Here is a 49,521-nt window from a genome sequence, read left to right as displayed (position 1 = left end):
GCAAGAGATGCGATGGATGTCTGATTATTTGTAGTCATAAATTTAAGTCCCCACTTGTTTCTAAGTGGGGACTAAATTAAGGCTTATAGGATGAATTCAGAAGGTGTGTTCAGCGGACGCTTACCTTAGACCAAGCTATTTTTGGCGAGTTTTTTGCCCAAGCCCCAAAGCGTCGTACTGTGGTCGGTTCTTCAATTGGCAGTTGGCGCTTTGCCAGTATTTTGGCGTGGGGCGCAAAACAAGGCACTGAGCGTCTGTCCGATTTATATACCAACTTGTATTTTCATAAAAAAATGTCGCGCCAAGAAGTCGCCGAGATTTGTCAAAACATGCTGTTTGAACTGATTCAGGGACAGCAACAACAACTGATTCAGCACACTGACTATCACCTCACGGTTATTTCAGTCAAAGCGCAGCATATTTTCCAAAGTGACCAAGCCTTGCCTTTGCTAGCATCTGTGGCTGGAATTATTGGTAGCAATGCCATTGCGCGCAAACATAACCGCTTATTTATGCAACGCGTCATCAGCCAACCTGCGCAAGGTCAGCAGTTTATGGTAGAGGATGATTTTGTCACCCATTACCAAGCCCTGAATGAGCAGAATGTCGCACCGTGGCTGCTCGCCTCAGCGTCTATTCCCGGGGTGATGTCTGCTATTCGTGACATTCCTGATGCGCCCGTGGGCAGTTATCGGGATGGTGGCTTAATTGACTACCATCTAGATTTACCTTACCAAAGTCAGGGCATTGTGCTGTACCCACACTTTACCGACAGCATTACCCCTGGCTGGTTTGATAAAATGTTGAAGCATCGTAAAGCCAATCCTGAAAATCAGGCCCGGACACTCTTGCTATCACCTTCGGCAGAATATTTAAGCAGCTTGCCTTTAGGCCGTTTGCCCGATCGTAAAGACTTCACCTTAAAAGGTTTAGATCAAGCACAGCGCATTCGCTTATGGAAACAATCGGTGGCAGAAAGTCAGCGTTTGGGCGATGAATTTCTGGAAATGGTGGAAAAACAAAACTTCCCTCAATTTATGCAAACGCTTTGACAGTACAAATCTGGCAAGATAATTTAGGTAAATTGTCTTGAATCACGTACACTATAGGGACGATGCAAAATCGTGCGCTCAGAAAATAGCGTCCATACAATTTAAATTAATTTTGGTGAACAACTCATGAATAACTTGCAATGGCTCGATGAAGTAAAATTTAACGAACAAGGATTAGTGCCTGCCATTGCACAGCATCATCAAACAGGACGTGTGTTGATGGTGGCGTGGATGAACCGTGAAGCCTTGGCACTGACTGCCGAAAAAAATCAGGCGGTGTATTTTTCACGTTCACGCAATAAATTGTGGCACAAGGGTGAAGAATCTGGACACTTTCAAACTGTGCACGAGATTCGTCTGGACTGCGATGCCGATGTGATTATCCTGCAAATTGAACAACATGGTGGAATTGCTTGCCACACAGGGCGTGAATCTTGTTTCTATCGCAAACTCACCGCCAATGGTTGGGAAATTGTAGATGCACAGCTGAAAGACCCGAATCAAATTTATGGTGAACAAGCCGCCAATGCTCACACCTTAGCCATGAGCCAATCAAAGGCACAAGCTGAACAGGTTGAAGTTTTGGCTTATTTAGGGCAAATGATGAGCGAGCGCAAAACCGCTAATCCTGACTCATCTTATGTAGCCAAGCTATACCATAAAGGCTTGAATAAAATTTTGGAAAAAGTCGGTGAAGAAACCGTGGAAGCAATTATTGCCGCCAAAGATTTCAACACCGAAGCCAATGCCAACAACAAAAATGACCTGATTTATGAAGTGGCCGATTTATGGTTCCACAGCATTGTCATGTTGGGTTATTTCGATATTGAACCGCAAGTGGTACTGAATGAATTGGCTCGTCGTCAAGGTTTATCAGGCTTGGTTGAAAAAGCCAACCGTAGCCATTAACGCGAAAAGCCAACCCTGATCTGTGTCTGTAATCACCAAGCCTCGCCCGACCTATGAGCAAGCCACTGCTATAGATAATGCACGTCTGGGCAAATCTTTTAAAGTGATTGCCTATGCAGGTACAGGTAAAACCACGACCTTACAAATGATCAGTGATGCCATGCCAGAACGGCGTGGCATGTACTTGGCATTTAACAAAGCCATTGCCGCAGAAGCACAAAGTAAATTTCATCGTCAGGTCGATTGTCGTACATTTCACTCGCTTGCATATCGCAGCGTTCCACGTGGAGTCACCGACAAATTACGCCTACCCCGTTTAAGTCCAAGTTTTATTGCCAAAGAGTATCGTTTAGAACCGATTACCCTTAGACGTATGATGGGCGGACGCTATGAAAAATATGTGTTGATGCCAAGTCGTTTAGCCAGTTTGGTGGCCAATGCCGTGAGTCATTTCTGCTCGACCAGTTCGCAATACCCTGCCCCACGACATTTACAAGCACCCAGTTGGTTGCATCCAGATGACATCGACACCTTACAAAAGCATCTTTATCCTGCGGTAGAACGACGCTGGTTGGAGTCAATTGACCCGAATCATCAGGCAGGCATTGGACACGATATTTATCTGAAACTTTGGGCCTTGTCTGAACCCAACATTCCTGCCGATTATGTGCTGTTTGACGAAGCTCAAGATGCCGACCCGCTCATGCTGGGCATTTTACTCAAGCAACGTAATACTCAAGTGATTTATGTGGGCGATGCGCATCAGCAAATCTATGCTTGGCGTGGTGCAATCAATGCCATGCAGCAATTACCTTTGCCTGAATCACGACTGACCACATCGTTCCGTTTTGGTGAAGAAATTGCCCTGACCGCCAATGCCATTTTAGGTGGGCTGAATGAAACCGTGCCACTCTTGGGCAATCCAGAATTACATTCCAAAGTGGTCAACAAACCGCATACCAAAATGCGTGATGCGATTTTATGCCGTACCAACGCCCGTGCCATGGAACTGCTACTGGCAGGTTTAGTGCATGGCGATAAAGTCAGTCTGCAAGCCGACCATGTGCGCTTAAACCGTTTTGTGGATGCTGCCGCGATGCTCAAACAAGGCAAACGTGTGACCGACGTTCCGGAACTGGCATGGTTTAACTCTTGGCATGATGTACATGAATATTGTGAAACCAACGATGGCAGCGACATTAAACCTTTGGTCAAACTGGTGGATGATCATGGTACTAATCCACTCAAACGGGCGTTGGCAAAAATCACCCCAATTGATCAAGCCGACTATATTATTTCGACAGCGCATAAAGCCAAAGGTTTAGAATGGAATCGGGTACATATTGAAGACGACTACCAATTTAAACTGAACGACAAAGAGCATAAAATTAGCGATGAAGAATTAAGATTACTGTACGTGGCATGCACACGTGCTAAAGTCAGTTTAAATATTCATCATATTTACGATTTGGTACAACAACTGAAAATAAAAATGCCGACATCGTTACGCAAAGCGGTGGGGTAATTGCAGCAGGTGCGCTATGAAAATTACATCGGTTCATTTCAGACACATCACCCATTTTGCAGACCTAAAACTCGAACTCAATTATCACGACCTGCCCATTACGCTTATTTTGGCAGACCAAAGCGCGGGTAAAACCTCGCTGTTACGATTTAGTTATCAAGCACTGACTTGGTTTGCCGCTCGCTATAAAGACTTACGCACTGCGGGTTTGGTGATGCAAGATCAAGATATTTTGTTCAACCGCTTGCAAGCTAAAATTGATGTTTGTGTGGAAATTCCAGCAGAAATAGGCAGTTTGGCAGAATCAAGCAACACGCAAATTGAAAGCACCCAACATTGTGACTGGCAATTATATAAAACCCTGAATAGTAGCGGCGTAGGAGTAAGCAAAGCAGAAACCGCCAAGCTTGAAAAAATGGTGCAGCTCTATCAACACGCCATTAAACATGACCCGATGCAAGGTCTACCGCTGATTGCCTACTACCCTGCAGAACGCTTCGTGAATGAAGTTAATTTACTCAATAAAAATAATCCGCTGATTTTACAACCTGGACATGCCTACGAAATTGCTGCGATTCCATTCACGACATTTACTCGTTTTTTTGAATGGTTGCGGGAAATTTCCGATATTGAAAATGCCCAAAGTGCGCAGCTTTTACACAAGCTATATCAGCAACAACAAAGCGAACTCGCACAAACCCTGAATCAGTCCTTATTGCATGCCTATACCCAAATGCATGCACCGAGTTTACAAGCACTGAAAGATGCCTTACAAATCGTGCTGCCTGAAATTGAAGACCTATATCTACAACATCTGCCTAAATTACAACTCATGGTGCGCTGTCAGGGCAAAGATATGCTGTATCAGCAATTGTCGAACAGTCAGCGCAACTGGATTGCTCTGGTAGGCGATATTGTACGTCGCCTCTGTTTGCTAAACCCAAACAGTTTGTATCCGTGTCGCGAGGGAGATGGTATTTTGTTGATTGACCAGATTGATCATCAGCTCGATCAACAACAGGCCGCACAAATACTGACCCGTTTACATCAAGCTTTTCCGCGCTTACAAATTATTGCCACAGGCAACCGCAGCGAACTTTTGGAACAAGCGGAACGCTTTCAATGTTTAAAACTGGAACATCAACAGCTGCATCCCATCGCATGGCAAAGTTTACAACCGCAGTTTGCAGAAATTTATGCTGATGTGCTAGAAACCACTCACACGACAGAAGACGTCAGCCTACAAGAACAAAACCCAACACAATTAGGCACGGCTGAAATTTTGCAGCAGATTCAAAACCATTTAACTGCCGAACAAAAACAGGAATTGCTGCAACGCTTACAGCAATTGGATAGTGAGCCAACACCCGATCAATTGCCTGAATCTTAATTGCCGAAGTCTTTCAACGCATACTTGGGCAAAAAGCAAGGAAATACTTTATCCCGCATATAACAGACGGTATATAATGACTTTGCTGTATGCAAAATAAATTGATGTTGTTTTATTCATGTAATAAAATCAGATTAATTTTGAACTTTTATAGTAAAATCCGATTTTGCTGTAGTTTTTAAAGTTGCGCAATACAACTTTTTTTATACCTTGAATAGTGTCTATTGACCTTTCAAACACGGTGAATGCTGTAAAAATGCAGCAGATGCAGATCAACTTCATCCATAGTTCAACTAGGTTGTAGATTGACGCATCTAAATATTTTTAACACAGCTTTAACCAAACCAAGCACAACCTTATTCGCTGCATCGTCAGCGAAAGATCAGCATATTTTTTGCTGCTTGAGCCGCCTAGCCATGTAAAATTATTTTTGCATGATCTTGTTTTGAGTTTAAGTTGCGACAATACGCTCATCAAAACAATAGACTACGTGTTTACTGACACGACTGATTGGCTTTCAAGATTGAATCTTTTGGATGGTGTGTTGCTGTCCTGTAATCCTTGGAAGATAAGATTCATCCTTTAGGTTTTCAACCTATTCACGACAATGGATATGAGTGTGCTACCGATTATTATATTGTTACCGTTAGTACTGGGCACAACCCTTGTCTCGTGGCTGAAACAATTTTCACGCGGGGTAACGGCTTTAGCGGCGATTGGCGTCAGTCTGAGCAGTCTTATTCTGCTCCTGACTCAAGCAAAAGCAGTCTTTAATGGCGAAACGATCATTCAAACATGGTCTTGGCTGCCACAGTTGGGGATTGATTTAAGCTTTCGTCTAGATGCGCTTGGTTTATTATTCTCCTTGCTGATCACGGGGATCGGCACACTCATTTTTATTTATGCCTATTATTATTTAAGTCCACAAAACTCGCTCAGTAAACTCTATGTTCTCCTCATGCTGTTTATGGCTGCCATGTTGGGAATTTCGCTCTCCAATAACCTGATTTTGTTGCTGACTTTTTGGGAACTGACCAGTATTTCCTCTTTCTTATTGGTGGGTTATTGGAGCAATTACGAGGCAGCACAACGCGGCTCACGTATGGCACTGACCATTACAGGCATGGGCGGACTCGCCATGCTCGGTGGTTTTGTGTTATTGGCGCAAATCACAGGCACCTATCAAATTGACCAAATCTTAATGATGACTGAACAAATTCAAAGTCATCATTTATTTGTACCAACTTTATTGCTGATTTTATTGGGTGCATTTACCAAAAGTGCGCAATTTCCGTTTCACTTCTGGCTACCCAATGCCATGGCTGCACCCACGCCTGTTTCTGCCTATCTACATTCGGCAACGATGGTCAAAGCAGGGATTTTCTTGCTGGCGCGCTTATTGCCAATTTTTGCAGGCGCAGCGTTATATCACAACCTAGTCACCTTTATTGGTCTATTTACCCTGTGTATGGCAGCATTCTTTGCCATTTTCAAAGAAGATTTAAAAGGCTTATTGGCGTATTCCACCATCAGTCATTTAGGTCTGATCATGTGCTTACTCGGCATTGGTTCACCGTTAGCAGTAGCTGCTGCAATTTTCCACATCATCAACCACGCCACCTTTAAAGCGGCCCTGTTTATGATTGCAGGAATTATCGACCACGAATCAGGCACACGTGATTTACGCAAACTTAGTGGCTTATGGCAACTATTACCCTTTACCGCCACCCTCACTATGATTACCGCGGCCTCTATGGCTGGCGTACCGTTGACCAACGGCTTTTTGTCCAAAGAAATGTTCTTCACTGAACTGGTAGCAAACTTATCTGGCCCTGTACTGTTGGTTTCTGCAATTGTTGCGACACTGGCGGGTATTTTTGCAGTGGCCTATTCAATACGTTTGGTACACGGCGTTTTCTTTGATGGTCCAATTGGTAAAGATGTCCCAAACAAAGATGCTCACGAACCTCCGTTTGGCATGCGTGCACCCGCAACTTTATTGGCTGTTTTATGTATTTTAGTCGGCTTGATGCCTGCCTTATTGGTCGAGCATATTGTCAATAGCACGACTCGTGCCAGTACCCAACTGTCGCAGTTTGAAGGCACACATCTGGCAATTTGGCATGGCTTTAATCTTCCCCTGCTGATGAGTGTTATTGCACTGCTTGGCGGGATCATTTTCTATTTCTCGCTCGCCAAAGGTGGAAAAATCCGTGAAATTGACCTCGACCCACATTTAGGTCAATTCCAAGGCAAACTGCTGTTTGAATTATTCTTAAAACATTTGCTACAAGTTTCACGCAAAATCAAACGTAAAACCGAAAATGGTTCACTGCAAAGCTATTTGGTGTGGATCATTGCTTTTACGGTATTCATGGTCGCGCTACCATTATTCAATCAGGGATTAACAACTGGCACACGTGAACTCACACATGCGCCTATGATTGCCATTGTTTTATGGTTATTGCTGTTCTCTGCCTGTTGGATGATGCTGTGGTTCCACCATGAGCGCATCAAAGCTGTCTTAATCAGCGGTGCAGTTGGCTTGGTCGTCACCATGATGTTTGTCGGACTGTCTGCTCCCGACTTGGCACAAACTCAAATCACGGTTGATGTCGTCACCACTGTTTTATTGCTGATGAGTCTATCGCTGCTCCCACAATTGACCCCGTATGAATCTAGCCGTTCACGTCGTTGGCGAGATGCCTTCATTGCGATTGGTGGCGGCATTGGTATCGGCTGGATTGCGTGGCTGGTTATGACTCGCGACCACAATTCAATTTCATGGTTCTTTAATCAGCAATCCATTCCACTCGGTGGCGGAACCAACGTGGTCAACGTCATTTTGGTGGACTTCCGTGGTTTCGATACCTTTGGTGAAATTACCGTCTTGGGCATTGCTGCGATTGGTACGCTGTGTTTAATGGATGGTATGCGTGCGCACGGCACTATCATGACCCAAGGTTTAACCTATCGCTTTAATCCTTCACCGTTGATGCTGCGGATTACCGCCTCATGGATTTTACCTATCGCCCTTGTGGTCAGCCTGTATATTTTCTTGCGCGGTCATAACTTACCAGGCGGTGGCTTTATTGCGGGCTTAATTACCGCAATGGCGTTGATCATCCAATACATTGCGCTTGGTCAAGACCACACCGAACAAATGCTCAAAGCTAAATCTGGACGTTTATACGAAATCTGGATTGGCGTGGGTTTAAGTATTGCAGGTCTGACAGGACTTGCCGCATGGTTCTGGGGACGTCCATTCCTCACCAGCGCACATATTTATGTCAATCCTCCGATTATTGGTGAAATGCACCTCGCTTCGGCTGCCTTATTTGATGTAGGCGTGTATGTCACGGTGGTTGGTGCGGTAATGTTGATGATTTCTGTCTTGGGCGACTCACGTCACTCAGGCATGTCTGGCCCACTTCCAAAGGAGTAATGCAATGATTAGTATTGAGTTTTTAATTGCGTCTGCCATTGGAATGTTAGTCGCGACAGGAATCTATTTAATTTTACGTGCCCGTACCTTTCCTGTGGTTTTGGGCTTGGCGATGATTGGTTATGCCGTCAATATTTTCTTATTCAGCATGGGGCGTATTCAGCTCAATGCACCTGCAATTTTGACTGAAGCTTCAAAAGTCACCGACCCATTACCACAAGCCTTGGTATTAACCGCAATTGTGATTGGTTTTGCCACCACCGCATTTATTGTGCAATTGGCGCTGCGTAGCCGTTATGAAACAGGGACAGACCACGTCGATGCCAAAGAAGAACATCCACTGCTTGACCCACGTGAGGATGAGCCATAATGACTGATTTCCTCCAATTTTGGCTACAGCATTCACCTATTTTTAGCATCCTGATTCCAACCTTTACCGCATTTATTTTAGTGCTATTAGGCAATCCGGGCTTTGGTTCACTCTCACATGACTGGCGTCAGCCATGGCGTCGTGGCATTAGCTATCTTTCTGCCACACTCGGTTTAGTCACTGCAATTAGCTATTTAATTCAAGTCAGCAGTGGGCAAATTATTATTTATAATTTGAGCGAATGGGCCGCCCCGTTTGGCATTATTTTAGTGCTAGATCAACTGTCTGCCCTCATGTTGGTACTGACTTATTCACTTGCCTTGCCATTACTGTGGTTTTCCAGCAAAAAATGGGATGAACGTGGTCGCTATTTTCATACCATGGTGCATTTCCTACTCATGGGACTTTGCGGTGCATTCCTCACAGGCGACTTATTTAACCTGTTCGTATTCTTTGAAATCTTGTTGCTGGCCTCGTATGTGTTGTTATTGCACGGTCAGGGCAAAGCACGTTTTCAACTCGGGATTCATTACGTCACCATCAACCTGTTAGCCTCTGCCCTGTTCCTAATTGGTTTAGGGATGATTTACGGCAGTGTCGGCAGTTTAAATATGACCGATGTGGCGCGTCTGATTCCGCTACTCGATGCTGATGCACATAAAATTGCGGTGGCAGGTGGCTTACTGTTATTTGTGGTGTTTGGTATTAAAGCCGCCATGCTTCCTGTCGGTTTCTGGCTACCTAAAACCTATGCCGTGGCGACAACCCCTGTGGCAGCCTTATTCACTATCATGACCAAAGTCGGTGTGTATGCCATTTTGCGGGTCAATGGAACCGTATTTGATGATGCGCTGAGCCATAAAATCCTACAAGACTGGTTACTGCCGATTGGTCTAATTACCTCACTGTATGGGGTCATAGGCGCAATTGGTGCAGAGCGCTTACGTCGTTTTGTCGGTTTTATGGTGCTGTCTTCAATTGGTACGATCCTGATTGCCATTTCGATGATGAACACACAGGCATGGTCAGCTGCACTGTATTACTTGGTACACAGTACCTTAATTGCAGCGGCTTTCTATTTGCTGTGTGGCTGGATTACCTCACAACGTGGCGCATTTAAAGATCACTTCAATATTGCCCCGCAAATGAAGCAACACAAAGTACTGGCAATCACATACTTCATGATTGCCTTAATGATGGCAGGTTTGCCACCGTTTAGTGGCTTTTTGGGCAAGGTCTTTATTTTGCAAGCCACCGCCAATATGGCACATCAAGGCTGGATTATTGGCATTATTCTCTTGGTCAGCTTGCTGAGTATTATTGCATTCACCCGTGTCGGCTTTATTTTATTTTGGCGCGCGACCAAACCTGAAGATGATGCGCAAACTGAAGCCTATTATGAATATCAGGCACTACCTGCGATTGCACCGCCCCGTAATGACCGTGTCATTTATTTTCTCCTAACGGGTTTAGTGCTGTACGTGGTATTTGCCAATCCAATTCAACAATATATGCTGAAGACTGCACAGCAGATTCAACATAATGCGGCCTATGAAGCACTGATTCTGAAAAAAGACCGTGCTGCAAATGTGATTAGCGTACAACCTTATGATCCATTGTACTTACCTGAAACCAAGTACGGTGGCGAAGCAATTGACACCAATGCACATTTAATTCCCTATGTGATTGATCCAAACACCTTGGAAGGCGAGCATATTTCTGACTATAAACAACGTCAGATTCAACAGCAAAATCGTGAGGAAGCACAGCAACCTAGCGATACTCAACTCAAACCTGCGGAGCCCTAAACATGCAAAAAACGAGACCAAAAACTTCGTTTTGGGATAACCTGCTGCCACACCCGTTTGTATCTGTCTTGGTGGCACTGAGTTGGCTGATGTTGGCGCATAGTGTTTCTGCAGGGAATCTGTTGATGGCACTGGTCTTGGCGCTCTTGATTCCCAAACTGATCCAGCCCTTTATTGCGCGTACACCAGACATCAACTGGACTGCAGCCATTCGCTTATTCTTCGTGGTGGTCTGGGATATTATGATTTGTAATATTCGTGTCGCAAAACTGGTACTTGGCCCAACAGACCGTATGCAGCCAAAATGGTTCCGTGTCCCTCTCGAAACACAACACGAACAGGTCAACAGTATTTTGGCGATGATCATTACCACCACACCAGGCACGGTTACAGCAGGTATTGACCAAGACCGTGGCGATATTTTGGTGCATGCCTTAAACACTGCAGATGAAAGTGTAGATATTCAAGACATCAAAAATCGTTATGAAAAACCGCTGATTGAAATTTTTGGTGCACAGTCAGGAGAAAAGCAATGATGATTCTGCCTTATGCACTTGGAATCTGCATGGTTGCGATTACGCTGTCCATGTTTATGTGCCTATATCGCCTGATTATTGGCCCTTCAATTGTAGACCGCCTGTTGGCCTTGGATACCTTGTTTTTAAATGCGACCTGCTTGGTGGTGGTTCTGGGTATCTATTGGACCAGTACCTCATTATTTGAAGGTGCGTTATTGGTGGCGATGCTAGGCTTTGTGTCTACTGCAGCACTGGCGCGTTACTTCACCAGTGGTCATGTGATTGATTAAGGAGAATGAACATGCAATTACTCATGGAAATTTTAGTGTCATTCTTTTTAATTATTGGCGCATTTTTTATGCTAGTCGGCGGCATTGGCATGGTTCGCCTACCCGACTTATTTATGCGACTGCATGCCCCTACAAAATCCAGCACTTTAGGACTAGGCAGTTTCTTAATTGCAGCCATTATTTATGCGGCATTTGAAGGACGATTTGGCTTTGCAGAAGTATTAATCACCCTATTTGCGTTTATTACCGCGCCTGTTTCTGCCAATTTAATGGCACAGGCAGCACTGCATTTACGTTTACGTTCGATGAGTGGCAATGTGCCTGAAACCTTAGAGCGTCCGTTGCCATGGCAACGCCAACGGCGCCGTACCTTTTATGAAAAGAAAGTAAATCATAAAAATGATCATTTAAAATGAATGATCATTTTATATAAACTTATTATGATCATAGACTTGCAATGAATTACACATTCGATTTAGCATTCATATACATTTAATGAGTAGCTTAAAAATATTTAAAATATGACTGAAAATTTTACGTTAGAACAAATTCGTACTGAAATTATTAGATTTAAAAATGATCCAAGCTCTCAAAAGTTAGAAAATTTTTATTATTCAAAATCTTTTTCGGAAATTCTTGGCGTAAGCCGTAGAGAAATAAGTCATAGTAATTTTTTTGCGTGGCTATTTAATCCTAATGAAAGTCATGGACTAAATGAATTTTCAATAAAAAAGCTTTTAGATATTCTACTAATTTTCAGCAATGATAAATTAAAAAAGACATACAACCACTTATACAATGCCTTCGCAACTGATGATTATATAATTCAAAAAGTATCCATTCACTCCGAATTTCACATTGAGAATATTGGCAGATTAGATTTATATATTGAATTAACCCTTATTGTTTCAGATACGCCTTATATCGTAAAACTTATCATTGAAAACAAAGTAGAAAGCAAAGAAAATAATGATCAAACTACAAAATATTTTGATTATTTTGACTCGATACAAAAACAACCTGAAACTACTTTTTATATTTACTTAACCCCAATATCAACATTGGAACTCATAGAATTAAATGAACCTGAGTGTAACTGTAAAGAGTTTATTCAAATTAATTATCAATCCATTGTTGATTATGTAATTGAACCAGCTCTACAACAAAACATTTCTGAGCAGACAAAGAATATTCTTATTGAGTATTTAAAATCTCTCAGTCAGCCAGCAATCGAAATACAAACTGATTCACATAAAGAGGAACTGATTATGGCTTTAGGCTCTGAAGAACGAAAACTTCTCACAAGTTTCTGGAATAAAAATCAAAAATTAATTTTAGCATCATTATATGCTATTAGTTCCGACCCCGAACAGGAAAAAGATACTCGCGATAGTATTCGTACTGCACTAGATAACCTTTCTTCCGACAGAGATCGCAGTACTTTTAATATTATTTATCAAGGAAAAGTTTTCTGTGAAAATTTCAAAAAGTCTGATATTGGTCTTCAAACCGTTTTACTACTTCAAGCCAACAATCTTATTGATGATGAAATTATAGAATATTTGAAAGAAGATAAGAGTTGTAGTTTCTTTTTATTGAAACAGAAAGATGACTTCACTGAAAATGAAATCAAATACAGAAAATATAAAGCGAATGGCACCCCTGAATTAATCTATAAAAATGCTGAATATTATGTAGCTCGAAATTGGGGTATTGGTAATACTGATAAGTTGATAAATAAATTTTCTCAAAAATTTCCTGGTCTTGTATATAAGAAAAACTAAAAAAATTAAATAAAAATGCCACCCTGAGGTGGCATTTTTTTTAGAATTTCTCGATCTGATTATTCATCATCTTGCTTAGGTTCTACAGGTGGCAAATCTTTGACTGCTTCTGCAATCAAACCAAACATATAGTTACCATAGGCATTGGTTTTATCGTAGTGAAAACGCAAACGCGGGGTAATACGTGTCTTAATACGACGGCTTAACTCATGGCGCAAGAAGCCTGATGCTTTATTCAACACATCCAAGGTTTCTTTATTTGCCGTTTCGCTTTGCTCATCGCCTAATTCACGTCCCATGACGGTCACGTACACTTCCGCATATCCTAAGTCTGGGCTCACCTTCACTGCAGAGATGGTCACAAGACCACCTAAGCGTGGATCTTTCAGCTCTTGGCGAATCAGTTCTGACAGCTCACGCTGTACTGTATCCGCCATACGCTTCAGACGTTGACTACCCGCCATTAAAGACTCCGTTTAATCAATTGAACATCGTACACTTCAATCTTATCAAGTGGTTTGATGTCTTTATAGCCTTTTACTGCAAGACCACATTCCATACCTGCGCGAACTTCTTCCACCACGTCTTTATAACGACGAAGTGACTCAAGCTCACCTTGGAATACCACCACGTCATCACGTAATACGCGAATTGGTTTGTTACGGTGAAGTACGCCTTCAAGTACCATACAACCTGCAGCTGCACCAAACTTACTTGAGTGGAACACTTCACGCACTTCTGCAACACCCAAAATAGTTTCACGGTGTTCAGGTGCAAGCTTACCGCTCATCGCATCTTTCACATCATCAATTAATTGATAGATGATGCTGTAGTAACGAATGTCAATACCATCGGCATCGGCTTTTTGACGCGCAGTATTGTCAGCACGTACGTTAAAGCCCAGTAATACAGCTTCTGAAGATTCTGCAAGCGTAACGTCAGACTCGGTGATCGCACCTACGCCTGAACCAATCACACGTACACGTACTTCATCGGTAGACAACTCGCCCAATGCAACAATCAAGGCTTCCAAAGTACCTCGTACATCGGTCTTCAATACCACATTGACAAATGGAACGTCTTTTTTGCCCATTGATGCCATGATGTTTTCAAGACGCATTGCGCTTTGACGCTCAAGACGTTTTTGACGCTCACGATCCATACGCGCATCGGCAACTTCACGTGCTTTCTTCTCGTCATTTACAACAAGAACTTCGTCACCCGCCATTGGCGCTTCAGGTAAACCTAAAATTTCAACTGGAATTGAAGGACCTGCAGATTTAATACGCTTACCGTTTTCATCAGTCATGGCACGTACGCGACCATAAGATGAACCTGCAAGTACCAAGTCACCTACATTCAAAGTACCGTTTTGTACCAGAATTGACGTCACTGCACCGCGACCTTTATCTACACGCGCTTCAATCACCACACCTTGCGCTGCACCTTCTTCAGATGCTTTCAATTCCATCATTTCTGCTTGAATTGAAATTAAGTCAAGAAGTTCATCAATACCTTGACCTGAATGCGCCGAAACCATTGCAACAGGTACGTCACCGCCCCATTGTTCAGGTACGATTTCTTTGGTGGTCAATTCATTCAATACGCGGTCTGGATCAGCCGATTCTTTGTCCATTTTGTTAATGGCAACAATAATTGGTGTACCCGCTGCACGCGCATGGTCAATGGCTTCTGCAGTTTGTGGCATCACACCATCATCTGCCGCAACGACCAATACCACGATATCTGTCGCTTTCGCACCACGTGAACGCATTGCAGTAAACGCTGCGTGTCCCGGTGTATCTAAGAAGGTGATAATGCCTTTATCGGTTTGTACGTGGTATGCACCAATGTGCTGGGTAATACCACCCGCTTCGCCTGCAGCCACTTTGGCACGACGAATACGGTCAAGTAATGATGTCTTACCATGGTCAACGTGACCCATGATGGTCACCACTGGTGGACGTGTCGTTTGAACACCACGTGCCTCTTCAGCCGCTTCGAGTAAGTTATCTTCAGCTTGCGTATCAGATACTAGAACTGGGTTGTGGCCCATTTCCTCAACTACAAGTGCTGCAACTTCTTGCTCAATCGCTTGGTTTTGCGTAACTAACTCACCCATTTTCATGAGTGATTTAATAACTTCGCGTACTTTAACTGCCATTTTTGCAGCCAAGTCCGCAACCACAATCGTTGCACCAATTTCTACATCATAAACTTGTTTTTTAACTGGTTTTTCAAAGCCGTGCTTGTTGGCTTGGCTCGTTTTCAAACCGCGTTTATGTGAGTTTTGGCTGAAAGACTGTTCTTCCTGACCGCGACGACCACCTTTTTTCGGTGAACGTGTATTGGTGGTGCTGGTACCACGCTTGATTTCACGGTCTTCTTTGGCAAATGAATCTTCATAAGCCTGACCCACAAGACCAGCCGCCAATGGAGAATCATCTACCACACGAATGGTAGCGGTTGCATCTTCATTTGAGTATTTAGATGCCATCTGACGCATTTGCTCAAGCGTACGTTGCTGCGCTTCTTCAGCAGCTTTACGACGTGCTGCTTCTTCAGTCGCTTTCAACTGAGCTGCTTGCGCTTCACGCGCTTTCTTTTGCTCAGGTGTTTCAGTGACTTTCACTGCTTGCTTCACAATTGGCTTGTTGGTTGACTTACGTTTCACCACAACCGCAGCTTTTGCAACTTCTTGCTTGGCTGTTTCTTGCTTGGCTGCTGCACGCATTGCATCTAAAGCTTGTTTCGCTTTTGCGGCACCTGCTTGAGGCGCGTCTGCTTTCGCTTTGCTCTTTTCTGCCACGTCACGTGCTTGCTGTTCTGCTTGCGCTTTTTCAGCTGCTTCCGCCTGTGCTTTTGCCAGTGCTTCCGCTTTAATCTGTTCAGGATCTGGCTTTACAAATGTATGCTTCTTGCGAACTTCTACATTAATCGTTTTCGCTTTGCCCGAAGTACTTGCCACTTTAGCGGTACTGGTGGTTTTACGTTTCAACGTGATTTGTCCTGCTTTACCCTCTTGACCGTGAACCTTTTTTAAATGGTTCACTAGGGTACTTTGTTGTTCCGTGGAAATAATATCGTCAGCGTTACGCTGTGGTAAACCTGCGTCACGAACCTGTTCCAGGAGTTTCTCAACTGGACGACCTACACTGAGCGCTAACTCTTTAATCGACTTGTCCGTCATATATTACCTCCTAGTTAAACCATGATTCGCGCGCTTTCATAATCAATTGACCCGCTTTTTCTGTACCTAAACCTTCTATATCTTCGATATCGTCAGTCGCTTGGTCAGCTAAATCATCAACTGTAATGACACCACGAGCGGCAAGCGCATAAGCGATCTCTTGTGTCATGCCTTCCATTGCTAGAAGTTCTTCACTCGGATCTTGGATATTTTCTTGCTGTTGCAATGCTTCTGCCAAAGCCACTTCTTTGGCACGGCCTTGTAACATTTCAACAAGTTCTTCATCTAAATCAATTTCGTCAAATGTTTCCGCAGGAACATACGCAATTTCTTCTAATGAAGTGAAGCCCATTTCTACCAATGCCATCGCCAAATCTTCAGCAATGTCTAGACGTGAAACAAACAAGTCTAAGTATTGTTGCGCTTCATTTTGCTGACGTGCGTGATACTCTTCTTCAAGCATCATGTTCAGCTTATAACCTGTGAGTTCAGAGGCTAAACGTACGTTTTGACCTTGTGAACCAATGGCACGTGCCAACTGATCGCTGGTTGCGAAAATAATGTCGGCAGTACGTTCTTCTTCATCAATCACAATACCCGATACATCGGCTGGCTCTAAAGCACTGGCGATATATTGTGCTGGATCATCAGACCACACCACAACATCAATACGCTCACCATTTAACTCTTGCTGTACCGCTTGGATACGTGTACCACGCATACCAATACATGCACCTACAGGGTCAATACGATGGTCGTTGGTTTTTACTGCAATTTTTGCACGTACACCCGGCTGACGCGCTGCTGCTTTAATTTCGATGATTTCTTCAGAAATTTCTGGAATTTCTTTTTTCATCAATGCAATCAGCATTTCAGGCTTGGCACGTGACAACAACAATTGTGCACCACGACCTTCACGGTTCACGCTGTACAAAATTGCATTCACACGCTGCTTAGGACGCAAAATTTCTTTGGCGATCATTTCTTCACGCGCCAAATATGCTTCTGCATTGTCGCCCAAATCAATAATAAAGCCATCTTTGGTTTGCTTTTTTACTTCACCGTAAATCAGCTCGCCTACTTTGGCTTCATAAGCATCTGCAACCAATGCGCGTTCTGCTTCACGAATTTTTTGCACAATCACTTGCTTGGCAATTTGCGCAGCAATACGACCGAAGTCAATTGACTCAACTTCAAGTTCGCGAATATCGCCAATTGACCACTTTGCAGGGTCTACATCAGAAATTGCATCTTGGCATGCAGGCATTTCATGATCTTCATCTGCCACCACTTCCCACTGACGGAAAGTGCTGTAGTCACCTGTTTTACGATCAATTTCCACACGTAAACGTGCTTCTTCTGAGTTTGTGCCTTCGTAGAATTTCTTTTTCGTCGCAGCAACAAGAGCCTGTTCAAGCGCCTCAAAAATTGCCTCACGACTTACACCTTTTTCGTTACTAACCGTTTCAACGACGGTAAGAATTTCACGTGCCATAAGTCACCTATTCGTTCAGATTCTTATTAATTTGATTAATCTTGGTAAATCAGGTTTGCTTTATCAATATTGTGACTGTCAATCTCCAATACCTGCTGTTTTTCCACCTCGACCTGAATGGTTTCATTTTCCAGATCTACAGCAACCAATTTCGCTTGAAATTTACGACGGTTTTCTACAGCACTGATTAAACGTAACGCAATGGTTTGCCCAATATACGCAGGCAATTGCTCTAATTGGAAAAATGGACGATCCCAACCCGGTGATGACACTTCAAGCGCATATTCACCTGAAATTGGATCATGCACATCAAGCATTGCACCAACTTGCTGGGTTACACGTACACAATCTTGTACACCAATACCGCGACCTTGCTCTAATTCGCCATCTTCATTTAAGACAGGTTCTGCATTTTCATCGACAGCTTTGTCGATATAAATACGTAACAAAGAACGCTTACCTTGTGGAATAAACTCGATTCCCCAAAGATCCACATCACATGCTTGCACTGCTGGCGCAATTAAGTCCTGAAGTGCTTGAGTTTTATTTGATAGCTTCATTTACTCTCGTCATTCTGCTGCGGTTCAATGGTCTTATTTGACCACTACACATTCATACAAACTATAGTAGTAGTGAAACATGACACTTTGACTTTAGGCCGCGCACGGCTTGTATCGACACTACACGATAGCCAATAAAAAAGGGCGTAATCGCCCCTATTCTTGCACAGTAAGACCAATATCCACTGTGCAAAAAGGCCCACCTAGTTGTGAGCCTCTTTAGAAACTTGGTTGCGGGGATCAGACTAAATCTAACCGTCTTTGCTAGTTTATTGTGCTGAGTTAAATCAACTAAAACTAACGTACCACACCATTAGAAACTTGGTAGCGGGAGCTGGATTTGAACCAACGACCTTCGGGTTATGAGCCCGACGAGCTACCAGACTGCTCCATCCCGCATCAACGTGCAAATATTATATACAAAAATGAATAAGTTTTCAATCAAACTTAGCATGTTTGCCTGACTTAAGTTGCACCTTAGTCAGATTTTGGTAGCGGAAGCTGAATTGAGCCAACCACCTTCGCCAAGTTATCAAGAGCTGAGCCAGACGGACAATCAACTAATCAAAACAGGCATTACCAAACCATTAAAAAATGGTAGCGGGAGCTGGATTTGAACCAACGACCTTCGGGTTATGAGCCCGACGAGCTACCAGACTGCTCCATCCCGCAACAACATGTAAATACTTATCTCAACCTAAAATAATTTAAGTTGCCTACGCTTAATTCACGATAAGCTTAGGATTGATTGGTAGCGGGAGCTGGATTTGAACCAACGACCTTCGGGTTATGAGCCCGACGAGCTACCAGACTGCTCCATCCCGCATCAACAGATTTGCTGCTTAACACCAACTTATGTTTTCTGGATTATAAGTTGGTGCGGAAGGGGGGACTTGAACCCCCACGCCCGAAAGCACTACCACCTCAAGGTAGCGTGTCTACCAATTCCACCACCACCGCAGCTGTGACGCATTCTAGTCGCATCATGCGAAAAAAGAAAGTGCTAAATAAAATTATTCAGCGCTTTTAGGCGCAGTTGGTGAAGTTTCAGGCGATACAGGCTGTGCAGGTGCAGTCGTTTGTACAGTCTGCAAACTATATGCGCCTGTGGTTTGTTTCTTGGCAAACACCGCTAAAGTTAAACTGGTTGCAAAAAACAAGGCTGTTAAAATTGCCGTTAAACGGGTTAAAAAGTTGCCTGAACCTGACGCACCAAATACGGTTGCCGCACCACCGCCACCAAAAGAAGCACCTGCATCTGCACCTTTACCATGCTGAACCAAAATTAGTCCAATCATTAAAATGGCTAAGATAATATGTACTACCAGCACAAATGTTTGCATGCTGAACTCCTCATTATTGTGTATTTGCAAAGGCTTGCGCAATTTGATGGAACGATGCCGCATTTAAAGATGCACCACCGACCAAAGCACCATTAATGTCTGGGCAGGCTGCTAACTCTACGGCATTTTCTGGTTTTACACTACCACCATATAAAATCGGTAGAGTCACAGCATAAGCGGTGATTTGGCTTAAACCTTCACGGATTTTTGCATGCATGCTTTGCGCATCTTCAGGTGATGCGGTCTTGCCTGTGCCAATTGCCCAAATAGGTTCATAGGCAATCACAATCTGTTGCCATTGCTCAGCCTCAACCACGGCAGCAATATCACAAATTTGTTGCAAAACAACTTGCTCTGCCTGACCACTTTCACGTTGTTGCAGACTTTCACCCACACAATAAATAACTGTCAAACCTGCCTGCAAGGCATTTTTAACTTTTTCTTTCAAAATGCTTGGTGTGTCTGCAAAAAGTTCACGACGTTCTGAATGCCCAACCAATACATAATCAATTTGACTGTCTTTCAGCAATTCTGCACTGACTTCGCCCGTATAGGCACCCATACCCGCAATACGGGAAAGGTCTTGTGCAACGGTATAGACAGGACGTACTGCTTCGCTCAATGCAGCTTGAATTTGTGTCAAAGCCAAAGTGACAGGTGCAATCCCCAAATGACACTTTTCAGCCTCTACAGGGCTGTCTTGTAATAATGTTTTAAATTCAGAAATAAGTTGCTGAGCATCGGCATGCATCGGATTCATCTTCCAATTGCCAACCACCCAAGGCTTAATCGTCGTAGCCGACATAGAATAACCTGCAAAAACAATTCATTTAATCGCGCACATTCTACACGCAAATCACATTTCTGCTGAGTTTTTTGTACAAGCTTTGCATCAAACTGCTGCATGAAGTATCTTTTCATGGCAGGACTTACAATTTTTTTAGCAGATTAATGTAACTGGTTCATGCTTTTAGGCGATACTTAGGTGGTGACAGCACTTTCAGATATGGTATTTTTGTGCAACAAAAGTATAATTTTAAGATACCAATTATAAACAATCTTGATTTTGAGGACGTTGGGGAATGTCAGTACAACAAGCTACACCTAGATTTACAGGTTTTATTCGACGTTTGGTCGAAGATGGGCTCGTTTCTGCTGAAAATATGCAAACTGCCATTAAAGCCGCACAAAAAGATAATGTTGATATTGTTCCCCATCTCATTCAAAACCTAAATATCGCGCCTTTAATCATTGCTGAAAAAATTTCTAATGAGTTTGGCGAACCTATTTTTGATTTAAGCGTGTATGACTCTGCGCTCATCGTGCGTGAAGGCATTGATGAAAAGCTTTTCAGCAAATATAACCTTTTACCTATTTTTAAGCGCAATCACCTGCTTTACGTTGCGACCAGTAACCCGACCAATATCGAAGCAATGGATGCTATTCGTTTCAACAGTAAAATGAATATTGAAGCCATTGTGGTCGAACACGATAAATTGGTAAAACTGATTGAACAAAACTTTGCGAGTGAGTCTGCTTTTGAATTTGAAGATGATGACTTCGATCTCAACTTTGAAGATGGTAACAGCGAACCAGAACAAGCTGCAGAAGATGAACCGCAGGGTGATGAATCCCCAATTGTTAAATACATCAACAAATTACTGATTGATGCAATTCGCATGGGTGCTTCGGACTTACACTTTGAACCGTATGAAAAAACCTATCGAGTGCGTTACCGTGTCGATGGTGTATTACGTCAAATTGCCACCCCACCCTTACAGTTAGCTAACCGCTTGGCATCACGTTTAAAAGTGATGTCCCAAATGGACATTTCTGAAAAGCGTGTCCCGCAAGATGGTCGTATTAAATTAAAACTATCTAAAAACAAGTCCATCGACTTCCGTGTGAACTCGTTGCCAACCTTGTTCGGTGAAAAAATTGTACTGCGTATTCTTGACCCATCTAGCGCGATGCTAGGAATTGACGCTTTGGGCTATGAACCAGAACAAAAAGAATTGTTCATGGAAGCCTTAGAAAAACCGCAAGGCATGTTACTGATTACAGGTCCAACGGGTTCGGGTAAAACGGTATCGCTATATACAGGCTTAAATATCTTAAACAGAGAAGATACCAACATTTCCACCGCCGAAGACCCTGTGGAAATTAACTTAGAAGGCATCAATCAGGTTAACGTCAACAATAAAGTAGGCTTAACCTTCGCTGCCGCCCTGAAATCTTTCTTACGTCAAGACCCTGATATTGTCATGGTGGGTGAGATTCGTGATCTTGAAACTGCAGAAATTGCAATTAAAGCTGCCCAAACAGGTCACATGGTTTTATCTACCCTACACACCAACAGTGCGCCAGAAACTTTAACGCGTTTACGCAACATGGGCGTTCCTTCCTTTAACATCGCAACTTCGGTAAACCTCGTCATTGCACAGCGTTTGGCACGACGCCTATGCCCGCATTGCAAAGCTCCTTCCGATATTCCAAAACAAAGCTTATTGGAAATGGGCTTTACTGAAGCCGATTTGAGCAATCCAGAATTTCAGGTCTATCAACCTGTAGGCTGTTCTGAATGCCGTGAAGGTTATAAAGGACGTGTTGGTGTTTATGAAGTGATGAAAGTCACACCAGAAATTTCTAGAATTATTATGGAGGATGGTAATGCCATCCAAATTGCTGATGCGTCAGCAAAATCGGGGTTTAACAATCTGCGTCGTTCGGGGTTACTTAAGGTCATGCAGGGGGTGACTTCATTGCAAGAAGTCAATCGTGTGACCAGTGAATAGTTGTAAAATTTAAAATAAGGATAAATACGCATGGCTGTCAAAAAAGCACAGATGATGCCCACCTTCGTTTATGAAGGGATTGACCGCAAAGGGGCTAAGTTAAAAGGGGAAATTCCAGCGCGTAATATGGCCTTGGCAAAGGTTACATTGCGTAAACAAGGGATTACCATCAAGACGATTCGCCAAAAGAAAAAGAATATTCTTGAAGGCTTAATGAAAAAACGGGTGTCGACCTTAGACATCACTATTTTCACGCGTCAGCTTGCCACTATGATGAAAGCAGGTGTGCCTTTGGTACAAAGCTTTGAGATTGTTGCCGAAGGTCTTGAAAACCCCGCCATGCGTGAAGTGGTTTTAGGCATTAAAGGTGAAGTGGAAGGCGGGAATACCTTTGCTGGCGCATTGCGTAAATATCCTCAATATTTTGACAACCTATTTTGTTCTTTGGTCGAATCTGGTGAACAATCGGGTGCCCTAGAAACCATGCTAGATCGTGTCGCGATCTATAAAGAAAAGAGTGAGTTACTCAAACAAAAAATTAAAAAAGCCATGAAATACCCTGCAACGGTCATTGTGGTGGCCGTGATTGTGACCATTATTTTGATGGTGAAAGTCGTACCTGTGTTTGAAGAGTTGTTTAGCTCTTTTGGTGCGGACTTGCCTGCCTTCACTAAAATGGTGGTGAACATGTCACAATGGATGCAGAAATACTGGTTTATTCTGATTATTGTGATTGGGGTCATCATTGCAGGTTTCTTGGAAACTAAAAAACGCAGTAAAAAATTCCGTGACTTCTTAGACAAAGCGGCACTGAAAGCGCCTATTTTTGGTGACTTGGTCTATAAAGCGATTATTGCACGTTATAGCCGTACTTTAGCCACTACTTTTGCTGCTGGTGTACCCTTAATTGATGCCTTGGAATCTACCGCTGGGGCAACCAATAATGTGGTCTATGAAGAAGCCGTGATGAAAATTCGTGATGATGTCGCGACAGGACAGCAGCTACAATTCGCCATGCGTGTCACCAATAAATTCCCTTCTATGGCGGTGCAAATGGTCGCCATTGGTGAAGAATCAGGTGCGCTAGATGCCATGCTGGATAAAGTCGCAACCCACTATGAAAACGAAGTCGACAACGCAGTAGATGGCTTAACCTCAATGATGGAGCCGTTGATTATGTCAATCTTAGGGGTTTTAGTTGGCGGTTTAGTTATTGCTATGTACCTACCTATTTTCCAAATGGGTTCAGTTGTTGGCTAATTATATTTTAAAGGCTGAGTAAATTGCTTACAGAATTAATCGCGTACTTGATCCAAAATCCAACTGCGCTCTATATCGCAGTTGGACTTTTTAGTTTATGTATTGGCAGTTTTTTGAATGTGGTGATTTATCGCACCCCAAAAATGATGGAACAGGAGTGGCGTAACGACTGCCAAATGTTGTTACATCCTGAACAAGCCATTATTGATGAAAGTAAAATCACCCTCAGCAAACCTGCATCGACCTGTCCCAAATGTCACAACCCAATTCGTTGGTATCAAAATATTCCTGTGCTGAGTTGGTTGGTATTACGCGGTAAATGTGGCAACTGCCAAAACCCGATCAGTATACGTTATCCACTGATTGAGGTATTAACTGCTATTTGCGCTCTGATTGTGCTTGCGGTATTTGGCCCAACTGTACAAATGCTGTTTGGTTTGCTGCTCACTTATACCTTGATTGCACTCACCTTCATTGATTTTGATACACAACTCTTGCCAGACCGTTACACCCTGCCTTTGGCTGCACTGGGTTTGGCAGTCAACAGCTATGCCATCTATACCTCACCGACATCGGCAATTTGGGGTTATGTAATTGGCTTCCTATGTCTATGGGTGGTGTATTACCTGTTTAAAATCGTCACAGGCAAAGAAGGCATGGGCTATGGTGACTTCAAGCTCCTTGCCGCTTTAGGTGCATGGATGGGGCCGATGATGTTACCCCTGATTGTGCTGCTATCGTCCTTAGTTGGGGCTATTATTGGCATTATTCTGTTAAAAGTGCGTAAAGAAAACCAACCCTTTGCATTTGGTCCGTATATCGCCATTGCGGGCTGGATTGCCTTTTTATGGGGCGAGCAAATCATGAAAGTATATTTGGGACAATAAGGACAGCACATGCGTTTTGTTTTGGGTCTAACAGGAGGAATTGGCAGTGGCAAGTCTGCAGCCAGTGCGTGGTTCGAGACCCAAGGCATTGTTGTGGTCGATGCGGATGTTGTTGCACGTGAAGTGGTTGAAAAAGGACAGCCTACCTTAAAGCAAATTCAACAACACTTTGGCGATTGGGTTTTACTTGAAAATGGCGAACTAGATCGTCGCGCATTACGTGAACACATTTTCAAAGAACCAAGTGCACGACAAGCACTTGAAAAAATCACCCACCCTGCAATTCGTGAATCGATTATTCAACAATTAAATGCTGCCAATAGCCCCTACGTGGTTTTGGTTTCACCACTCTTGTTTGAAACCAATCAACATCAATTGACCCAACATACATTATTGATTGATGCTACTGAAGCCCTACAAATTCACCGTGCTTCACAACGTGATGGTCAAACGGTTGAGCAAATTCATAAAATTATTCAAGCACAAATGCCACGTGCTGAAAAACAACGCCTAGCCGATGACATTGTGCTAAATGATGGGCATTTAGATCATTTGTATAGCAAACTTGAAGTATTGCATCAGCAGTATTTAAAGCGAGCGATGCAGTAAGCAAATTAATCTGACTGTTGTTTTTGCTGTTCAAGTTGAGCTTTTAAGCTGTCAGGTCGGGCCCACCAACGCCAAGGTTGCAAAGCACCAATCCCCATACCCACCAAGCCACATAAAATTGCTAAACTCAAAGGTTCACCCAATAAAGGGACAGCAAGAATCGCAGCGATAAACGGCGCCAAGGTCACAATACTGCCAGTTTTGAATGCTCCCAAACGCTTAATTGCCTCGACATAGCTAAGTGTTGCGATGATCACCACAAACACTCCATGAAAAATAGTTTGCAGCAATAAATGAATCGGTTCAGGTGTGCTGAGTTGTTTCGGGAAAAACAGTACGTAAATCGGGACATAGACGATTGCCGACCAAATTGCGACACCCGCCATAGCATGCCAAGCGGAAAGCTTCCATTGTCTTAATAAAACCGTAAACACACCCCACCAAATAGCGCTGATAAAAAATAGTCCATCCCCAAGTCCAAAGGCAACACCTGTTTCTTGATACATCAGCGCACTCATACCCGCAATGGCGGTCAGCATAATTACAATACTGATCCATGTATGGCGGTCAAAAGGCACTCGAAATAACATCCAAGCAGCAATGGCGGTACAAACAGGAATACAGCCATTCAAAAAAATGGCAGCATGCGCAGCAGGTACATAATGAAAAGCACTATACGCAGTCAGGCAATAGCCCACTCCACCAATCATTGCCAAAATAAAAGGCTCTTTTTTCCATAAAAATGCCGTATCTTTTTTCCAGATAAGAATCGGCATTAAAATACAAAAAGCCAAAGCAAAGCGTAAGGCGGTAATATCCCAAGCACTGATCTGCCATTGTGCATTCAGCCGAGCAGTTAGGGTAAAACCACCCCAAATGCACATGGTAACAAGCACCAAAGCATAACCTTGCTTTTGGGGAGATAGACGAATCACGGTGTTGAAAGCATCAATAAAATAGCAAATACAAAATCAGCAATTAAGCCTGACGCTGACGACAAGCTTCATACAAGGCCATACCTGTTGCAACACTGACATTCAGACTTTGCAGATTTCCTGCCATTGGAATAAATACGGTTTGATCACATTGTGACTGGGTAATTGGGCGTAAACCTATATCTTCTGCGCCCATCACCACGCATACTGCTGTGCCTGTAAAGTCAAATTGCTGAATTGGCAAAGCTTTTTCATCCAGCATCGTACCCACCACGCGCACATTAAACTCTTGTTTCAAATGCGCCAAAGTACGTGCCAAATTGGTCACTTGGATAAATTTGACTTTTTCTGCACCACCTGCAGCTACTTTGCGTGCAGTTGGGGTCAAACTTGCTGAACGATCACGCGGCACAATCACGGCAGTAACCCCCATCGCAGCGGCAGTACGGATACACGCACCCAAGTTATGCGGGTCGGTGACTTGGTCGAGCGCCAAAAGTAAAGGCTTGCTATCAGCCTGCAACAAGGCATCCAAGTCTTTTTCATTCAGAGTTGGATGTGGGCGTACTGCAGCCACCACTCCTTGGTGAAAAGGCAAACCTGCCAGTTTTTCCAAGCTGTCACGGCTGGCTTTTTGCACACTAATGCCAAATGGTTCGGCAAGTTCTAAAATCTTTTGTAAACGCTGATCATCACGCCCTTTTAAGGTAAAAAGAGTTAAGACGCGCTCTGGCTCAAGCTCCAATAATGACTCCACCGAGTGAACGCCATAATAATATTCAGGTTTTGCCATGAACGACCTCTAATTAATGCACCAATAAACCAGCGAAAACGAAAAATCCTGCAAAGCTGACTTTACAGGATTTCAATAAGATCTAGTTTAACCGATTCGGGTGAAAATTTCTTGATTCAATTCCGCTTGATTGGGTGCTCAAGCAGGAGAAAAATGAAATCTTAATTCAATACCCTATTATCGGCTGATTAGCCTTCTAAGTGGCACACGTAATCGAGCACTTCATCGGTTTCGATGCTGAAACGGCTATTGCCAGGCACATAGAACGATTGACCCGCGCGGAATAATTCACTTTCTTCGCTATCGGCAATTTTGACACGACATTCACCTGAAATAATTTCCATACGTTCAGGTACATGCGTTTCGAAAGTCAAGGCTTGTTCAGTCGGTAAAATTACCCCTAAGGTTTTTTTGGTACCGTCTTCAAATTGCACCGTGTGACTGATGCATTGCCCACCAAAATAGACATTCGACTTTTTCACAACTGATACATGATCAAACTGAGCTGACATGCGTATTCTCCAGGTAACGCGTTTTTATATTTTTGACTGATGTAGTTTAATTCTGTCCTCAGAACTAATCAATCTGTGTTTACAGTGGGCTTTGCGTAAATTGAACAATGTTTCAATACGCAGCATGCAACACGCTGACAGCACAGTCTAAGCCAATGCCAGAGGCATGCAAAGTACTCTGCTCTAGATTCTTCCCCACTAAAGTGCTAAATCTGAATGTGAAACAGATCACAAATAGTATGTGTATCATTTAAGTTTCACCCGATCAGGCAGCACCTAAAAACTTCCTAAGCGAATATACTGCAATTTGATGACTATCAAATGAAATGGTCAACGAGTCTTGCGTTTTATATAGGATGCTTATCGGGTACATTTTTTGTTGTTTGTGCTGCAATTTAAGCTAGAATTAAACAGACGAAAATAACAGCCTTGTTATGGCATTTCCAAAACTTAACTCTCTTTCACTGACACTTTTCGCAGCTTGGATGCGTTTATGCTGACTCATTTAACACTGATTAACTTTGCCCTTGCCGACCACTTAGCACTGGATATTGAAACAGGTTTTAACGTTCTGACAGGGGAAACAGGTGCAGGTAAATCCTTACTTTTAGATGCGCTCTCTGCCTGTTTAGGTGAACGTACCGATACCAATTATGTACGTTTTGGCTCAGATAAAGCCGATGTGACCGCGAGTTTCAGTTATCAGGACAATAGCCCTGAAGCACAATGGCTAAAAGAACATGAATTAGATGATGAGTCTGGTGAAATCCATTTACGTCGGGTAATTTTTGCCACAGGCCGCAGCAAAGCATGGATTAATGGTCGTCCAAGCAGTTTGGCAGAGCTGAAAGAAATTGGACGCTTACTGGTACAGTTATACAGTCAGCACAGTCAGCAACAATTGCTCGAACCGCCTTATCCAAAACACTGGCTTGATCGTTATTATAATTTTTATGCCCCTGCCCAAGCAGTACGTGATGCTTATAGTACCTGGCAAAAAAATATCCGACAGCATCAGGCAGCGCTGGATGCACAGGCAACCCGCAAGCAACGCATCGAAACCCTGAACTTACAGCTCGAAGAACTCGAAGAACTGGTACAAATCGATTATAAGGAGATTGAACAAGAGTTTGATCGCCTAAGCCATCATGAACATATCATGCAGGACTGCAGTTATAGCTTAAATGCCTTAGACGAAGCCGAGCAAAACATCACTCAGGAAATTGCTTCGATTATTCGCCGCTTGGAATCGCATGCGGGACGAAGTGAACAATTATCAGAAATTTATAACTCATTGTTAAATGCGCAAAGTGAATTAGATGATGCGACAGCCAATTTACGTCAGTTTATTGATCGTCAAAGCTTTGACCCTGAACGCATGGAAGAACTGAATCAAAAATTAGAAGTCTTTCATCGTTTAGCGCGTAAATACCGCACACAACCTGAATTATTAAAACAAGAATTTGATACTTGGCAAACTGAGCTCACTGCTTTACATGAACTTGAAGACCCTGAAACTTTGGCAGAACAAGTCGAAGTGGCACATCAGGACTTTTTAGCCAAAGCACAACATTTAGATGACATCCGTCGTGAAGCAGCCGCACCACTTGCCAAACAACTGACCGAGCAAGTCAAACAGTTGGCACTGCCTGAGGCACATTTTGAATTTAAGTTTGAACCTTTAGAGCAGGTTTCTGCGGAGGGGTTAAGTTTTATTCAACTACTGTTTACTGCCAACAAAGGTATTCCTGCTCAGCCATTAGCACGTGTGGCTTCTGGTGGCGAATTATCGCGGATTGCCTTGGTCATGCAAGTCATGAATGCCGAAAAAACCGAAGCTGAAGTTTTGGTTTTTGATGAAATTGATGTCGGGATTAGTGGTGGTACTGCTGAAATTGTGGGGCGTTTGCTCGCAGGTTTGGCGCAACACGTTCAAATTTTATGTATTACCCACCAAGCACAAGTAGCTGCACAGTCTGATCAGCACCTTTTGGTGAAAAAGCGTCAGACCGATCCTGCCAGCAGTACCATTGTTGAATTAGAAGAAGATGCGCGTATTTTAGAATTGGCACGCATGACAGGCGGTGTTGAAATTAATGACACTACCTTGCAACACGCCAAACAATTACGCCAATTGAAGTTTCAACAGGCTTAAAAAATAAATCCCCTGATTTTCAGGGTGATTTATTTAGGTCTAAAACAAGCTTAATCATTATTTACCATTTCACAGGTTGGTCACTTGAACCAGGTGTCATTTCATAACCTGGAGAGGTATCATAAAATTGACTGCTAGAAGATTGCACAGGTTGTAGTTTAAGACCCTGTAAAATTTCAGGATTTAAACTTTGGGCAATCTTATCTGCAGTACTATCATTTAAACTATTATTTAAAAGATTCTGTGTCATCAAGTTCGATAAGGTACGATTAAAAGTCCCTGCCGCAACTACCTTACTGGTATTCGCTTCAATCACTCGCCACGTTAAACGCACCTGCTCTGCACCAGCATTTAACCCATACATTTGTTGACCGCTAGCAACTGACAAATCGTTAATACGCCCCACGAGTAAATAATCAGCACCTACTTTTTGACCAATACGCGCTAACTCATGCGGTGCACCATCCCAATACAGGAAGTCATTTTCAAATTGCATTTCATCTATGTAATGACGATCAACAACACTTAACTGCCCTGACTGTGCCAAATAAGTACCTAAAGTATCTGATAATTCTTGACTAAACTCAGAAGCAGAAGCACCGCTGGCTAAGCGGTTATTTTTTTCTGCCATTTGAAATGGCAAGACTGCAATACGGCGCATGTGTTGATCTTGTACAGTAGATTCAAACTTCACCACATGTGCGCGAACTTTAGCGCGATAATTATTTTTAGCACCAGAAACACTCAAGACCTGAAACTTGGTGACAGAACCCGAACCTTGATTGGCTACACTAAATACAGGTGAAACTTTACCCGTATATGTCCAGCCCTGATTATTTACAGATAAAGAAACTGTTTCTTCATAATTCATTTGTGACGATACCGAAGCACCATTCACCGATTGAACTGCAATCAATAATGCTTCAGAAATAGCTTGGTGTTGTGTTGGACCACTACCCGTTGCCTCTTTAATCACTTCTTTAATCGCAGCAAAAGCAGGACTGCACAGTAATCCAGATAATAAGCCTGCAAATAATATTTTTTTCATGTTCTATTCTTCAACAGCAACTGCGCTTATCACAGCGCAGTTGCTTTCAGATTAAATTAAAGACCAAAAGTTGAGCGCTTTGCTGCCTTACGGATTTCTTTTTCGCCTGTCCACTCTACAATGCCAGTTTGTAAGTTCTGCAATTTAAATGTGAACTTGTAATACACATCGCTCTTACCACCTGCATTTTTTACAATACTAGATAGATTGCCATTGAGCATATATTCAGCACCGATATGTCCACCAGTACGCACTGCAGTCGCTTGATTGACCATGCCGCTTTGCTTTTGATAGGCAAGTTGCTGCGCCATCGCATTGACAGATTTCATATCTACAAAACGAAACTTCCCTGAATTAATTAATTTGTTCTGAATCGTATCTGTAATAGATTCTGTATCGATATGTTCTTGTGTCTTGTTATGAATACGATCAAGCACAATGACTGGACGACGAGTTTGCGTCATTTGCACCACAGGTGGGAAGGTCAGCATATCATCCACCATCTTTGCAGCAATCATTTGTAGATCTGTCGATCCAAAATCTTTCGTTAAAGTTTCTACAGCTTGAGCATCACCATAACTCACTGCACTACCCGTTGTTGCACAACCTGTTGCCAAAACAGAAGTTGCTACCACAGCCATGATTAACTTTGCATTCATTGCTCTATCTCGCTTATTTCTTTAAATACACAACAACATCTACAGCCGATGGATTTGGTGCTAAAGATTGCACGCCCTTCACCTCTCGACCCGTTAACTGAATTGGTTTCCAAATCGCACCTTCAGGGTTCACTTCTGCTCCATGTGCATCGACCCATACGATTTTGTAGCTAAAATCTTTGTTATTGAAACGGCGGTTTTTAATGGCAATTGATGCCTTTTTTAAGTCGCCTGCCATAGACATTCCCACACGCTCAACAAATACCTCAGTGGTTAAGACTGGGTTATTGGTAATGGTGCGAATACTTACTTCGTTATTCGCATCTGTCTGTGTAGACAAAGCATTAGGGGCTGTACATCCAACCATCGCCGCAGCACTAAGACCGAGTAATGCGAGTTTTAACTGATTTTTCATAAAGTTCTCTTCAAAATTATTGGCGTGGAATACTACTTACACTTGCTGTAATTTTGTCATTTACATGATGTGCATAAACAAATACTGTCTCATTGGCTTTTACATCTAACTTCACAGAGGAGCTTGACAAATTACCTGACGATAACTGTAAGTTGTGTATCCCTGGCGTTAAGTTCAGACGTGCAATTTGCGTATTACTTGGCAAAGTTGTCCAAGCTCGTAAATCTGCTCGCTCGGTTGCCATATTGAGCACGTTACCTGCCAATTGCCCTAAAACACCAAATTGGTTACCAAGCTCTTTTTGAGCAGCATATTTGGCTGTGGCACGAATCACTTGGGTTGTTAAAGTTCCAACGACTTTTTCTTTTAAGTCTTTAACAGCCAATGCACCAATATCACTAATCACATAACTGTCTTGCAAAACTCGGTTATTCAGCTTCACTTTCAGGCTTTTGGGTGCAACATAAGTGCTAGGTTCATAAGTCGCAAAAGCAATGTTGATAATGCCGCCTGGAGTCGGAATATCTAACTTATTTTCAATTTTCTGTGGAACGATACCTTGTTCAATAAATACAATAACAGGCACACTACTATTACTTTGTTTTGCAACCAATTGATCTAAACGCTTTACATCTTTAGCAATCTGCTCATCAGGCTGTAACTCATAAGCTTTTTTGTAATCCACCAAAGCATCGTTATATTCGCCTAAGGTTTCCCACAAGTTAGCTGCCATATAAAAAGCATAGGCATTTTGATAAGTATTCTTAATCTTGCCCGCAATTGGATCTAAGCCAACAAATGCCTCATCTAAAACATGCAATGCGGCATTTGAAGATGTATTTGCTTTTGTATTTTTCTCTTTTTTCTTTTCAAACTCAGCCTGATGTGCCAGTTCAATTTCACGCTGAATACCCTGTGCAACACGCATTTCTACTGCAGCAGCCTCAAGATTTTTTAGAAAAATATAATTTTTGGCTTGAGAAATATGTGCCAATACCTGTTCATGAGGTGGTACCAAATAAGGCACCACCGAATCATTACTCACCATAGAAAGTGCTTTAAATCCGACCCGACTCAGACTAATTTTTGCACGACTTTTTTGTTTATCTAGCAATTCAAAAGCCTGCTTATAATGATTCAAACTTTCTTCATACTGATGATTGACTTGTAATAGACGTGCCTGCTCCAGTAAATATAGTACGCCGTCTTTTGAATCTACTTTATCTTTAAATTTAGCAACTAAATCTTCAGATAAATGATTATTCAAATGACTGCGAAATAAATTACCTTCATCATTATAAGTTCCAAAAATTGCTGCTTGAGAAAAAACTGAAGCTGAAAAAACAGCAGCAAACAAACTTCCCTTTATTAAATAATTCATATTAAACCATCAAAAAAAGCTATAAAAGATGAAAATTTCACCATCTTACAAACAATCATTTTTTGTTTCAATATGTATTTTATGTATATTTATTGAAACATATCAAGCTATAAAAAACACAAATTTTACACTAAAGTACAAAACTTACAAAATAGATAAACAAACTTATAGATTTTTTATATTAAAAAACCACTACTCATTAGACAAACTTAATATTTAATAAAAGAGAATCTAAATGTAGTAAAACCGCCTATTTTGCAATTAAAAAACAGAAATCACATTAGTTAAAATTAAAAAGTAGATTAAAAAATATACACTGAAACATTTAACAAACCCACCTCACAAAGATAATAAAGCAATCAATTATTATGTTCCTATATCTTCAACTTTGTAACTAAATAGATAAATTTAATGACATCATTTTTTCTAAATTTTAGATTTATTCTTTTATTTATTCTTTGTCTCACTTTTACCAAAGCAAAGTTGTCATCACAGTGGTTTTATGGGATAAGTACAGCTAAGAAATGTATATTTGCATGATTTGGCTGTAACTCGTTTACGTTTCCAAGTCGGTTTACAGTTCTGTTTGCCACCACCTCAGATTAAGGAGAATTGCTTAGGTGACTAAACAATATCTGACGCATCGCTGTCTCATAGCCCCGCCCGATATGAATGATGAGTTTTTTGCAAACACCGTCATCTATTTGGCACGTCATGATGAAGACGGTGCGCAAGGCATTATTATCAACCGTCCATCGGGTATCCAAATCAAAGAATTACTCAATGATTTAGATATAGACGCAGATAATGTGCATCCTCACGAAGTTCTACAAGGTGGTCCATTACGACCTGAGGCAGGTTTTGTTTTACACACAGGGCAGCCAACTTGGCATTCATCTATCGCTGTTGGTGAAAATGTCTGTATCACCACCTCTAAAGATATTTTAGATGCGATTGCCCACAACGAAGGCGTTGGACGTTACCAAATTGCCTTGGGCTATGCCAGTTGGGGCAAACAGCAACTGGAACAAGAAATTGCCCGTGGCGATTGGCTCATTTGTGAATCGGACATGGACTTGATTTTCAATTTACCTTATGACGACCGTTGGGATGCCGCTTATCGTAAAATGGGCGTAGATCCAACATGGTTATCTTCAGAGATTGGTCATGCCTGAAACAACACAAGCCCAAACTATCATGGCATTTGACTTCGGTACGCAAAAAATGGGCATGGCTGTGGGGCAGGCACTAATTGAAAGTGCGACCCCACTCGCCCTCTTCCCCATGAAAGATGGCATTCCACAATGGGAAAACTTGCTGAAAATCATCAAGCAACATCAGCCACAATTATTTCTAGTGGGCTTACCTTTAAATATGGATGATAGCGAGTCGGAACTGTCTACCCGTGCACGTAAGTTTGCCAGACGCTTACGCCATCAAAGCAATATCAACACCCTAATGGTCGATGAACGCCTAACCACACGTGAAGCACGTGATGAGCTTGATCATTATCAAGCCCAAGGGCGTGGCAAAAAGCTCGCAGCCGACAGTCTTGCCGCAGCACTATTGATTGAAAGCTGGTATCGTGAGCCTCACGGCATTCAGCCTTAAATCCTGTTTCTGAATAGATAACAACGACAAACGAAAGAATTGGGATATTGATCGTTAGAATGCCTAAGACCATCTTTAAAAAGTCTATTGGTCTGGCGATTTTTTGATATAAAGTGACACCATCCTTTTGGTGTGAATGGGTAAATCCGCATGGCACTGTCTAGCTTTGGCAAGATTCTCACAGTCTTAGACTTATTTTCAACCGCACGTCCTGTCATTAATGTAGATACCATTAGTGAGGAACTTGGTTTATCTAAGCCTACCAGTTACCGCTATTTAAAAGAGTTGGTTTCAGCAGAGTTGTTGCAGCGCATGAGTGGCACATCGGGAGATTACACCCTTGGGCCAAAAATTGCGGTATTGGATTTTATCTCTCGCACGACCGATCCTTTGGTCACCATCAGTATTCCGTTTATGAAAAAAATTGCGGAACGTACAGAATTTTGCTGTTTATTGACCCAACTCAATCAAGATTCCTGCATTGATGTGCATCACGAAATCTTTAAAGATACGCCTTTGCTGTCTTATGGTCGCGGCTGCCCACGTCCTGTTTATGTCGGCTCATCGCCAAAAATTATTATGGCGCATCTGCCTAAAGCTAAAATTTTAGACTATTACCAGCGTTTTTCTACCGAATTGGCACAAGTCAATTTTGCACAAGATGAAGATGACTTTTTGCAGCAAATGCGCAAAATCAAAAAACAAGGCTATTATTTTTCTAACGGCGAACTCGATGCAGAAATTGCAGGCTTATCTGTACCGATTCGTTTTTCATCTAAAGATGCACCTTATGCATTGACGCTGCTGGCATCTAAAAACCGTTTTGAATTTGTCAATTTGCAAAAACTGATTGAAATTTTGCAGGACAATGCAGAACAAATTGAAAAACAGGTGGAAGTACTGAATACCAGTTTTAGTATAGAACTCACTTAAAGATTTAGGTTATTGATACCTTAAAGCACTGAATTTAAATACAATTAAAATTTATTCCTGAATAAGGATTTAGAGTGCTAAATCAAGTTTTATTCAATAGCCGTGTGAAAATAGCGAAAGGTCAGATTAATTCTGGGTTGTATAATTCTATTGGACTTCATTAAGGCATGTTTCCAATAGTGTTGTGTCGTGCCACGCATGACCAACAACTGACCGCTGTGCAACAGTAGCTCAACCTTGTTGGCGCGGTGTTTATGCTGAAAACAAAATTTACGGGTTGCCCCCAAACTCAAAGATGCAATGACAGCGTGTCTGCCTAAATTCGGCTCATCATCACTGTGCCAACCCAAGCCCTGCGTACCATCTTGATATAAATTGGCCAAACATGAATTAAAGGGATGCCCGACCCATTGTTCAATTTGCTGTTTCAATCGCCACAAAGCAGGCTGCCATAGCAGTGCCTGCTTAACTGCTCCCGAATAACGATATTGATACTGCTCATCGCCATACCATGCCACTTGGCGCTGTGTCCGATAATACTGACCAAAGAGCAGACCTTCATCAGGCTGCCATGCCAAATGTTGCAGAAAATACTGCAAATAACGCTCACTATGCTCCGCACTCAGCACCAAACCATAGTCCTGCACAATGCCGTCATAAGGCAGTACGTTGTCACAACGCTCAGGTGCAAACAATTCTAGATTCATGGTCATTCCTATGCTGAATAGCTTATTGTTTAATCTAAAACAAGGATCAGGACTGCTCACAAAATGACACAGCTTTTTGGCTTGTGAGTCGTGAAGTTCATCCTTAGACTTAAAATCATCGTTCTTATAACAATAATAGCTTATGAATTTATGGCATTTATTTCAAAAATTGCGTCCCTTCGTTCGACCTTATCGGCTCTTGGTGATTGCCACCTTAGTTTTAACGCTCATCGGCTCATTAACAGCTCAAGTCAATGCACTGACTTTACAATACGCTGTTGACCGTATTAACGCCTTAATTGAGGCAGGACAGGGGCTGTCTGCAGGCTGGTACATTTTAATCACCATTTCAGCCATTTTGCTGGGTAAAGAAATCATCAATGCTTTTGTGCAGTTTGGACAGAAGTTTTATGGTGAAAAACTACGCATTTTTGTGTCACAAGATTTGGCACAGGGCATTATTGAGAAATTTTTACGTTACAGACTGGCCTTTTTTAATCAGGACAACAACCAAGCAGGTAAATTACAAACACGTATAGATCGTGGCATTGGTTCACTCACCCGTTTAGTGCAAATTTTCTTTATTGATATTTTGCCACTCTTTACCAGTGCAATTGTGGCTTTGGGCTTAATGTATTATGCCAATGTTTACGTGGGTTTGGTCTCGACACTCATTGTGCCTATTTATTTTTGGCTAACCTACCAACAGGCACAAAAACTAGGAAGCTGGCGACGTAATTTACGTGATGGACGTGAGAAAAAAAGCCAAGGGATTCTCAGCATCATCAACTCAATTACCGTGATTAAATCATTTAACAGAGAAAGCATCGAAGCAGAAAAACAACTCACCCTGCAGAAAAAACTGACCCACAATCAAATGCAGACCCGCCAAACCAGTTTTTTATTTGATGGTTTAAAAAGCTTTATTGAACAAATTGGCGTGGTGCTGATTATTATTTTAACTGCTTATTTTGTGTTAGATAGACAAATGAGCATCGGCATGATCATGTATCACGTGTTGCTGTTTGGCAATGTTTCTGCCCCAATTCGCTCATTGCATCGTATTTATGATGAAGTCAATGATGCAATGATCTATTCAGAAAGCTTCTTTCAAATTTTGGAAGCCGAGCATGAAATTGAGCCAAGTGGTACGCTTAAACCAGTTATTCGAGGGCAGTTTGATCTGCAACAGGTAAACTTTTTTTATCCGAATGGACATCATGCACTCAAAGACATTCAAATGCAGATTCAGCCTAATAAAATTACCGCATTGGTGGGATTGTCGGGAGCAGGAAAATCTACCCTGATCAGTTTATTAGATAAATTCTATGAACCACAACAGGGAACAATTCAGCTCGATGGGATTGATATTAACCACATCGACACTCAATATTTGCGTGACCATATCGGCTTGGTTTTGCAAAAAAATCATATTTTCCAAGGCTCTATTTTTGAAAATATTCGTTATGGCAAAACTGATGCAAGCTTGGAAGATGTGATTCTGGCAGCCCAAAAAGCCTCTATTCACGAACAAATTTTGCAATTGCCTCAGGCTTATGACGCAGATGCCCTCATGCTTTCAGGCGGTCAACAACAACGGATTGCCCTTGCACGTATGTTCCTGAAAAATCCACCTATTATTTTTTTAGATGAACCGACTGCTAGTCTGGATGCCATTGCAACCGAACAAATCAAACAAAGCCTCGATGAAATTAAACAAGGGCGTACGGTCATCATCATTTCACATAGCTTATCGCAAATTATTGATGCCGATTACACCTATGTCATGAAAGATGGCAGGATTGCGGAACATGGCGAACATGATGCGCTTTATCATCAAAATGGGGTTTATAAAGAAATTTTTGATGCGATGGCAAAAAGTTTAAATATTGAAAAAATTGCCAAAACTTATGAGGATGATGCCGAGGAAGAAACCCATAGTTAATCAAAAAGTGCTTCAATCAGAAGCACTTTTTAATGAAGAATCACGATATTTAAGGTTGTTTCAAATATGGCCATGCCGCTTTTAAATAAATAAACATCGACCAAAGCGTTAGAATTACAGCAGTATAGAGCAACAAATAAGCCACCATTTCCAATGGTTGCCAGTTCAATAAGAACACTGAAATCGCAATCATTTGGAATGCTGTTTTATATTTCCCCACTGTAGACACCGCCACACTGGTACGTGCGCCGAGTTCAGCCATCCACTCTCGTAAGGCAGATACGGTAATTTCACGGGAAATAATTACAATCGCGGCAAAAGCCATAGAAATAGTCGGTTGCCATTGCACTAAAACAATCAATGCCGCAGCGACCATAAGTTTATCGGCCACAGGGTCTAAAAAGCGCCCAAATGCAGAGGTCTGATTCAAAGTACGTGCCAAATAGCCATCAAACCAGTCGGTCACAGCAGCAATCACAAAAATAGACGTCAAAATAATATGACGCGTCATGCCACCATCATAACCATTTACGCCCATTGCAGGCGGCCAATACGCCACCAACAAAAAAACAGGAATCAAGGCGATTCGAGCCAAAGTTAATATATTTGGAATGTTCAGGATACGACCTGTTGTCATAGACACCGCCAATGTTTCCCCTCTTTACGCTGCATATTCACAAGTTTTTTGAGGATTTGTCATCGTGAATAGGCTTCACTTTATACGAAATGCTAGTAGGTGTCACTAGGCAAACACGGTGATGGTCTGTCGGGCAATCGCTATTAGCCGATCCTGATCATCCCATAAGTGCGCATATTCTGTGGCATAACCACCGCTAGCATGATCGGTAAAAACTTTATATTTCATCCAATCTTGCAGCTGATTTTGCAAAGGATTGACATAGGTCACATGCCAAGTCAGTGAACTGGCAGGAGCGAGCTGCTCAAACATCGGCAGTACTCCAGGCGGCCACATATCAAAAGCCACCATCAAATCGGCAATGGTCATGGCACGATTCGTATGCTGTTTTGGGTTAAAACGCATCCAGCCTGCAAAATCAGGTTTATGACTAGCAGTAAACGGATATTGTCCTTCAGACCAAACCAAATCCATCTGCTGAAAACATTCAGGTGCTAAAGGATGATGCTGTGTAACAGGCAATTCCGTTGCAGGTGGAAAATTGGGCGCAGTACGTTCTTGTTGCACCACAATGCTGGATTCACGTGCCGCACCAAAACTGGCAATTAAAATGCTTTGTACTGCATCATCCTGCCATAAACGAACTTCGACACTGGTCACAGATTTGCCTTCACGCAGAATTTCCGCCGTGAGCCGTGCCCGACCTTGTTGCACAGGTCCGACAAACGTGACACTGCTGCTTAGCAAGCGCTTTTTCGGATCGGCAATACAAAGCTGGGCTTTTTGCATCATCAAACCTGCCACCAATCCACCATAAATAGTGCGCCCCTGTAACCACCCAAGCGGGATGTCTATCCATTCTTGCTCGGCAATGGCTTGATAGGTCTGTAGCAACGACATAGCTTTTCCTTAAACAATGTTGTGGTTGATATTACAGGGTTTCGATCTGATGTGAATGTTCAATGAAGACAGAGTCAATGCACTTTTTTGCTATTTACCTTTGTAGAAAATACTGCTTTTTATGCAGTAAATAGGGTCTGTTGACAATTCGTCTATGTTTGCGACGTGAGAGATATATCTCGCAAGATTTTTAGCTAATATAAGGCATGAGGCAGGAAATTTAGTCATTCATGCAGCACTTTATAAATCGTACGCGCCATTACTTCACCCAGTCCGGGTACTAAAGTCAACTCTTTTTCAGAAGCTTTCAGGACACCTTGTATGCCACCAAAATGGGTGAGTAAATCACGACGACGTTTTGGCCCTAAGCCCGGAATCACTTCAAGTATTGATGAGCCACGTTTTTTATCGCGCTTGGCACGGTGCTTGGTAATTGCAAATCGGTGTGCTTCATCACGTACCTGCTGAATCAAATGCAGCGCCTTATGATCTTCAGGCAGCTGAATTTTGCTGCCATCGGTAAAATGTAGCGTTTCTAGACCAGGTTTGCGTCCTTCGCCTTTGGACACCCCAATCATAAAGGCATCCAATCCTAACTCCTGCATGACCTCCATCGCCATATTCAACTGCCCTTTACCGCCATCAATCAGCAATAAATCGGGCAGCATGGCTTTTTTATAACGGCGCGTTAAAGCTTGGCGCATGGCAGCATAGTCATCTCCAGCCTGAATATCCTGAATTGAAAATTGTCGATAATCACGTTTGCGAATACCACCACTGTCAAATACCACGCAAGATGCCACAGTGTCTTCGCCCATAGTGTGCGAAATATCAAAACATTCAATCCGATCAATCGGGCGTCCAACCACTTGCTCTAACTGATGAAAACGCTCATTTAATTCAAAGTGATTGGCGAGTTTACCTTTAATGGCATGCTGCACATTCATTTGTGCCAATTCTTGCCACTCGGCACGGGTTTCACGCACTTTATGTTTAATTTGAATTTTTTTATCGAAGTGTTGCTGTAAGGCTTGTTCCAACTCTTTGCAATCTGCCACTTCCACATTAACAATCAATTCCGCTGGAATTTCATCGGCCACCTGAAAGTAAAAGTTGGCAATAAAATCGGCCAACATTTGCCCCAAATCATCGCCCAACATATCAGGAAAATAGCTTTTACCGCCCAGCATTTTGCCATTGCGCACATGCATAATTTGCACACAGGTCACACCTGCCTGATAAGCAATTGCGATAATATCGGCTTCGCCTTTGAGTTTATAAATGGCTTGCTGTGCCTGCACATCACGCAACAAAGCCATACGGTCACGGTAAAAGACTGCTTTTTCAAATTCCAACGCTTCGGCTGCAGCTTCCATTTTAGCAATCAATTGCTGATTCAGTTCTTTACTATCGCCCTGTAAAAATCGAATCGAATTATTAACATCTTCTTTATATTCTTCGGGCGAAATCAATCCTACACACGGTGCCGAACAGCGTTTGATCTGATATTGCAAACACGGACGCTGCCGTTGAGCAAAATAACTGTTTTCACACTGCCGCACATTAAACAGTTTTTGTAACACCACCAAAGTATCGCGGGCATTGTACGCACTCGGATAAGGCCCAAAAAACTTGCCTATCTGATGCTTGCCTTTGCCGCGTCCACTGGCAATACGCGGATAAGGCTGATCTGCCGACACAAAAATATAAACATAGGACTTATCATCGCGCAGCATAATATTGTACGGTGGACGATGCAGCTTAATCAGATTTTGTTCAAGCAATAACGCTTCAGTTTCGGAACGCACCACCAAAGTTTCAATATCATAAATACGCGCCACTAAAGCCTGCGTTTTAGGATGCTCGATGGTTTTGACAAAATAACTCGACACTCGGTTTTTTAAATTTTTGGCTTTGCCGACATATAACAACTCCCCGTCTTTACCCAACATACGGTAAACCCCTGGCAATTGGGTCATATTTGCCAAAATTTTCTCGATATGCTCACCTGCGTTTGGGTTCACGAGTCATCCTATTCTTGCTACATTCTTTACATGATGTGCTGCTTTATCTGATTTTTTCAAGCTTTATCCTGTGGCATAGCGCATGATCTATCCACTAAAACGATCAGCTCAGTGCTAAAAACGATCAGTCGGCAACACAAGATTTGCTATGCTCAGGCATCTTGTCAGCAGAAGGAAAGTGCAGGATGACGACCGCACCACACGGCATACCGACCATTCAATCCGCAACGTCCCAGCCGATCAGTACACATCAGTATGTATCCGCCAAAGACCGTTTGATTGGCAAGCCGCGCTTTCATTTTGAACCTACACAAGTCATGCAATTGTTACGTCAACGGATTATTGGACAAGATGCAGCGCTGAATGAAATCGAAAAAATGCTGTATGTGGTCAAGGCCGATTTCTCCAGCACAGAGCGACCACTTTCAGTGACTTTAATGCTTGGCCCGACAGGTGTTGGCAAGACCGAAACGGTGCGCCTGATTGCCGAAGCCATTTATGGTCGCCCCGATGCTTTCTGCCGTATCGATATGAATACCTTGGCGCAGGAACATTATGCTGCAGCACTGACAGGTGCACCACCGGGTTATGTCGGCTCCAAAGAAGGACACAGTTTATTTGACGAAACTGCCATTGCAGGCTCACATACCCGTCCAGGCATTATGCTGTTTGATGAACTGGAAAAAGCGTCAACTGAAGTGCTCCGTGGCTTAATGAATGTGTTGGATACAGGCAAACTGACCCTGACCGCAGGCACCAAAACCATCGACTTTCGCAATTGCATGATTTTTATGACCAGCAATATGGGGGCACAGGCGGCACAGCAATACTTGGATAAACTAAATTTGTTGCCGCAAAAATTACAGCAACTGTGCCTAACACGCATGCCCACACAACGGATCATTGAAAAAATCATGCAACGCAAATTTGACCCTGAATTTTTAAATCGGATTGACCGCAGCTTGCATTATCAGGCCGTATCTGCCGATGCTTTGCCACAACTGGTTGAAATTGAGTTGGAAAAATTAAACCGTCGCCTGCAACATCAACAGCGCCAAGTTCAGCTGACGGCTGCTGCCAAAGCATATTTTTATCAAGGGCATGATATTCGTTACGGCGCTCGGCATTTGGGGCGCAAAATCCGTACCGAGCTAGAACCTATTTTAGCGTTGTATTTTTTAAGCTATCCTGAACGGACAGAGCTATGTCTGGATTGCAATGCAGGCGCATTACACATTCAAATAGATTGATCTTTGGTTGAGGATGATAATGCTCATCCTCAATGCTTTGACACTTATATGCCGTGATATGTATGGGCGATGCTTTCAAATTTTGCAGATTAGTCAGTAATTTCTATGCCCAATGCCTGACTAAACTTGGCTTGATCTTTAGGTGAAACCAATACAAATTTTGGCTGCCCTGCTTGCACATAATCAATTTTTAAACGTTTTAAAGATAAGGCGGGTGATGCCACAGAATTATTGGTTTTAGATATTTTCTGAATATTGGCACGTGGAATATCCCACTTTAAAAACATACAGCGAATCTGCAAGCGTTCTGCATCGACCTGATAGCGAGTATTAAAAATAGGCCACCACAACACAAAAATTGTGATGATATATACCCCTGTATGTACTGGAAATGCAGGCATCGTGCCTTTGGCATACATGGTCAGCAATAATTGAATTAATAAGCCTGACATACAAATCACAAAGGCCAAGACCCACCAATCTTTTTTAGAACGAAACGTTTGCATAAATTTTCCCCTAAGTTGCTTCATTCTATACATAAAAGCAGCGTGAAATTGAAGACTGCAACTGAAATTATGGAAAAATGCCATAAAAAAACGCCCCGAAAGGCGTTGTGATGATTTAAAACAGATAAGGACGTATAAAAATCAAGAAGAAAATACCTAACATCAAAAACCATTTTAGGAAGTAATACAGACGGCTATTTCTTGCCTTTAGGGCTTTGGCTTTTAAACGCACTTGGTAAACATAACCAAAGACTTTATTTAAGCCACCTGTTTGGTCACCGGCTTCATTCGGAGAACTGGCTGCAGTCATGACATTCTTACCAAACCAGTGATTAAACTTTTGCATCAAGCGTGATTTTAACGGACGCTCAACATCGGCAAAGAAAATAATACGGTTTTGATCAGTGCCATTTTCGGCATAGTGAATATAGGTTTCATCAAACACCACACTTTCACCATCACGCCATGAATATCGCTCACCATCTACATCAATAAAGCAGCGCTCATCATTTGGTGTCATCAGTCCCAAATGATAACGTAACGAACCTGCGTACGGGTCACGATGACGCACCAAGCGACTGTCGGGTGCAAGCTCGGTAAACATGGCTGCTTTAATACTTGGCAAGGTTTTTAATAAAGCTGTGGTTTTTGGGCATAATTCTGCTGCAGATGGGTGTGCCGAGTCATACCATTTTAAATAAAAACGCTTCCAGCCTGTTTTAAAGAATGAGTTAAAACCCAAGTCATCGTAGGTACTTGAGGCTTTAATGCCACCCTGCTCATACAGAGCCTTGGCTTCATCACGAATCATTTCCCAATTTTCATCCAGTACTTTTAAATCTTGAAAGTACTGCGTGTCGATATACGGTTGATTCGGCACTTTTGAAAACAGATACATTAAATAGTTAATCGGTGCCAAAATCGTAGAATGGTCAAAGAACTGACGATAAAAACTATGACGCACCTTACCACGCTGTTGAATATACAACGCTGAAGCGATAAAAATCGCCAAAATAATCCACTTCAACATAGAACAACCAAAGTTGTTGAACACAACTCAAAATTTAAAATGCCGAATATTTTAGCCAATTTGCCGCAAGCGGTCATATCCAAAAATAGAACACAGCATTGCAGCTGCTAATTTTTTCTACAGATACTGCTCAAAGTTTTGCTGGAATTACCGTGAATTGACTTTTCTGCCGAAAATAGCATCGCAATACTGTATTATTTTTAAGCTTTTCAAGGATTCACCTGCAATTGTTCAAAATTAAAAATAAAATAGAAAACAAACACTTTCATAGAACTTTAAAAAAACAGTTTTAAAATTAGGTCAAAAAGCAATTCCACGCTGTGAGAAAAATCATGACCCTTGCGTCACGGCTTGATACAACTTGCTATATTTTTTTTCGATATAGTTATCGTAAGATTAGCGAGGCATATATGTGTGCAGAACTATCGCACACGCTTCATAACATCAACTTAGAAGTCCTCCAAAATAAAGGAGATCAGGCATGATCCACGCTGGCAATGCCATTACCGTCCAAATGATTTCGGACGGAATTGCAGAATTCCGCTTTGACTTACAAGGTGAGTCGGTCAACAAATTTAACCGTGCAACGATTGAAGACTTTAAAGCTGCGATTGAGGCTGTTAAAGCAAACAATGAAGTGAAAGGTTTAATCATCACTTCTGCGAAATCAACCTTTATCGTGGGTGCAGACATCACCGAATTTGGCGCAAACTTCGCTCAAGGCGAACAAGCCATTGTGGATTGGGCATTGCCTGTTCACAACATCTTCAATGCTTTTGAAGATTTAGACATTCCTAAAGTTGCTGCAATCAATGGTATGGCATTGGGCGGTGGCTTTGAAATGTGTTTGGTATGTGACTACCGTGTGATGTCTGACCAAGCACAAGTGGGCTTACCAGAAATTAAACTGGGTATTTTCCCAGGCTTTGGTGGTACGGTACGTTTAAGCCGCGTTATTGGTATCGACAATGCCGTTGAATGGATGGCAATGGCCAACCCTAAACGTCCAGATGCTGCACTCAAAGATGGTGCTGTAGATGCCGTAGTTGCTGCAGACAAATTGCAAGATGCTGCGCTTGACTTGGTTAAACAAGCCATTGCAGGTCGTTTAGACTGGAAAGCAAAACGTCAGGAAAAATTAGACCCTGTTAAATTGAACCCACTTGAACAAATGATGGCGTTCAACACAGCAAAAGGTGCGGTACTAGCAAAAGCAAACCCTGCACAATACCCTGCGCCAAAATTGATGCTTGATTCTTTACAAGCAGGTGCAAGCTTGCCACGTAACGAAGCGCTTAAAGCTGAAGCTGAAGGCTTTGCCAAAGCGGCTGTAACACCACAAGCAGGTGCGTTGATTGGTTTATTCATCAACGACCAAGTGGTGAAGAAAACTTCTAAGAAATATGAAAAAGGTGCACACCCTGTCAACCAAGCGGCTGTTCTAGGCGCAGGTATCATGGGTGGTGGTATTGCTTACCAAGCGGCAAGCAAAGGCACACCAATCATCATGAAAGACATTGGTAATCCGCAACTTGCTTTGGGTATGAAAGAAGCCAATGGCTTATTGACCAAACAAGTTGAACGCAAAAAGTTAACCCCTGCAAAAATGGGTGAAACTTTGGCACGCATCCGCCCAACTTTAAGCTACGACGAGTTTAAAGAAGTAGATATCGTGATTGAAGCCGTGACTGAAAATCCGAAAGTCAAAGGCATTGTGTTGGCTGAAACTGAAAAATCAGTACGTGAAAACACCATTATCGCGTCAAATACATCTACCATTTCGATTACACGTTTGGCAGAAAACCTACAACGTCCAGAAAACTTTGTCGGCATGCACTTCTTTAACCCAGTGCACATGATGCCATTGGTGGAAGTGATTCGTGGTGAAAAAACTTCACCTGAAGCAATTGCGACCACTGTGGTGCTTGCTCAGAAAATGGGTAAAACACCAATTGTTGTAAACGACTGCCCAGGCTTCTTGGTGAACCGCGTATTGTTCCCTTACTTTGGTGCATTTGACCTTCTATTGAAAGACGGTGCTGACTTCCAACAAGTCGACAAAGTCATGGAAAAATTCGGCTGGCCTATGGGTCCTGCTTACCTAATCGACGTTGTTGGTATCGACACGGGCGTTCACGGTGCAGAAGTCATGGCAGAAGGTTTCCCAGACCGCATGAAGCCAGACTATAAAGGCTCAATCCAAGTCATGTACGAAAACAAACGTCTTGGTCAAAAGAATGACGTCGGTTTCTACAAATATGAATTGGATCGTAAAGGAAAAAAAGCCAAAGTGGTTGATCCAACTGCATACGAGCTTGTGGCATCTGTTGCAACTGCTGAAAAACGCGAGTTTGATGCGCAAGAAATCATTGACCGTATGATGCTTGCTTTCTGTAACGAAACTGTTCGTTGCTTAGAAGACAACATTGTGGCAACACCATCTGAAGCAGATATGGCGATGATTATGGGTGTAGGCTTCCCTCCATTCCGTGGTGGTCCATGCCGTTACATCGACCAAACAGGTGTTGCTGAATACGTTGCGCTTTGCGACAAATATGCACATTTAGGAAAAGCTTATGAAGCGCCACAAATGTTGCGTGACATGGCTGCTAACAACAAAAAATTCTACGGTTAAGGAGCAACGTGAATGGCTACTTTAAATCCACGTGACGTTGTCATCGTTGATGGCGTACGTTCTGCAATGGGTAAAACCAAAAACGGTATGTTCCGCAATGTACGTGCTGACAGTCTATCGGCTGAATTGGTTCGTGCTTTAGTTGCTCGTAACCAGTTTGATGTCAACGAAGTTGAAGATGTGATCTGGGGCTGTGTTAACCAAACCCTAGAACAAGGTATGAACATTGGTCGTAATATTGCTTTATTGGCTGATCTTCCAAAAACAGTAGCAGGTCAAACTGTGAACCGTCTGTGTGGTTCTTCAATGCAAGCGATCCACACCGCTGCGGCACAAATTGCAACCAATCAGGGTGATATTTTCATCATTGGTGGTGTAGAGCACATGGGCCATGTGGGCATGATGCACGGTATCGACATCAACCCTGCTGCATCGAAGCACTATGCCAAAGCCTCAAACATGATGGGCTTAACTGCTGAAATGTTGGGTCGCATGAACGGTATTTCTCGTGAAGAGCAAGATGCCTTTGGTGTGGAATCACACCGTCGTGCATGGGCTGCAACGCAAGAAGGCCGTTTTAAAAACGAAATCATTGGCATTGAAGGTCATGATGCAAACGGCTTTAAACAACTATGCGACATCGACGAAGTGATTCGTCCAGATGCTAACCTTGAAGCATTCCAAGCTTTACGTCCTGTATTTGATCCGAAAGGCGGTACCGTCACTGCGGCAACATCTTCAGCATTGTCTGATGGTGCTTCTGCTATGTTGCTTATGTCTGCTGAACGTGCACAAGCATTAGGTTTGAAACCACGCGCGGTGATTCGCTCTATGGCCGTTGCAGGCTGTGATGCAGCAATCATGGGTTATGGCCCAGTACCTGCAACGCAAAAAGCACTTAAACGTGCGGGCTTGTCAATTGCAGACATTCAAACCTTTGAATTAAACGAAGCGTTTGCTGCACAAGGTCTATCTGTTCTAAAAGGCTTAGGCATTTATGATCAGCAAGATCGTGTGAACTTGAACGGTGGTGCAATTGCACTCGGTCACCCATTGGGTTGTTCAGGTGCGCGTATCACCACCACGTTGTTGAACGTGATGGAACAACAAGACACGCAAATTGGTCTTGCGACCATGTGTATCGGTCTTGGTCAAGGTATCGCGACAATTATTGAGCGTGTGTAAAAAGTCTTCGTAATAAAAAAATCCTCGCATCATGCGGGGATTTTTTATTTTGTTGTTTTGAGCTGTTCTAATTTTTAAATTTTATTCTTTTGCATTGTTATCTTGAAGACTAGATGGCTGATCAGTTGTGATTTACCTGCACGGCTTAAACCAACAACTCCCCCATCAACCATGTCATATAGCGTTCTTTATCCATAAAGTCTGGGGCGCTGCCTGTATCCAAGCAATAATATTGTTGATTAAATTCAATCACAATTTGTTCAGTCTGATGCCAATCTTCAACCAAACGAAAGTGCTGATTAAAGAAGTAACGGTTCTTGCCCCAATTATTTAAATTTTCGAGTTTCGGGTAGTTTTTATTTTCTAAGAATTGCAAATACAGTTGTTGAATATCATCAAAGACTTGAATGCTGTTCATATTGGACCTGCCTAGCTGAGCAATTAAATCAACAGGCACAGTTTAGGCAAGAGATTTGAACGGCAGATGACATTCTTTTGACAATTTGATGTAAGGATTTGCCAGACCTTACAACTTGCTTTCCAGTGCCCGCTGATGCTGCTGAGTGATCTCTTGCATTTGCGTATTGAGCTGCACCATCTCTTGATATACCGCATTAAATTCTTTCAAGGCTGCATCTTCATAGAACATGAAGGTATTGTTTTTGAGCTCCCATTTATTGTTTTTTAAAATTGCAAACAACACATACGCCTTACCCAAATTTTTCTTTTCCAATTCAAATAATGCGTGTCCTTGGTCATTATGGCGGCTTTCTAGCAAAGATTCTGCTAAATGACGGCGCAAATTATGATTGATTTCAAGATTCTCAATCTGCTCCAAAGCCATCGCTTCATGCTGTTCTAAATGTTCCTGATACAGCTCTACCATGGCACGTACTTGCACCAACATGGCTTCGGTATCGGCATAGTCTTGTTTTTTATCTGCAGCAAGTCGTTGAGGATCTAAAAACTGATCCCAATTCAAGGCTTTTAATTCACGTAAATAGCTATTGCGCGCTTCGGCACTTTGCAC

43 protein-coding genes, 4 tRNA genes and 1 pseudogene (1 of these 48 cut by a window edge) are annotated in these 49,521 nt (G+C 42.5%); 23 read left to right on the top strand and 25 right to left on the bottom strand.

Annotated features, from left to right (window positions below):
- Positions 1 to 125 precede the first annotated feature (125 nt).
- The 11 genes and pseudogenes from HYG89_RS03045 to HYG89_RS02995 all read left to right on the top strand — a co-directional run.
- A pseudogene (locus HYG89_RS03045) lies at positions 126 to 1,052 on the top strand (patatin-like phospholipase family protein); the annotation flags it as partial.
- Positions 1,053 to 1,178: 126 nt separating this feature from the next.
- Positions 1,179 to 1,961 carry a bifunctional phosphoribosyl-AMP cyclohydrolase/phosphoribosyl-ATP diphosphatase HisIE gene (gene hisIE, locus HYG89_RS03040; protein ID WP_004975893.1) on the top strand — a complete coding sequence of 261 codons (783 nt, stop codon included), beginning with the start codon at positions 1,179 to 1,181 and terminating at the stop codon, positions 1,959 to 1,961.
- Between the two features lie 22 nt (positions 1,962 to 1,983).
- Positions 1,984 to 3,486, top strand: coding sequence for a UvrD-helicase domain-containing protein (locus HYG89_RS03035; RefSeq protein ID WP_004975892.1), 1,503 nt, complete (start codon positions 1,984 to 1,986; stop codon positions 3,484 to 3,486).
- A 16-nt stretch (positions 3,487 to 3,502) separates the two neighbouring features.
- Positions 3,503 to 4,876 carry an AAA family ATPase gene (locus HYG89_RS03030; RefSeq protein WP_154321107.1) on the top strand — a complete coding sequence of 458 codons (1,374 nt, stop codon included), beginning with the start codon at positions 3,503 to 3,505 and terminating at the stop codon, positions 4,874 to 4,876.
- Between the two features lie 607 nt (positions 4,877 to 5,483).
- Entirely contained in the window at positions 5,484 to 8,321 is a 2,838-nt protein-coding gene (locus HYG89_RS03025; protein WP_178866006.1) for a monovalent cation/H+ antiporter subunit A, read from the top strand.
- 4 nt (positions 8,322 to 8,325) lie between these two features.
- A complete protein-coding gene (locus HYG89_RS03020; protein ID WP_004975886.1) occupies positions 8,326 to 8,691 on the top strand; it encodes a Na+/H+ antiporter subunit C in 366 nt (121 codons plus the stop codon).
- Positions 8,691 to 10,499: a monovalent cation/H+ antiporter subunit D gene (locus HYG89_RS03015; protein WP_178866004.1), complete on the top strand. Its 1,809-nt coding sequence runs from the start codon at positions 8,691 to 8,693 to the stop codon at positions 10,497 to 10,499. The genes HYG89_RS03020 and HYG89_RS03015 overlap by 1 nt, the downstream gene beginning before the upstream one ends.
- A gap of 2 nt (positions 10,500 to 10,501) precedes the next feature.
- On the top strand, positions 10,502 to 11,035 hold the full coding sequence (locus tag HYG89_RS03010) for a Na+/H+ antiporter subunit E (RefSeq protein ID WP_004975882.1): 534 nt from the start codon (positions 10,502 to 10,504) through the stop codon (positions 11,033 to 11,035).
- Positions 11,032 to 11,307 carry a monovalent cation/H+ antiporter subunit F gene (locus tag HYG89_RS03005; RefSeq protein WP_004975880.1) on the top strand — a complete coding sequence of 92 codons (276 nt, stop codon included), beginning with the start codon at positions 11,032 to 11,034 and terminating at the stop codon, positions 11,305 to 11,307. Before HYG89_RS03010 ends, HYG89_RS03005 begins: the two co-directional genes overlap by 4 nt.
- A gap of 11 nt (positions 11,308 to 11,318) precedes the next feature.
- Entirely contained in the window at positions 11,319 to 11,723 is a 405-nt protein-coding gene (locus HYG89_RS03000) for a Na+/H+ antiporter subunit G (protein WP_178866003.1), read from the top strand.
- Positions 11,724 to 11,828: 105 nt separating this feature from the next.
- Positions 11,829 to 13,091 carry a PD-(D/E)XK nuclease family protein gene (locus HYG89_RS02995; protein ID WP_178866002.1) on the top strand — a complete coding sequence of 421 codons (1,263 nt, stop codon included), beginning with the start codon at positions 11,829 to 11,831 and terminating at the stop codon, positions 13,089 to 13,091.
- 59 nt (positions 13,092 to 13,150) lie between these two features.
- Here HYG89_RS02995 and HYG89_RS02990 read toward each other — a convergent pair whose 3' ends face one another.
- The 10 genes from HYG89_RS02990 to tpiA all read right to left on the bottom strand — a co-directional run bounded on the left by HYG89_RS02990 (position 13,151) and on the right by tpiA (position 20,484).
- Positions 13,151 to 13,555, bottom strand: a complete 405-nt coding sequence (locus HYG89_RS02990; RefSeq protein WP_178866001.1) for a ribosome-binding factor A — start codon at positions 13,553 to 13,555, stop codon at positions 13,151 to 13,153.
- Positions 13,555 to 16,281, bottom strand: a complete 2,727-nt coding sequence (gene infB, locus HYG89_RS02985) for a translation initiation factor IF-2 (protein ID WP_178866000.1) — start codon at positions 16,279 to 16,281, stop codon at positions 13,555 to 13,557. Before infB ends, HYG89_RS02990 begins: the two co-directional genes overlap by 1 nt.
- A 10-nt stretch (positions 16,282 to 16,291) precedes the next feature.
- Positions 16,292 to 17,776, bottom strand: coding sequence for a transcription termination factor NusA (nusA, locus tag HYG89_RS02980; RefSeq protein ID WP_154321110.1), 1,485 nt, complete (start codon positions 17,774 to 17,776; stop codon positions 16,292 to 16,294).
- A 35-nt stretch (positions 17,777 to 17,811) separates the two neighbouring features.
- Positions 17,812 to 18,336: a ribosome maturation factor RimP gene (gene rimP, locus HYG89_RS02975; RefSeq protein WP_004975871.1), complete on the bottom strand. Its 525-nt coding sequence runs from the start codon at positions 18,334 to 18,336 to the stop codon at positions 17,812 to 17,814.
- A 322-nt stretch (positions 18,337 to 18,658) separates the two neighbouring features.
- Positions 18,659 to 18,735 (bottom strand) — tRNA-Met (locus tag HYG89_RS02970).
- A 196-nt stretch (positions 18,736 to 18,931) separates the two neighbouring features.
- Positions 18,932 to 19,008: transfer RNA gene (locus tag HYG89_RS02965), tRNA-Met, on the bottom strand.
- Between the two features lie 77 nt (positions 19,009 to 19,085).
- Positions 19,086 to 19,162: transfer RNA gene (locus tag HYG89_RS02960), tRNA-Met, on the bottom strand.
- 49 nt (positions 19,163 to 19,211) lie between these two features.
- A tRNA-Leu gene (locus HYG89_RS02955) sits at positions 19,212 to 19,296 on the bottom strand.
- A gap of 53 nt (positions 19,297 to 19,349) precedes the next feature.
- On the bottom strand, positions 19,350 to 19,679 hold the full coding sequence (gene secG, locus HYG89_RS02950; protein WP_004975868.1) for a preprotein translocase subunit SecG: 330 nt from the start codon (positions 19,677 to 19,679) through the stop codon (positions 19,350 to 19,352).
- Positions 19,680 to 19,692: 13 nt separating this feature from the next.
- Positions 19,693 to 20,484 (bottom strand): triose-phosphate isomerase, encoded by a 792-nt coding sequence (tpiA, locus tag HYG89_RS02945; protein WP_178318341.1) that lies wholly within the window; start codon positions 20,482 to 20,484, stop codon positions 19,693 to 19,695.
- Positions 20,485 to 20,761: 277 nt separating this feature from the next.
- On the opposite strand from tpiA, the gene pilB reads away from it, so the two are divergent.
- The 4 genes from pilB to coaE are packed head-to-tail and all read left to right on the top strand — an operon-like array spanning position 20,762 to position 25,230.
- Positions 20,762 to 22,474 carry a type IV-A pilus assembly ATPase PilB gene (gene pilB, locus HYG89_RS02940; RefSeq protein ID WP_178865999.1) on the top strand — a complete coding sequence of 571 codons (1,713 nt, stop codon included), beginning with the start codon at positions 20,762 to 20,764 and terminating at the stop codon, positions 22,472 to 22,474.
- A 30-nt stretch (positions 22,475 to 22,504) separates the two neighbouring features.
- Complete coding sequence (locus HYG89_RS02935; protein ID WP_178865998.1) at positions 22,505 to 23,734, top strand: type II secretion system F family protein; 1,230 nt, start codon at positions 22,505 to 22,507, stop codon at positions 23,732 to 23,734.
- Between the two features lie 23 nt (positions 23,735 to 23,757).
- Complete coding sequence (locus HYG89_RS02930; RefSeq protein WP_178865997.1) at positions 23,758 to 24,621, top strand: A24 family peptidase; 864 nt, start codon at positions 23,758 to 23,760, stop codon at positions 24,619 to 24,621.
- A gap of 9 nt (positions 24,622 to 24,630) precedes the next feature.
- Complete coding sequence (coaE, locus tag HYG89_RS02925; protein ID WP_178865996.1) at positions 24,631 to 25,230, top strand: dephospho-CoA kinase; 600 nt, start codon at positions 24,631 to 24,633, stop codon at positions 25,228 to 25,230.
- Positions 25,231 to 25,235: 5 nt separating this feature from the next.
- On the opposite strand, the gene HYG89_RS02920 is transcribed toward coaE, so the two are convergent.
- From HYG89_RS02920 to HYG89_RS02910, 3 genes are all read right to left on the bottom strand, one after another.
- Entirely contained in the window at positions 25,236 to 26,165 is a 930-nt protein-coding gene (locus HYG89_RS02920) for a DMT family transporter (protein WP_004975858.1), read from the bottom strand.
- Positions 26,166 to 26,208: 43 nt separating this feature from the next.
- Positions 26,209 to 26,958, bottom strand: coding sequence for a 23S rRNA (guanosine(2251)-2'-O)-methyltransferase RlmB (rlmB, locus tag HYG89_RS02915; RefSeq protein WP_178865995.1), 750 nt, complete (start codon positions 26,956 to 26,958; stop codon positions 26,209 to 26,211).
- A 188-nt stretch (positions 26,959 to 27,146) separates the two neighbouring features.
- The gene (locus tag HYG89_RS02910; protein WP_004975854.1) at positions 27,147 to 27,470 is read right to left on the bottom strand and encodes a pyrimidine/purine nucleoside phosphorylase; all 324 of its coding nucleotides are present in this window, start codon (positions 27,468 to 27,470) and stop codon (positions 27,147 to 27,149) included.
- Between the two features lie 493 nt (positions 27,471 to 27,963).
- Between HYG89_RS02910 and recN the strand changes: the two genes are divergently transcribed.
- Positions 27,964 to 29,625 (top strand): DNA repair protein RecN, encoded by a 1,662-nt coding sequence (gene recN, locus HYG89_RS02905; protein ID WP_004975853.1) that lies wholly within the window; start codon positions 27,964 to 27,966, stop codon positions 29,623 to 29,625.
- 61 nt (positions 29,626 to 29,686) lie between these two features.
- Here recN and HYG89_RS02900 read toward each other — a convergent pair whose 3' ends face one another.
- Genes HYG89_RS02900 through HYG89_RS02885 form a run of 4 tightly spaced genes read right to left on the bottom strand, consistent with a single transcriptional unit; the run spans position 29,687 to position 33,128 of the window.
- Positions 29,687 to 30,673, bottom strand: coding sequence for a CsgG/HfaB family protein (locus HYG89_RS02900; RefSeq protein ID WP_004975851.1), 987 nt, complete (start codon positions 30,671 to 30,673; stop codon positions 29,687 to 29,689).
- A gap of 56 nt (positions 30,674 to 30,729) precedes the next feature.
- Positions 30,730 to 31,332 carry a penicillin-binding protein activator LpoB gene (lpoB, locus tag HYG89_RS02895; RefSeq protein WP_004975849.1) on the bottom strand — a complete coding sequence of 201 codons (603 nt, stop codon included), beginning with the start codon at positions 31,330 to 31,332 and terminating at the stop codon, positions 30,730 to 30,732.
- A gap of 13 nt (positions 31,333 to 31,345) precedes the next feature.
- Positions 31,346 to 31,747, bottom strand: a complete 402-nt coding sequence (locus HYG89_RS02890; protein ID WP_004975847.1) for a DUF1425 domain-containing protein — start codon at positions 31,745 to 31,747, stop codon at positions 31,346 to 31,348.
- A gap of 16 nt (positions 31,748 to 31,763) precedes the next feature.
- Positions 31,764 to 33,128 (bottom strand): COG3014 family protein, encoded by a 1,365-nt coding sequence (locus tag HYG89_RS02885; RefSeq protein ID WP_178865993.1) that lies wholly within the window; start codon positions 33,126 to 33,128, stop codon positions 31,764 to 31,766.
- A 620-nt stretch (positions 33,129 to 33,748) separates the two neighbouring features.
- On the opposite strand from HYG89_RS02885, the gene HYG89_RS02880 reads away from it, so the two are divergent.
- The 3 genes from HYG89_RS02880 (at position 33,749) to HYG89_RS02870 (ending at position 35,672) form a co-directional block, all read left to right on the top strand.
- Positions 33,749 to 34,303 (top strand): YqgE/AlgH family protein, encoded by a 555-nt coding sequence (locus tag HYG89_RS02880; protein WP_004975844.1) that lies wholly within the window; start codon positions 33,749 to 33,751, stop codon positions 34,301 to 34,303.
- Positions 34,296 to 34,739: a Holliday junction resolvase RuvX gene (gene ruvX, locus HYG89_RS02875; protein ID WP_104852952.1), complete on the top strand. Its 444-nt coding sequence runs from the start codon at positions 34,296 to 34,298 to the stop codon at positions 34,737 to 34,739. The genes HYG89_RS02880 and ruvX overlap by 8 nt, the downstream gene beginning before the upstream one ends.
- 150 nt (positions 34,740 to 34,889) lie before the next feature.
- Positions 34,890 to 35,672: an IclR family transcriptional regulator gene (locus HYG89_RS02870; protein WP_167845729.1), complete on the top strand. Its 783-nt coding sequence runs from the start codon at positions 34,890 to 34,892 to the stop codon at positions 35,670 to 35,672.
- 89 nt (positions 35,673 to 35,761) lie between these two features.
- Here the strand turns inward: HYG89_RS02870 and HYG89_RS02865 are convergent, their stop codons facing one another.
- The gene (locus HYG89_RS02865) at positions 35,762 to 36,379 is read right to left on the bottom strand and encodes an alpha-ketoglutarate-dependent dioxygenase AlkB (RefSeq protein WP_096901349.1); all 618 of its coding nucleotides are present in this window, start codon (positions 36,377 to 36,379) and stop codon (positions 35,762 to 35,764) included.
- A gap of 142 nt (positions 36,380 to 36,521) precedes the next feature.
- Between HYG89_RS02865 and HYG89_RS02860 the strand changes: the two genes are divergently transcribed.
- Positions 36,522 to 38,324 carry an ABC transporter ATP-binding protein gene (locus HYG89_RS02860; protein WP_178865991.1) on the top strand — a complete coding sequence of 601 codons (1,803 nt, stop codon included), beginning with the start codon at positions 36,522 to 36,524 and terminating at the stop codon, positions 38,322 to 38,324.
- A 49-nt stretch (positions 38,325 to 38,373) separates the two neighbouring features.
- Here the strand turns inward: HYG89_RS02860 and pgsA are convergent, their stop codons facing one another.
- The 3 genes from pgsA to uvrC all read right to left on the bottom strand — a co-directional run bounded on the left by pgsA (position 38,374) and on the right by uvrC (position 41,885).
- On the bottom strand, positions 38,374 to 38,961 hold the full coding sequence (pgsA, locus tag HYG89_RS02855; RefSeq protein ID WP_004975835.1) for a CDP-diacylglycerol--glycerol-3-phosphate 3-phosphatidyltransferase: 588 nt from the start codon (positions 38,959 to 38,961) through the stop codon (positions 38,374 to 38,376).
- Between the two features lie 105 nt (positions 38,962 to 39,066).
- Positions 39,067 to 39,861 carry a thioesterase family protein gene (locus HYG89_RS02850; protein ID WP_096901351.1) on the bottom strand — a complete coding sequence of 265 codons (795 nt, stop codon included), beginning with the start codon at positions 39,859 to 39,861 and terminating at the stop codon, positions 39,067 to 39,069.
- Positions 39,862 to 40,085: 224 nt separating this feature from the next.
- Positions 40,086 to 41,885 carry an excinuclease ABC subunit UvrC gene (gene uvrC / locus HYG89_RS02845; protein WP_004975832.1) on the bottom strand — a complete coding sequence of 600 codons (1,800 nt, stop codon included), beginning with the start codon at positions 41,883 to 41,885 and terminating at the stop codon, positions 40,086 to 40,088.
- Between the two features lie 185 nt (positions 41,886 to 42,070).
- On the opposite strand from uvrC, the gene HYG89_RS02840 reads away from it, so the two are divergent.
- Positions 42,071 to 43,135: an AAA family ATPase gene (locus HYG89_RS02840; protein WP_178865989.1), complete on the top strand. Its 1,065-nt coding sequence runs from the start codon at positions 42,071 to 42,073 to the stop codon at positions 43,133 to 43,135.
- Positions 43,136 to 43,224: 89 nt separating this feature from the next.
- On the opposite strand, the gene HYG89_RS02835 is transcribed toward HYG89_RS02840, so the two are convergent.
- Together HYG89_RS02835 and lpxO are read right to left on the bottom strand one after the other, a co-directional pair.
- A complete protein-coding gene (locus HYG89_RS02835; RefSeq protein ID WP_168417600.1) occupies positions 43,225 to 43,641 on the bottom strand; it encodes a PH domain-containing protein in 417 nt (138 codons plus the stop codon).
- Between the two features lie 115 nt (positions 43,642 to 43,756).
- Entirely contained in the window at positions 43,757 to 44,671 is a 915-nt protein-coding gene (gene lpxO / locus HYG89_RS02830) for a lipid A hydroxylase LpxO (protein ID WP_178865987.1), read from the bottom strand.
- 481 nt (positions 44,672 to 45,152) lie between these two features.
- Between lpxO and fadB the strand changes: the two genes are divergently transcribed.
- Together fadB and fadA are read left to right on the top strand one after the other, a co-directional pair.
- Entirely contained in the window at positions 45,153 to 47,306 is a 2,154-nt protein-coding gene (gene fadB, locus HYG89_RS02825) for a fatty acid oxidation complex subunit alpha FadB (protein WP_178865985.1), read from the top strand.
- 12 nt (positions 47,307 to 47,318) lie between these two features.
- A complete protein-coding gene (gene fadA / locus HYG89_RS02820; protein WP_004975824.1) occupies positions 47,319 to 48,491 on the top strand; it encodes an acetyl-CoA C-acyltransferase FadA in 1,173 nt (390 codons plus the stop codon).
- Between the two features lie 145 nt (positions 48,492 to 48,636).
- Here the strand turns inward: fadA and HYG89_RS02815 are convergent, their stop codons facing one another.
- Positions 48,637 to 48,909, bottom strand: a complete 273-nt coding sequence (locus HYG89_RS02815; RefSeq protein ID WP_004975814.1) for a hypothetical protein — start codon at positions 48,907 to 48,909, stop codon at positions 48,637 to 48,639.
- Between the two features lie 108 nt (positions 48,910 to 49,017).
- Positions 49,018 to 49,521, bottom strand: the 3' portion of a protein-coding gene (locus tag HYG89_RS02810) for a hypothetical protein (RefSeq protein ID WP_104852942.1). The gene runs 246 nt beyond the window's last position; 504 of the gene's 750 nt are visible here — the last part of the coding sequence; the start codon falls outside the window, past its right edge; the stop codon is at positions 49,018 to 49,020.

Origin of the sequence: Acinetobacter sp. SwsAc5, assembly GCF_013391485.1 — a bacterium.
In the GTDB taxonomy this organism is placed as follows: domain Bacteria; phylum Pseudomonadota; class Gammaproteobacteria; order Pseudomonadales; family Moraxellaceae; genus Acinetobacter; species Acinetobacter towneri.
Note: the sequence above shows the minus strand (reverse complement) of the source record. Positions and strands in the feature narration are given on the sequence as shown.

Bases quoted from the DNA above. Each gene is read 5' to 3' on its own strand.
- hisIE (WP_004975893.1), top strand. From the start codon at position 1,179: ATGAATAACTTGCAATGGCTCGATGAAGTAAAATTTAACGAACAAGGA.
- HYG89_RS03030 (WP_154321107.1), top strand. From the start codon at position 3,503: ATGAAAATTACATCGGTTCATTTCAGACACATCACCCATTTTGCAGAC.
- HYG89_RS03025 (WP_178866006.1), top strand. From the start codon at position 5,484: ATGGATATGAGTGTGCTACCGATTATTATATTGTTACCGTTAGTACTG.
- HYG89_RS03020 (WP_004975886.1), top strand. From the start codon at position 8,326: ATGATTAGTATTGAGTTTTTAATTGCGTCTGCCATTGGAATGTTAGTC.
- HYG89_RS03015 (WP_178866004.1), top strand. From the start codon at position 8,691: ATGACTGATTTCCTCCAATTTTGGCTACAGCATTCACCTATTTTTAGC.
- HYG89_RS03010 (WP_004975882.1), top strand. From the start codon at position 10,502: ATGCAAAAAACGAGACCAAAAACTTCGTTTTGGGATAACCTGCTGCCA.
- HYG89_RS03005 (WP_004975880.1), top strand. From the start codon at position 11,032: ATGATGATTCTGCCTTATGCACTTGGAATCTGCATGGTTGCGATTACG.
- HYG89_RS03000 (WP_178866003.1), top strand. From the start codon at position 11,319: ATGCAATTACTCATGGAAATTTTAGTGTCATTCTTTTTAATTATTGGC.
- HYG89_RS02995 (WP_178866002.1), top strand. From the start codon at position 11,829: ATGACTGAAAATTTTACGTTAGAACAAATTCGTACTGAAATTATTAGA.
- HYG89_RS02990 (WP_178866001.1), bottom strand. From the start codon at position 13,555: ATGGCGGGTAGTCAACGTCTGAAGCGTATGGCGGATACAGTACAGCGT.
- infB (WP_178866000.1), bottom strand. From the start codon at position 16,281: ATGACGGACAAGTCGATTAAAGAGTTAGCGCTCAGTGTAGGTCGTCCA.
- nusA (WP_154321110.1), bottom strand. From the start codon at position 17,776: ATGGCACGTGAAATTCTTACCGTCGTTGAAACGGTTAGTAACGAAAAA.
- rimP (WP_004975871.1), bottom strand. From the start codon at position 18,336: ATGAAGCTATCAAATAAAACTCAAGCACTTCAGGACTTAATTGCGCCA.
- secG (WP_004975868.1), bottom strand. From the start codon at position 19,679: ATGCAAACATTTGTGCTGGTAGTACATATTATCTTAGCCATTTTAATG.
- tpiA (WP_178318341.1), bottom strand. From the start codon at position 20,484: ATGTCGGCTACGACGATTAAGCCTTGGGTGGTTGGCAATTGGAAGATG.
- pilB (WP_178865999.1), top strand. From the start codon at position 20,762: ATGTCAGTACAACAAGCTACACCTAGATTTACAGGTTTTATTCGACGT.
- HYG89_RS02935 (WP_178865998.1), top strand. From the start codon at position 22,505: ATGGCTGTCAAAAAAGCACAGATGATGCCCACCTTCGTTTATGAAGGG.
- coaE (WP_178865996.1), top strand. From the start codon at position 24,631: ATGCGTTTTGTTTTGGGTCTAACAGGAGGAATTGGCAGTGGCAAGTCT.
- rlmB (WP_178865995.1), bottom strand. From the start codon at position 26,958: ATGGCAAAACCTGAATATTATTATGGCGTTCACTCGGTGGAGTCATTA.
- HYG89_RS02910 (WP_004975854.1), bottom strand. From the start codon at position 27,470: ATGTCAGCTCAGTTTGATCATGTATCAGTTGTGAAAAAGTCGAATGTC.
- recN (WP_004975853.1), top strand. From the start codon at position 27,964: ATGCTGACTCATTTAACACTGATTAACTTTGCCCTTGCCGACCACTTA.
- HYG89_RS02900 (WP_004975851.1), bottom strand. From the start codon at position 30,673: ATGAAAAAAATATTATTTGCAGGCTTATTATCTGGATTACTGTGCAGT.
- lpoB (WP_004975849.1), bottom strand. From the start codon at position 31,332: ATGAATGCAAAGTTAATCATGGCTGTGGTAGCAACTTCTGTTTTGGCA.
- HYG89_RS02890 (WP_004975847.1), bottom strand. From the start codon at position 31,747: ATGAAAAATCAGTTAAAACTCGCATTACTCGGTCTTAGTGCTGCGGCG.
- HYG89_RS02885 (WP_178865993.1), bottom strand. From the start codon at position 33,128: ATGAATTATTTAATAAAGGGAAGTTTGTTTGCTGCTGTTTTTTCAGCT.
- ruvX (WP_104852952.1), top strand. From the start codon at position 34,296: ATGCCTGAAACAACACAAGCCCAAACTATCATGGCATTTGACTTCGGT.
- HYG89_RS02870 (WP_167845729.1), top strand. From the start codon at position 34,890: ATGGCACTGTCTAGCTTTGGCAAGATTCTCACAGTCTTAGACTTATTT.
- HYG89_RS02865 (WP_096901349.1), bottom strand. From the start codon at position 36,379: ATGAATCTAGAATTGTTTGCACCTGAGCGTTGTGACAACGTACTGCCT.
- HYG89_RS02860 (WP_178865991.1), top strand. From the start codon at position 36,522: ATGAATTTATGGCATTTATTTCAAAAATTGCGTCCCTTCGTTCGACCT.
- pgsA (WP_004975835.1), bottom strand. From the start codon at position 38,961: ATGACAACAGGTCGTATCCTGAACATTCCAAATATATTAACTTTGGCT.
- HYG89_RS02850 (WP_096901351.1), bottom strand. From the start codon at position 39,861: ATGTCGTTGCTACAGACCTATCAAGCCATTGCCGAGCAAGAATGGATA.
- HYG89_RS02840 (WP_178865989.1), top strand. From the start codon at position 42,071: ATGACGACCGCACCACACGGCATACCGACCATTCAATCCGCAACGTCC.
- HYG89_RS02835 (WP_168417600.1), bottom strand. From the start codon at position 43,641: ATGCAAACGTTTCGTTCTAAAAAAGATTGGTGGGTCTTGGCCTTTGTG.
- lpxO (WP_178865987.1), bottom strand. From the start codon at position 44,671: ATGTTGAAGTGGATTATTTTGGCGATTTTTATCGCTTCAGCGTTGTAT.
- fadB (WP_178865985.1), top strand. From the start codon at position 45,153: ATGATCCACGCTGGCAATGCCATTACCGTCCAAATGATTTCGGACGGA.
- fadA (WP_004975824.1), top strand. From the start codon at position 47,319: ATGGCTACTTTAAATCCACGTGACGTTGTCATCGTTGATGGCGTACGT.
- HYG89_RS02815 (WP_004975814.1), bottom strand. From the start codon at position 48,909: ATGAACAGCATTCAAGTCTTTGATGATATTCAACAACTGTATTTGCAA.